This window comes from Acetatifactor aquisgranensis (assembly GCF_943193215.1).
In the GTDB taxonomy this organism is placed as follows: Bacteria; Bacillota; Clostridia; order Lachnospirales; family Lachnospiraceae; genus Acetatifactor; species Acetatifactor aquisgranensis.
The window spans coordinates 1-57,671 of the sequence record NZ_CALPDH010000029.1 but is presented as its reverse complement, the minus strand read 5'-3'; the positions used below and the strand labels follow the sequence as shown (position 1 = coordinate 57,671).

The following is a 57,671-nucleotide window of genomic DNA, read 5'->3' as shown; positions in this document are numbered from 1 at the left end:
AACGGAAGCTATACTAAGCGGAGAACAGAGGAAGAGGCGGTCTCTTGATGGAAGGGAGACAGGCCGGAAATGAACAGTGGATAACAGGGAGGATGTATGGAGACAGTATACAGAGAGCAGACAGCGGACAGACAGTTAGAAAAGAACAAGAAGCTGATGACGATAGGGCTGGCGGCGTTATGCACGGCCTTTGTGGCGATACTGGGGAAAGCCTGGCTGGACGGCAGCTTCGACTCGGTGGAGACGTTCCAGAAGTATGTGGCGGGCTTCGGTCTGGCCGCGCCGCTTTTCCTGATTGCCGTGCAGGCGGCACAGGTGGTGCTGCCGGTGCTGCCCGGACTTCTCGGCTGCGTGGCGGGGTCCATGATGTTCGGCTGCTGGGGCGGCTTCTGGTGCAATTACATCGGCATTTCCGCAGGCTCCATCATCGCGTTCCTGCTTGCCAGGAAGTATGGAAGCGGCCTGGTCAGCCGGATGTTCCCCGGGGAGAAGTATGAGAAATGGGCCGCATGGGCTGCCGGCAGTCGGTTCTATACAGCGGTGCTGTTCCTGGGGATGGTGCTGCCGCTGTTCCCGGACGATTACTTCTGCTACTTTACCGGAATTACAAAGATGAGTACGCGAAAATTCGTTACAATCATTCTGCTTGGAAAGCCCTGGTGTATTTTGGCGTACTGCATCATGACCACGGCGGCAGTGGCTTGACGGCCGGTCCCGGGGACGGCGTCCTCAGACCGCTTTTTGCTCCGCCTCGTACAGCTGCCGGTATACTTCCCGGCGGCTGTTCCTGAAGATTTCCGCCAGCTGTTCCCGGGAGGAGCTGTCCGTCAGCCGCTCTGTCAGGAGCGGGGAGAAGCGCTTCCCTCCCAATCGGGTGGCCTCCCGGACAGCTTCCTGAAAGGTCCTCTGCACTCCGGTGCGCAGATGAGTCGAATAGGTGACGTTGTCAAGCCAATCCATCAGGCCGATTACGTCTACCATCTGCCTGTAAGGGCACTCCAGCCGGATATAGGATTCCGGATAGCCTTCCGAGCCGTCATACCAGGAATGGTGTCCCAGCGCTACCGGGGCAAAGCGTTCCGTGGACTGCTGTTTCGCCAGCCGCTCTCCCCCCAGCTGTGTGTGGAGCCGGGCCATTGCGTACTCGTCTTCAAACCATTGCCTTGCGGCGCCCGGATACAGATTCGTGAAGCTGATTTTCCCGATGTCGTGGTACAGGCCGCCTTTCAGGGCATAGTCTGTCACGGCGTCTTCTTTTTCACGGAAATCCGTAATTTCGCGGATGAAAACAATATCGTCGAAAAACCCGGGTTCCTCCGTTAAGAGAATGGAGCAGAAAGCGGCGGCCGCCTTTCCCACTGTGCAGGAATGGACATAAGTTTCCGGCATGAAGCGTATCAGGAGCCTCCGCAGGAAATCGCCATAGGAAATGCTGTTCTTTGTCTCCACGAAAGCAATCATCAGCTGCCTGAGGGCGAAGAAAAGAGATTCATTCCCGGAAGCCTGGGGAAACCGCTCCACGTAATTTGAGGCCCGTCTGTACAGGCTGTCGAGATATTCTGTCCGCTCCGGAATCTTTTCCGGATTTTCCTGCAGGAAGTTGCAGTAGAACGCGGGGAGGGAAATCATGGCGTATATGCCGCCCGCAGAATAGTCGGTGCCGTCCGCCGCGTCTATGAGAATTTCGGTCTTGCGCAGGAGCCCGTCAAGCGAATCCAGGCCGCAATAATAATTGATGGAGTCATAGGAAAAAGAAATCTTCGCGGAAGGCTGGTCGCCGCGGGCCTTTGCCTCCGCGCATTGCCGGTCGTGGACTACATAGACCGATTCCATCACATCGGCCACATCCTGAGGAGTCATGGCCTTTTCCTTGCTGCGGGAGAGGCTGGCGGCCATCTGCATATGGGTCATATAGATGTAACGGTCCCAGGGAAGCTCGGGCGCTTTCTCCTGATACCATTTGTCCTGCAGAATCTGCAGGCTGTATTTGACCAGATGGATTTTCTCGCTGGGTGATTTGAACTGCCCCAGCGATACATTGGCGCGGGAACGGAGGATGTATCCTTTTGTCTCGCTGTCATGGATTTCATCAAAATACTTCAGGTAAGCGGCGGCCTCCATAAAGCACAGCCGCATCTGGGAGGTATAGCTGTCCGCGACGGGGAGATCTAAGCCTATCAGTTTGGTACAGTAACAATTATAACCCATTCCCAGCCAATAGAGCTGACGGATGATGCCGTTCCGGTCCTTCTGCATCCGTGCCATGCTCAGCAGGGCGCGGCGGATCTGACAGAAGAGCCCCACATCCAGCTCGTTTCGTCCATCGAACAATGCACCGGCGAATTCTTCCAGATTCTGGAGCTGCCGGCTGTCCGCTTCAAACAGGCAGTCCAGCAGGGGGAACAGATTGTCCCGCAGAAGCTTCATGTTCCGGGCCGCTGTTTTCTCCTCCTGTTCTTTGCACTGTAGCTGGCATTCCAGATAGGCGTCGAAGCTGCGCGCATTCTGTCTGCCCTGCAGGGCAAGTCCGGCGATTTCTTTTAAATTTGCGATATATTCTTCCTGATATGCCTGCATAGTTCCCCCTTTTTACGCTTTCCCCAGCCGTCTGTGAAGAATCTCCTGCAGCTGTTCCAGGTTCACGGGCTTTGCCAGATGTTCGTTCATGCCGGCTTCCCTGGCGGCGCGGATATCCTCTACGAATGCGTTGGCGGTCATTGCCACGATCCAGACTTTCCCGGCATCGGTCCTGGGGAGGGCGCGGATATGCATGGCAGATTCATATCCGTTCATGACAGGCATCTGAATGTCCATGAAAATCAGGTCATAATAGCCCTCCGGGGAAGCCGTGAATTTCTCCAGGGCCATTGCGCCGTTGCCTGCAACCTCCGCCTGCACGCCGTTGCCGGAGAGCATTTCCAGCGCGATTTCCTGGTTCAGCTCATTGTCTTCCACCAACAGCACATGGCAGGCGCTGTAATCCGCTTTGGCCGTCGCAGCGGTAGTTTCACAGTTCCTGTCATGATCCGTGAGATTTGCCAGGGTGTCCAAAAGCCTGCTTTTGAACAGAGGACAGGGAACGAAGGCGCTGACGCCCGCCCGGGTGGCGCGGTACTCCAGCTGTACCCAGTCGGCTTCCGATATCAGCAGGATAGGGAAATCCCGGCCTGCGGACTGCCTGACATGGGCAGCCAGATCCAGCACGGGCATGTCTTCCAGATCCTGCCCCAGAAGCAGGGCGCAGGGCATATGGTTCTCGCTCCTGGCCTGGGTCAGCCAGGCCACGGCATCCAGAGCGTTTCTGACATGCACGGGAATGATGTTCTCCTCCCTGAGGCAGGACATCATTTTTTCTGCCCTGCTGTCCATGCAGTCAGCTATGAGCACGGTCAATCCGGCCAGCCTGTCGCAGGCTTTCCGGATCCGCGGCATGACGGTCAGGGGAAGCTCTATCCGGAAAAGGCTGCCGCTGCCTTCTTTGCTCTCCACCTGTACCCGTCCTCCCATGCGTTCAGTGAGGTTTTTCACGATGGACATTCCAAGTCCGGTGCCCTCGATTTTGCTGATGGTGGAATTATGGGCCCGCTCAAAGGGCAGGAAGATACGGCTCAGGAACTCTTCGCTCATGCCGATGCCATTGTCCTGACAGGTGAAGTCCAGCCACAGGGTCTCCTCTTTTTCCGAAGTTCTGTCATGGCTTGGGCGCTGGGAGATGGAGACGGTGATTTCACCGTTATTTGGTGTATATTTTATCGAATTACTGATGATATTTACAAAAATCTGCCGCAGGCGCAGGGAATCACCGATCAGGTTCTCATCGTAAATCTGCCCTATTTCTATTTTCAGATTATGTTCTTTCTGGGCGGCATGGGGGCGCACCATGACGGTTACATCATGAACCAGGTCTGCCAGAGAGAACTGTTCTTCGTTGAGGCTCAGCCTGCCGCTGTCTATCCGGGAGATATCCAGTACATCGTTCACCAGGCTCATCAGATGGGAGGACGCTGTCTGTATCTTGTGGAGACAGTCCAGCACTCTGGCCTTTTCGTCGATATGGGACAGGGCGATGGAGGTCATGCCGGAGATGGCGTTCATGGGGGTGCGGATGTCGTGGGACATATTGGACAGGAAAGCGCTTTTTGCCCGGTTTGCCGCTTCCGCCGCGCTCAGGGCTTCCTCCAGCTTCTGGTTCATCCGGATAAGCTCGGCTTCGCTCTTCAGACGGCTGTCGGTGGTATTCAGAATCCATAGCTGATGGTCTGTATCCAGCGCCACAGATGCGCTGTCCAGATGGTTCGGGGCCGGCTTCGGAGCCCTGGCGGCATGCAGTCTGGCCATAGATGTGCCGAGCATGTCGCATGCGGCCTGATCCGCGTACAGAATCCGGAAAGGCCGGTCCGGGCCTGACTCTACAATGACATATCCTTTTTGGGCCTGAGCATCGATTTTTTTCCCTGTATCCATCCCGCGTACTCCTTTTGATGAGGCGATTGCTTTCTCTTTCTTTTTCATTGTACGTTTCCTATGGTATTTTGTCAAGAAACACGGATTGACAAGAAGGAGCCGCTATATTTGAGTGCCGGCCCTTTTTTGACTTGCATATATTCCACAAGTGGAATATAATAGAAAAACAATCATGGAGCCAGGCCTACGAAAGCAGGCGGGCGGCAGAAGGAGGAGATATAGATGCTGAAGCACGGAATTTTAGGCCTTTTGAACTATCAGGACATGACGGGATATGAAATCAATACGGCTTTCAGGGATTCCCTGTACTATTTCTGGAATGCCCAGACCAGCCAGATTTACCGTGAACTGCAGACACTGGAGCAGAAGGGCTGGGTGTCAAAATGCTGTGTGCCCCAGCAGGGCAGGCCGGACAAAAATGTCTATTCGGTTACGGAGGAGGGCCGGGAGGAGCTGCTGCGGTGGCTTTCCGAGGAGGGGCCGGACATAGCGCCCCGGGTACCGGTGCTGATGAAAGTATTCTTTATGGGGGAGCGCGGCAGAGAGGAAAACATCCGCTATTTTGAAGCCCTGAAGTCCTGCTGTGAAATGTTCGTCCAAAGCCTTGCTGCCGTGCCGGAGCATATAGCGAACTACAGCAGTTACCTGGAGGACAGGGAGAAAGCCCTGTACTGGCAGATGACTGTTGAATATGGCCTGCGGAATATGAAGATGCATACAGAGTGGGCCCAGAGCTGCATCGACAGGCTGCGGGCAGGCGGAAAGGAGGGATGAATCAAAATGAAGATTCTGGCAATCAACGGAAGTCCCAAGGGGGACCGGAGCAATACCTGGAAACTGACGAAGCGCTTTCTGGAGGGAATGAGAGAAGGGCTGGCCGAGAAATATGAAGACGACAATGCCTTCTATTCGCGGGACGGAGAGACCCGAGACAGGGAACCGCAAGCGGAAGGGGCGTGCAGCGGGGAGGTCTGGGCGGAGGAGACGGAAATCCAAGAAATCCAGGTCAGCCGGCTGGAGATACGCCCCTGCCTGGGATGCTTTTCCTGCTGGGACAAAACCCCCGGGAATTGCTGCATCCAGGACGATATGCGGGAAGTGATACAAAAGCTCCTGTGGGCGGACGTGACGGTATGGAGTTTTCCCCTCTATTATTATTCGGTGCCGGGGGGACTGAAGAACCTGATAGACCGCCAGCTGCCCATGATGCTTCCCTTCATGGTGGAAAATGAAGCGGAGACGGGCAGCGGCAGCCATCCCTCCCGCTATGATATGAGCGGCAAAAGGAGCGTCCTTATCTCCACCTGCGGATTCTACAGCGCGGAGGGGAATTACGACGGGGTGCACAGCCTGTTCGGCCACCTCTGCGGCAGGGAGGCATATACGGCGATTTTCTGCGGTCAGGGGGAACTGTTCCGGGTGCCGGAGCTGTCCCGGAGGACAGAGGGATATCTGGAACATGTGCGGCAGGCGGGGAGAGAGTATGTCCGGGGAGGCATCCGGCCTGAGACAAAGGAAAAGCTGGGCGAACTGTTATACCCCAGGGAGGTATTTGAAAGCATGGCGGACGCCAGCTGGGGCATAGATAAGGAGACCGGAGGGCGGGAATCGGATGCCCTTGTCTTCACCCGTCAGATGGCAGCCCTCTATCGGAGGGAAAACTATCCCGGAAAAGATATCGTGCTGGAAATGTGCTATACGGATCTGGACGAATGCTATCAGGTGATTCTGGGCAAAGAGGGGAGCAGGGTCGTCACCGACGGATTCGGGGCCGCCACCACGAGGATTGAGACTCCTTTCACCGTGTGGCAGTCCATCTCACGAGGAGAAATCCGGGGGGACGAGGCGCTCATGAAGCATCTGTACCGGGTGAAAGGTGATTTTAGCCTGATGCTGAACTGGGAAAAATATTTCGGAGGCATCGGAGCGGGGGAGGATGCGCAAGAGGCGTCCGGCGCGCCGCAGGGGATGGAAAGGCGGGGAAAGAATGGGGAGGCCGGAATGCCGCCGGGAACAGGAACTCAGGGAGCCGTGGGCGTCTGCATGCCGCGCAAAGGGACGAACATGAATATTCTGCTGATTCCCTGGATTGTCTTCTGGGCGGCAGTGCCCATTGACAGCCGCTGGGGCAGCCTGGCCAGCCTGGCGGTGTGCATGGTGATGCCTTTGCTGTCTTACCGCAGCCGGAAGACTTTTTATGACCTTTTGTCGGCGGCGCTGGTGGCGGGGTTCGCTGTCCTCTCGCTTTTGGGCGCCCCGGAAAGACTGGCGGTGCCTCTGGCCTATCTCAGCTTCGGCATCATGTGGACGGCCAGCTGCACTCGCAGGATTCCGCTCACCGCGTATTATTCCATGAACCAGTATAATGGGGAGGATGCGCTCCGCAATCCGATGTTCCTGAAGACAAACCGGATTCTGACGCTGCTGTGGGGCATCCTGTATCTGCTGACGCCCCTGTGGACTTACGCCGTCATGGGGACAGAGGCAGGAGCGTGGATCGGGGCCATCAATTCCGTCCTCCCGGCCCTGATGGGGGTCTTCACAATGTGGTTCCAGAAATGGTATCCGGCGAAAATCGCCAGAGGGTGAACCTCCGGCGGAAAGGGGCGGCTATCGGGCCTTCGCCTGTGCCGCCCGTTCCGCCCGCCGTGGGTCTGCCTTGATTTCCCTCTCCGTCCGGGAGCAATCAGGATTGGCCGTTTTGCCGCCGATTTATACGATTTTTCCCTTGCAACACGCAGCCGGAAAAATCCCAAACCGACTGCCGGCAATCCGTTCACTGCTTCAGTTCCAGCGTCCTCTCATAGGAGGCGATGACGGCATTGATCACCGCCCCGCGGAAACCGGACTCCTCCAGCTTTCGCACCCCTTGGATGGTGGTGCCGCCGGGAGAGCAGACAGCGTCTTTCAGGGAGCCGGGATGCTGGCCGGATTCCAGAGCCAGCTTGGCCGTGCCTGCCAGCATCTGTGCCGCCAGCTCCATGGCCTGTTCTCTGGACAGGCCGCAGGCCACCCCGCCGTCCGCCATGGCCTCCAGGAAGATATCCGCAAAGGCGGGCCCGCAGGCGGAGACGGCAGATCCCGCGTCCATCCTGAATTCCGGAATGGAGGCGAACCGTCCGGCCCAGGCAAAGGCATCCAGGAATATCTGCAGAGTACTTTCCGTGACAGCCTCGCTGCATGCGTACTGGACCATCCCCTCGCCGATGGATACAGGAGTATTGGGCATGATGCGGATGACAGGATAGTCCCTGCCGACCAGCTCCTGTATCCGGGCGACGGTGAGCCCCGTGGCCATGCTCACCAGCACGAAGGAATCCTCCCTCCGCTCCAGCATTGGCGAGATTTCCGCCAGGACTTCCTCCATCAGCTGGGGTTTGACTCCCAGGACGATGTAATCGGCTTCTCTGGCGATTTCCTGATTGTCCGCTGTTTTTGCCTCCAGTTCCCGCGCCAGCGACAGGGCCTTTTCCGGGGAGCGGTTGGCCAGGAGAATCTGTGAACCTTTTATCCTGTGCCTGGCCGCCTGTGCTAACGCTCCGCCCATATTTCCTGTGCCGATAAAACCAAAAACCATCTCTTTGTTATCCATATAGCATTTATCTCCCGATACATATTTTACGTAAAAACCACGCCGCCGGCAACATTTTCCTCGTTATTCTCGTACCTGGCCTTCTCCATAGACCACATACTTGCAACTGGTCAGTTCCTCCAGCCCCATGGGGCCTCTGGCGTGCATCTTCTGGGTGGAGATGCCGATTTCCGCGCCCAGACCGAACTCACCGCCGTCCGTGAAGCGGGTGGAGGCGTTGACATATACGGCGGCCGCGTCCACTGCGTTCAGGAACCGCTGGGCTTTGGAATAGCTGTCGGTGACGATGCACTCCGAATGGCCTGTGCCGTGGGCATTGATGAAAGCGATGGCCTCCTCGCAGTCCCGGACCGTCCGTATTGCCAGGATGTAGTCGTCATATTCTGTATCCCAATCCGCCTCCGATGCAGGCACAGCTTTCTCGCCCAGTATTTTCAGGGCTTTCCCGTCCGCGCGCAGCTCGACTTTATGCTTCTCCAGCAGGGGCAGCGCCTTTGCCCAGAAAGCTTCCGAGATGTCCTCCTGTACCAGCACGCACTCCGCCGCATTGCACACGGAAGGGCGGGAGCATTTTGCATTGTGGAGGATACTGGCAGCCATATCCAGGTCGGCCTCGCTGTCCACATAGATATGGCAGATGCCCTCGCCGGTGCGGATGACAGGGACGCTGGCTTCTTTGGCCACAGTCCGAATCAGTCCCGCCCCGCCCCTGGGAATGAGCACATCCACGTATCCGTCCAGATGCATCAGCTCATTTGCGCTCTCACGGCCGGGATCCTGGACCAGGCTGATGCAGTCCCCGGGCAGCCCTGCCGACACAAGCGCCTCCCGCATGAGGGATACCGCACAGCGATTGGAATGGATAGCCTCCCTGCCGCCCCGCAGGATACAGACATTGCCGGATTTCAGACACAGTGCCGCGGCGTCCACAGTGACATTGGGCCGGGCCTCATAGATGATGGCGATGACCCCCAGGGGAACCCGCCGTCTGCCGATGATGAGCCCATTGGGCCGGGTCTCCATCTTGTCCACCCGCCCGATGGGATCTGGAAGTGAGATGATCTGCCGGATTCCTTCTGCGATTCCCTCAATACGCTCCCTGGTCAAAGTCAGCCGGTCCAGCATGGCGGGGCGCATCCCGGCCTCTTTGGCGGCGGATACATCTTCGGCGTTTGCCCGGAGCCATTCCTGCTGCCTGTCCGCAAGGACAGCTGCGATTGCTTCCAGTGCGGCATTCTTTTCGGCTGTTCCCGCTGTGGCGAGAGTGCGGGAGGCAGATTTGGCCGCCTGTCCCTGCTGCTGCAATATCGTCATATCGTTTCCTCCTGATTTGGATTTGCTGCCAGAAACCGTGTGCCGACGGTCTGCCCCTCCACGATTGGATAGAGGCTGTCCATGTCCGCTCCGTTGGCGATTACCATGTCGCAGCCCGCCTCCATGGCGATGCGGGCTGCAGAGAGCTTGGTGGCCATGCCGCCTGTGCCCCGCCAGGTGCCCGCGCCTCCGGCCATTTCCAGGATTTCCGGTGTCAGGGAGGCTACATGGTGGAGAAGCTTCGCCTCCGGATTGGTCTTCGGGTCGGCGTCATACAGCCCGTCGATATCGCTGAGCAGCACCAGAAGATCTGCCCGGCACAGCTTTGCCACAATGGCGGAGAGGGTGTCGTTGTCGCCCAGTACCTTGTGACGCCCGGTCTCAATCTCGGCGGAAGAAACAGAATCGTTCTCATTTACCACCGGTATGACGCCCATTTCCAGCAATGCGGAGAAAGTTCCCTTTAAATGCTCCCGTCTGCAGGTGTCCTCCACATCGTCGCCGGTGAGCAGGATCTGTGCGGCAGACTGGCTGTATTCGCCAAAGAACTGGTCGAAGATATGCATCATCTGGCACTGGCCCACCGCGGCGGCGGCCTGCTTCATCCGCAGCTCCCCGGGGCGTTCCCGCAGCCCCAGCCTGGATGTGCCCACTGCGATGGCGCCGGAAAATACCAGAATCACCTCGTGCCCCATCCCGTGCAGATCTGACAGAATCCGGGCCAGATGTCCCATCCGCCGCAGATTCGGTGCGCCGGATTCATGGGTCAGGGTGGAAGTCCCCACTTTTACCACAATACGTTTTTCTTTCTGTTCCAAAGGCCAATGCCTCCCTCATGTAAAATGTAAGCCGCGATACAGCCTGCCTGCACCGCTCTGAAAAACTTATCCAAGTATAGCATAAGTCGTTTTAAAATAAAACCTTTTTTCTCAGATAGAGAAAATCCGCTAAAAGCATCTAAATTCAGACATTTATCCATTGCAGGTATGCTGGTAAGAAGATATAATGTAAGTATTGCTTTTCCGGAAAGAATTTCATATGCGGAAAAGCGCGGTAAACGGGGAAAGGAACACATAAAATTATGGGGACGCATAAAAGACGGCTGGAAAAGGATACCACAGGAAGAGAGGATACAGTAAAAGACGCAGAGGCTGCTGAGGAGGCAGCAGGAGAAGCGGAAAAAGAATATATCGTCCTGAACCGCCAGGAGGAAGAGGACTCCCCGGAGACGGAAAGGCGCAGACTGGCGGATTACGCGGAACTTGGGCGGTATCAGTATTTCGACTGCAGGGCCATACGCAAAAATATGCGGCTGACCAAGGCCGTCACCCAGAAAGCGGAAACCCTCTGCCGGGAGAAAAAGATAAGCCTCCAGGAGGTCCACAGCGGATATGCTGAGGGCAGGACCGAGACGGTGGGCGAGGCCGCCGGAGAGGGCAGGGAGGGAAAGACGACTTTTCCCATCCATATCCTGTTCAACCGGGACAGCGCTCTGTACGCGGAATGCCAGTGCGCGGAGTGCAGGCGGCATTATTACAGCAGATATTACAGAAGGGAGTATTGTCCCTATCTGGGAGCCCTCCTGATGCTGGTGGAGGACTATCTCCAGGACAAGAATCTGGGGGATGCCACGGACTGGCAGGGGATGCGGCTGATACAGGCTTTTTATGAGCGGCGCGCCAACATCGTGGTGTCGGATGCCATAGGAAAGGCGGAGAGCCTGACCCTGGTCCCCAGGGTGACCCTGAAGAACGGAGGGCTGAACGTCTCCTTCAGGATAGGGGAGAAGAAGCTGTTCGTGATAAAGGACCTGTTCGGGTTCTACCACAATGTGCAGGAGTCCAAGACCGATATGTACGGCACCAGCACCAGCATCAACCACAATATTAACAATTTTGCCACAGAATGCAGACGGTGGATTGATTTCATAGGCAGAATCGTAAAAGAGGAAGTGGCTTTCGAGAAAAGGATGATAGAGGCCAACAGCTATTCCAAGCGAGCCGCCTCCAAGGACGGGGAGCTGGCCCTTTCCGGCTGGCGGCTGGATGAGCTGTACAGGCTGTTAGGTCAGGACTCCCTGGAATATGAGGACAAAGACAGCGATACGAAATGGAAAGCGACTCTGTACGCAAAGGAGCAGAATCCGAAGATATCCATGACTATCCGGAAGAACGATTTCGGGATGCACAGGGAATTCCACGGGATTACAGTGGACTGCCGTATGCCGCAGCTTTTCTACGGGGTGGGGACGGCCTACTATATCTGCGAGGCAGGACTGTACAGACTGGAGCAGGATTTCCTGAAAAAGGTTCAGATCATGGCTCAGTTCTGCCAGGAGGGGACGCTGACCTTTCAAGTGGGCCGCAATAAGCTGCCCCAGTTCTATTACTCCGTGCTGCCCCAGCTGGAGGGAGCCGTGGACATCATGGAGGAGAATGCCGAGGAGATAGCGGGTTTCCTGCCGCCTCAGGCAGAGTTCGTATTCTACCTGGACGCGGAGAACCATGATATGAGCTGCCGGGTGGGAGCCAGATACGGGGATACGGAATTCCGTGTAACAGATTACGGTGAAAGGGAGCGGCCTTTGGAGCCTTTCAGAGAGGGAACCAGGGAGCAGGAGGCCCTGTTCCTGGCCAGACAGTGGTTTCCCGACTGGGACAATGAAAAGCAGGAGCTGAACTGCGGCCGGGATGAGGGCCTGATGTTCCAGGTGCTGGACAAGGGCGTGGACGCTTTGCTTGCGCTGGGGGAGGTACAGTGCACCAGGCGGTTCAGCAATCTGAATATCGGGCGAAGGGTGCGGATGAGCGTGGGCATATCGGTTTCCAGGAATCTGCTGAATCTGAATATCGCCACCCAGGACGTGCCGCCGGAAGAGCTTTTGGACATCCTGAAGAGCTATCGCCAGAAAAAGAAATACTATCGGCTGAAAAACGGGGATTTCCTGAGCCTGGACGAGGAAGGGGCCCTGCAGACACTGGCAGAGATGATGGAATCCCTGCGGATGAGCCCGAAAGAACTGCTGAAAGGCAATGTGAAGCTCCCCCTGTACCGGGCGCTGTATCTGGACAAGCTGCTGGAGAAAAATGAAGAGATTTACAGCAGCAGGGACAGTTATTTCCGGGAGATGGTGAAGAATTTCAAGACAGTGAACGATGCGGATTTCGAGGAGCCGCCCTCGCTGAAAGAAATCATGCGGGGCTATCAGAGGAATGGCTACAGATGGCTTCGGACCCTGGAGGCCTATGGGCTGGGGGGAATCCTTGCGGACGATATGGGCCTTGGCAAGACGCTGCAGATGCTCTCTGTCCTGCTGGCGGCCAAGCTGGAGGGAAAGAAGGGCACGGCTCTGGTGGTGGCGCCGGCTTCTTTGGTGTACAACTGGGGCGAGGAGATACGGGGGTATACGCCGGAGCTTTCCTGCGGCTTCATCACCGGCGGGCAGGAGGAGCGGCGGGAGAAACTTTCCCATTATAAAGAATACGATGTACTAGTGACCTCCTATGATCTGCTGAAGCGTGATATAGAGCATTATGAGGACAAGGAATTCAGCTATCAGATCATCGATGAGGCCCAGTATATCAAGAACCATACCACGGCGGCAGCCAAAGCCGTGAAAGCGGTGAAGAGCAGGACGCGCTATGCCCTGACAGGCACGCCCATCGAAAACCGCCTCAGCGAGCTCTGGAGCATTTTCGATTTCCTGATTCCGGGATATCTGTATGGATATGATGTGTTCCGGAACGAGTTCGAGGCTCCCATCGTGCGCAGTGAGGATCAGGGGGCGCTGGAGCGGCTTCAGAGGATGACGGCGCCTTTCATCCTGCGCAGGATGAAAGAGAATGTGCTGAAAGACCTGCCGGAGAAGCTGGAGGAGAACCGTTATGTGAAGTTTGAGCCCGAGCAGCAGAAACTTTACGATGCGCAGGTAGTCAATATGAGACAGCGGATTGTCATGCAGGATGCCCGGGAATTCCAGAGGAACAAGATACAGATTCTGGCGGAGCTGATGAAGCTGCGGCAGATCTGCTGCGATCCGGCGCTGTGTTTTGAAAATTATCACGGGGAGTCCGCCAAGCTGGAGGCCTGTGTGGAGCTGGTGAAAAGCGCTGTGGAGGGCGGCCACAAGATGCTGCTGTTCTCCCAGTTCACTTCCATGCTGGAGCTGATTGCCGGGCGGCTGGAAGAGGAGAGAATCAGTTTCTATACCATCACCGGGGCCACTCCCAAGGAGAAGAGGCTGCAGCTGGTCAAGGACTTTAATAAAGACGATACGAAAGTATTCCTGATTTCCCTGAAAGCAGGCGGCGTGGGGCTGAACCTGACAGGGGCGGATGTAGTCATCCACTACGATCCCTGGTGGAACCTGGCAGTGCAGAACCAGGCCACAGACCGCACCCACCGCATTGGCCAGACGAAAATGGTGGTGGTGTACCGGCTGATTGCAAAGGGAACCATTGAGGAGAAGATTCAGGAGCTGCAGGAGAGCAAGAGGGCGCTGTCGGATCAGGTCATTTCGGGGGATGCGGGGCAGCTTGGCGGGATGACCAAAGAGGACTTCATTACATTGCTGTCATAATGAGGGTTCTGTCGTCCTCTTGGAGGACTTTATTACATTGCTGTCATAATGAGGGTTCTGTCGTCCTCTTGGAGGACTTCATTACATTGCTGTCATAATGAGGGTTCTGTCGTCCTCTTGGAGGACTTTATTTCCTTACTGTCATAATGAAAGGTGCGCGTTTGGGGTTCGGGATGCAAAAAAATATTTTTTGGGGAATATTTTCCAAATCTTGTCCATATACTGGTAGAAAAGGATTGGGAACAGTCCGATGAAAGGAGAAAGTTTATGGCAAGAGGACAGCGCAAGACGATTGAGGAAAAGATAAGCGCAAAGCAGGAGCTGATAGAGGCTCTGGAGACCCGGGTGGCATCGGAGAAACGCGAACTTGAGGAACTGTACCAGGAGAAGAGGCGCAAGGAACTGGAGGTAGTAAGCGACATTATCTCCGAATCCGGGCTGGGACCGGAAGAAGTGGCACAGGTGCTGCAGCAGTATCTGGGGGACCGGGAGAAAGCGGCTTCCTGAGCGGAATCAGAAAAGCCACAGGGCAGAGAATAAGATAATGCGGCAAAAATGTATTTAAAGAGCGCAGGAGGAGAGTTTTCCGAATGCGCTTTTATGCTGTTCCGGTACGGGAGCGGCGCTTTCGTGTGCAAAATAGTACATAGATTTATGAATAGATTCGGGCAAAAAAGTACATTGCACTTTTTCAGGAGAAAGTCTATACTTTTTCAGATATGATGAGTTTCGGGGCGGCTGTGCCGGAGCTTATGGGAAAAGAGGATATGACTATGACAAAGGATATGACAATGGGGTCTCCCATGAAGCTGATTCTGGGGTTTTCGATTCCCCTCCTGTTCGGATTTATGTTCCAGCAGTTCTACAGCCTGGTGGATACGGTGATTGTGGGCCGTTTCCTGGGCACGGACAATCTGGCGGCAGTGGGCGCCACTGGCTCCGTGAATTTTTTGATTATCGGCTTCTGCATGGGAGTATGCAGCGGTTTTTCCATCCCGGTGGCCCATAAATTCGGGGCCCGGGATTATGAGGATCTGCGGAAGTATGTGGCGAACTGCATCTGGCTGTCCATCGGCTTCGCCGCGGCGCTGACTGTGCTGACCACATCCCTGGCAAGGCAGATTCTGGTGTGGATGCGGACGCCGGAAGACATCATCGACAGATCCTGTTCCTACATATGGGTCATCTTTCTGGGGATTCCGGTGACTTTTCTCTACAACATGACCTCCAGCGTCATCCGCGCTTTGGGAGACAGCAGGACGCCGGTGATTTTCCTGGTGATGTCCTCTTTTCTGAATGTGGGCCTTGACCTTTTCTTTATCGTGACCCTGCACATGGGCGTACAGGGAGCGGCGCTGGCCACCGTGATTTCCCAGGGGGTGTCCGGGGTCTGCTGCCTGCTGTTCATGATGAAAAAATTTGAAATCCTGCGGATCCGGAGGGAAGAGTGGACGCCGGACGGACACAGGATGCGCGTGCTGTGCGGCATGGGCGTACCCATGGGTCTGCAATACTCTGTCACTGCCATCGGCAGCGTGATCTTGCAGAGCGCTACCAATACTCTGGGTTCCAGCGCTGTGGCGGCTGTCACGGCCTCCGGGCGCATCAACGGATTCCTGGCCTGCCCCTTTGACGCCATGGGCTCCACCATGGCCACCTACGGCGGGCAGAATGTAGGGGCGAAGAAGCTGGACCGCATCGGCGAGGGGCTGAAATCCTGCATTATGCTGGGAGTGGGATATGCCGTAATCGCACTGCTTGTCAGTATCTTTCTGGGCAGGCCGCTGGCATCCCTGTTCCTGGACGCTTCGGAGAGCGCCATCATAGACAACGCGCGGATGCTCATGATTTTCAATACTGCCTGTTACACCCTGCTGGGACTGGTGAACATCATCCGTTTCCTGATACAGGGAATGGGATTTCCTACCTTTGCCATTTTGGCGGGAGTATTCGAGATGGTGGCGAGAGGACTTGTGGGCTTCGCTTTGGTGCCTCTGCTCGGGTTCACCGGCGTGGCGCTGGGGAATCCCCTGGCATGGCTGTTCGCGGACTTATTTCTGATTCCGGCGTATTTTCATGTGCGCAAGACGCTGGGAAAGCAGCTGGCGGATTCGTGATAATAGGAAGTGACTGGCGCGCGGCATTTTGCGGCTATAGGCCTGCAGAAAGCGGAAGTGCCTGCCAGGCCCTTGGCATCCGCTCCGCCCTGATGGGCGGCGCGGATTTCGGCATTCCGTTTTCTGTAATATTCCCGGGCCCCGGAGACCCTGCTAGCTGATTTCCGGCTTTCTGGAAGCAAAGGCGATTTCCTGCTCCAGGCAGTCCGGGACAGGTGTGTTGCTGTTACGCAGCTTCTGCCTCAGAATGCCCAGCTTCTGCACCCGCTGCCCGGACAGAATCCGCTGGCGGCCCAGCAGCTCGGAGAACATGGGGTTCTGCTCCAGCGCCGCGTCCATGGAAGCGGGAAGAGGGCAGTACATGAAGAGGATTCTCCGGGCCACCTTGTTCAGCCTGGCCGAACCGTTGCTCTCATACATGATCCAGGTGACATAGTCCCTTACGAACATTTCCCGGAAGCTGTTCTTGGCTCTTACCAGGCTGTTCTGCAGCTTTTCTTTGGCGTCCTTGCTCAGTTCGGTATTCTTCTTGTAGAACTGCATATAGTCAAAATATTCGCTGGTGAGGGATGGCTCCGACACATCGTTCCAGCGCCCGCTCTGGATGCGCTTGCACATTTCCCAGCGGAATTCGCCGGTCATGCGAACCATTGCGGTGTCCAGGTTCTCCATGTAGAACGCGGGCAGGATCATGCGGCTGGGGCTGTTGCGCTTCCGGCCCTCGATTTCCTGCCACAGAGAGCCCCTGATTCCGGCGTTGGGCATCAGGATGATGTCCGGCAGGTATTCCACGTGGATGGGCTCCCGGTTCATGGCCTGGGACATCTCGTAATCGATGGTCTCCCGATAAAAGGCCGAGAAATCCACTGCTTTGAGCATGGCCAGGGCGCCGCCGACCTTCTCCGGAGTGACGAAAGAGTCCCTCAAGTCCTTGAGCATGTTCTCGGCGGTGAACACGGGACAGTAAGTGGTCACACGGCCGAAAGTCACTTTGTTGGCCACTGGGAAAAGATTCTCCAGCTCGTAGCGCACCTTTGCCAGACGGTCGTTTTCCAGGGCCGAGACCTCCGCTGCGGAGAGATTGTTCCTTTTCTTCTGGAGATAGACGAAGTCGTCGTAATCCTCGTCAAGCTCGCTTCGGCTGGGATTTTTCTCCCCATCATAGATTGCCATCAGCCAGTCGTAGAAAGTATAGACGTTCATCTGCCCCGGCTCACTCATATAGCTGGCCAGGCGATAAAGGACGACGCTGTTGTCTTCTCCTGCCAGCGCCTCGTCCACGTAGCCGAAATAGAGGAACATGCGCACCGGAACCGGCAGGCTGGGGACGGAGAGGGAGCGCTCGAAGACCTCCGTGTACAGCAGATAGAATTCCTCTGTCAGCACCCTTCGCAGGCGGCTGCACTCATCGTCCGTGGAGTTTTTGTCCCTGGTGGCCCGGTAATGGGCTACATGCTCCCGGAAAGATGCCTCTTTATCGCCGTCCAGCCCGGCGAAATCCAGAATGGTCTCCAAAGACCCCTCCAGCAGCTGCAGGATATCCGCGTCGGAGCCCTCTCCGGCGCCCTGGGCCGCCTCAGGATGGGCCAGGGCCTCCTCTTTTCTGCGGAAAGCCTGGGTCCGGACAGTGGCCTGGGCTTCCGGCGGGATATCGTATTCTTCGGGCAGGCGAAGCATCCGGGAAATGTGATTGTATAGTTCGCCGCAGTCTGTCCCTTCCTGGCAGAGGCGGTAGTAGAGCTTGGTCATGGCGTCGAACATATCGTTCCCTGACTGGCTGTAATAGCAGCATATGATCTGGGAACGGTACTGGGCCTGGGCTTCCAGCACCCGGTAGGTCTTGTTCAGGTCAAGGGAGCCCTTTCTCAGCACCCCCAGGGACAACCCCGCCTCCTGAAGCAGGATGTCGGAATCCGCGCCCGTATAGACACGCTGCAGCGAAGCATAATATTTGCTCAGCCATTCATCGCAGGAGTCCTCCAGACAGTGCGGGATCTCCTCCGCTTCCGGGGGAATGCGGGAGGGGACTTTATGCTTTTCGCACAAACCGGCATACAGATCGCAGTCCGTCCGCAGCCTCCGGTAAAGCGACGCGCTGCCCACTTCCGACACGGACGCCTGCTCTATCATGGCGCCAAACTGCCGCAGGAGGGAGAGGATGAACAGCTTCGCGATGCCGGGGCGCTTCTGCAGCAGATCCTCCAAAGCCTCCATGCTGGTCAGGGGATAGGGCATGAGGGTGGTGTCCTCCAGCGCGGTGTAGGTCAGAAAGTGTATCTCGGAGCATATCTCACAGATGCCCGCCACATCCCCGATGCCGATTTGATAGGAGCCTCCCGGGCACTGTACCTCTACCCGTCCCTGGGAAATCAGATACAATGTGGTCACAGGCTGCTCAAAGCTGCAGATGTTTTTGGATTTTTCTATAACGATTCCTGGCATAGTTTCCGTTCCTTTCCATATTGATTCTTCAGGCTCACTGACGGCCTTTTCCCGTCAGGTTCTTCTGGGCCGTGGAGAGCATCAGTTTGATTCGGTTGAGCTGGTTCACCTCGCTGGCGCCGGGATCGTAGTCGATGGCTACGATATTGGATTGGGGGTAGCTTTTCCGCAGGGCCTTGATGACGCCCTTGCCCACCACATGGTTGGGCAGGCAGCCAAAGGGCTGGGTGCACACGATGTTGGGCACGCCCTCGTGGATCAGCTCCACCATTTCTCCCGTGAGAAACCATCCCTCTCCTGTCTGGTTGCCGATGGAGACAATCGGTTCCGCAAAGGAGACGATATCCCGAATAGGTGTAGGCGGTGTAAAGTGCTTCGATTTCCGGAATTCCTTTATCATGCTCTTTCGCAGTACATGCTCGATGGCCCAGATGCCCATGGAGGATATGCGGGCTGCCTTTTTGCTGGTGCCCAGATTCTCCGCCTTGTAGATCTGGTTATAGAAGCAGTACAGCATGAAATCCATCAGATCGGGCACCACGGCCTCTGCCCCCTCGCTCTCCAGCAGCTCCACCAGGTGATTGTTGCCCGCGGGAGAGAATTTCACCAGAATCTCGCCCACGATGCCCACCCGGGGTTTTTGGATGTCCAGAAGAGGAATCGCATCGAAGTCCCGGATAATCTCCCGGCACATCTTGCCGAATTTCAGCAGATTCACATGCTTGGCGGAAACGAAATCCTGTGCCCTTTTTACCCATTTCCTGTGCACGGCATCCACTGCGCCGGGGGTGGCTTCATAGGGGCGCATCCGGTATACGCAGCGCATGAAGATGTCGCCGAACTGAGCGGACACAGCGGCCCGTATCAGCATATCCGCATTCAGGTGGAAACCGGGATTGCTCTCGATTCCGGCCAGATTCAGCGAGATTACGGGAATCTGCTCCATGCCGGCTTTCTGCAACGCCCGGCGGATGAAGCCCACGTAATTGGTGGCGCGGCAGCCGCCGCCGGTCTGGGTCATGATGAGGGCGGTTTTCTGCAGGTCGTATTTCCCGGACAGCAGAGCCTCCATGATCTGTCCCACCACAAGGAGGGAGGGATAGCAGGCATCGTTGTTGACATATTTCAGACCCACGTCCACAGAGTGCCTGTTGTCGTTGTCCAGCACTACGAAATTGTAGCCGCAGGCGTTGAAAGCCGCCTGCATGATCTCGAAGTGGATCGGGGACATCTGGGGGCAGAGGATGGTATAGTTCTGCCGCATCTCCTCCGTGAAGGAGACCTTTTCGATAGCGGAGGAATGCAGCGTGCGCTCCTTGTGGGTCTTTTCCCGCACCTGGATGGCGGAGAGCAGAGAGCGGACGCGGATCCTGGCGGCGCCCAGATTGTTCACCTCGTCGATTTTCAGGCAGGTGTAGATTTTGCCTGAGCCGGACAGGATATCGTTCACCTGATCCGTGGTGACGGCGTCCAGGCCGCAGCCGAAGGAATTCAGCTGAATCAGGTCCAGATTGTCCACGGTCTTTACGTAGCTGGCGGCAGCGTAGAGTCTGGAGTGGTACATCCACTGATCGGATACGATGAGAGGCCTTTCCGGGCAGCCTAAGTGGGAGACGGAGTCCTCCGTCAGCACTGCCACATCGAAAGAGGTGATCAGTTCCGGCAGACCGTGGTTGATTTCCGGGTCGATATGGTAAGGACGTCCGGCCAGGACGATGCCGCGCTTTCCGGTCTCTTTCAGCCAGGCTATGGTCTCCTCGCCTTTTTTGCGCATATCCATGCGGGTGTGGTCCATTTCCTCCCATCCGGCGGACGCAGCCGCGGTCACCTCATCGGAGGGCAGCTCTCTGAATTCTTTCAACAAGGCTTCCGTGACAGTGCCCAGGTCGCGGAATGACATGAAAGGATTGCGCAGTTTTGCCTGACCGGTGCTGATGGCCTCCACATTGTTCTTGATGTTTTCCGAGTAGGAGGTGACGATGGGGCAGTTGTAGTGGTTGTTGGCCCCCTCCACCTCGTCCCGCTCGTAGAACAGGGCGGGATAGAACACGAAATCCACTTTCTGCTGAATCAGCCATTCCACATGCCCGTGGGCCAGCTTGGCGGGATAGCATTCCGACTCGCTGGGGATGGATTCGATGCCCAGCTCATAAATCTGCCTGTTGGAACTGGGGGAGAGGACTACCCGGTATCCCAGTCTGGTGAAAAAGGTGTGCCAGAAAGGGTAATTCTCATACATGTTCAGCACTCTGGGGAGACCCACCGTGCCTCTTTTGGCCTCGTCCGGCGCCAGGGACTCGTAGGAGAACAGGCGCTTTAACTTGTAATCGAAGAGATTGGGCACATCGTGGGAATTCTTCTGCCCGCCGATGCCGCGCTCGCAGCGGTTGCCGGAGATGTATTGACGGCCTCCCGAAAATTTATTGATGGTAAGACGGCAGCTGTTGGTGCAGCCTCTGCACCTTGCCATGCTGGTCTCATATTTCAAGGCGCAGAGCTTTTCGTAGGAAAGCATTTCCGTTTCATACTTTTCCTCGTAATGCTCCCTGGCAATCAGGGCCGCGCCGAAAGCGCCCATGATGCCTGCGATATCGGGCCGGATGGCCTCGCAATCCGCGATTTTCTCAAAGCTTCGCAGCACGGCGTCATTGTAGAAAGTGCCGCCCTGGACTACGATGTTCCTGCCAAGTTCCGAGGCATCGGACACTTTGATGACCTTGAACAGGGCGTTCTTGATGACAGAATAGGCAAGGCCCGCGGAGATATCGGGGACGCCCGCGCCCTCTTTCTGGGCCTGCTTCACCCTGGAGTTCATGAACACCGTGCAGCGGGTACCCAGATCAATCGGATGCTCTGCGAAAACAGCCGCCGCCGCGAAATCCTCCACGCTGTAGTTCAGGGACTTGGCAAAGGTCTCGATAAAGGAGCCGCAGCCCGAGGAACAGGCCTCATTGAGCAGCACGCTGTCCACGGCTCCGTCCTTGATCTTGATGCATTTCATGTCCTGGCCGCCGATGTCGAGGATGCAGTCCACGTCGGGGTTGAAGAAAGCGGCGGCATAGTAGTGGGCCACGGTCTCCACCTCGCCGTCGTCTAGGAGGAACGCGGCTTTCATCAGAGCCTCTCCGTAGCCTGTGGAGCAGGAGCGGACAATGTGCACGTTTTCCGGCAGCTGCTCGTAGATTTCCTTTAAGGAGCGGATGGCGGTCTTCAGGGGACTGCCGTCATTGCCCGCGTAAAAAGAATAGAGCAGGGAGCCGTCCTCGCCCACCAGGGCGATTTTCGTAGTGGTGGAGCCGGCGTCTATCCCTAAGAACGCGTTGCCGCTGTAGTCGGATAACCGCGCCGTGCCCACATGGGCGTTGGCGTGGCGCTCCCGGAAAGCGTCATAGGACTTTCTGTCGGCGAACAGCGGCTCCATGCGTTCTACCTCGAACTCCATTTTGATTTCGGAGGAAAGCCTCCGCAGCATCTCCTCCATGGAGCAGGAATTATCCTTTTTTGCGTTCAGGGCGGAACCGATGGCGGCGAACAGATGGGAATTGTCCGTGTCGATGACATGTTTGTCGTCTAATTTCAGCGTACGGATAAAAGCTGCTTTCAGTTCCGACAAAAAATGCAGCGGGCCGCCCAGGAATGCCACATGGCCCCGGATGGGCTTGCCGCATGCCAGGCCGGAAATGGTCTGGTTCACCACGGCCTGGAAAATGGATGCCGCCAGATCCTCCTTGGTGGCGCCCTCGTTGATCAGGGGCTGGATGTCCGTCTTCGCGAAGACGCCGCAGCGGGCGGCGATGGCGTAGAGGGATTTGTATTCCTTTGCGTATTCGTTCAGACCGGAGGCGTCCGTCTGTATCAGGGAAGCCATCTGGTCGATGAAAGAGCCTGTGCCTCCCGCACAGATGCCGTTCATGCGCTGCTCCACATTGCCGCCCTCGAAATAAATGATCTTCGCGTCCTCGCCGCCCAGCTCGATGGCCACGTCCGTCTCCGGGGCCAGCTCCTGCAGGGCGGAGGCTACCGCTATGACTTCCTGTGTAAAGGGGACGCCCAGGCAATTTGCCAGAGTCAGGCCGCCGGATCCCGTGATCATGGGATGCAGCGTCAGATTGCCGAACTGCTGATATGCTTTTTCCAAAAGCCTGGAGAGAGTTTCCCGGATATTGGCAAAGTGGCGCTCATAGTCGGAAAACAGAATATGATGCTCTTCGTCCAGAATCGCAATCTTGACGGTGGTGGAGCCTATATCAATGCCAAGAAGGGCATTGGCATTGCCAAGTAGGGCATTGGCATTGCCAAGAAGGGCATTGGCATTGCCAAGAATAGCATTGGCATTGCCGAGAAATACATCGGCATCGCGGGTCAGTACATCGTCAGAGACTGCACTTTTTGTAGTGAATTCCATGTAAAATCATCCTTCCTCAATTGAACCCAGTATCAATCACTGGAAAAAAGAATGCCGACACATCATGACATTCTAAGACATTATAGTACACGGCGGGGCAAAATGCAAATATATGAACCTGTTAAAAGTTTATTAAAAAACTGATTTTTATATTAAATAGGAAAAGTCTGGTTTACTTATGGGAGCGGGAATGATAGAATATAGACAGGTTATTGGGCAAAAGGAGTGGAGAAAATGAGCAATTTTGAAAAGAAATTCGGAAAGTATGCCATCAGCAATCTTTCCATGATACTGATTTTATGCTATGTATTGGGGTATGTCATCCAGCTGATCAACGCTGATTTTCTTTTGTATCTGACGCTGGATCCTTACGCCATCCTGCACGGACAGATCTGGCGGCTTTTCACATGGATCATCATGCCGCCGTCTTCGCTGAATCCGTTCACGATTATCATGCTGCTGTTTTACTACAATATCGGCACCAGCCTGGAGCATACGTGGGGAGTCTACCGGTACAATGTCTATCTGCTGTCAGGTATGCTGTTTACGATTCTGGGCAGCTTTGTATGGCTGGGGATTCAGTTCTTCCTGACTGGCAGCGCAGGCCTGAAAGAGACTTCTCTGATTGTGTCGCTGCTGTTTTCCACCTATTACGTCAATATGTCCATCTTCCTGGCGTTTGCGGCCACGTTCCCGGAGGTGCAGGTGCTTCTGATGTTCCTCATTCCGGTGAAGGTAAAGTGGCTGGGCATTCTGGACGGCCTGGTGCTGCTGTATGATTTCCTCTTCGCGGGAGGCCTGGTGACCAGGATTGTCATTGCGTCCTCCCTGCTGAATTTTGTCATTTTCTTCCTTACTTCCAGGAGCCATATCCATATGACGCCAAAGCAGATGAAGCGCAGGGCGGAGTTTCGGCAGGACATCCGGCGCAACTCCAGGGTGACGAAGCATAAATGCGCTATCTGCGGACAGACAGAGGATGATGACCCCAATCTGGAGTTCCGGTTCTGCTCTAAGTGTAACGGCAATTATGAATACTGCCAGCAGCATCTGTTTTCGCACACCCATGTAAAATAAAAGGGTGAGAAGAATTAAGAATGCCCAAGCGAACAAGGTTCGCTATGTGCAGGCATTCTTCCGGGTTTTCACCGATTGTTTGTGCCATTAAGGGAAAAGGAGAGGCAAGTGAATCAGGAAATTATTTTTGCGCAGACTCTTGAAAGAGTGCGCAGGCTTGCGAAAGAGCAGGGAAACTGCGTCAGTGAGGAGCAGGTGAGGAGCGAATTCGCCGGGCTGGATCTAAAGGAAAACCAGCTGGAGATGGTATTCGAATATCTGCGGAAGCGCAATGTGGGCATCGGGGAGGAGCCGCCGGACCAGGATGCGTTCCTCACTGACGAGGAGAGAGACTATCTGCAGATGTATCTGGATGAGATAGAGGCTCTGCCTGTATACAGTGACGGACAGAGAGAGGCTTACGCCATGTCGGTCATGGCAGGAGACAAGGCCGCAGGGCAGTTACTGACGGAGAGTTACCTGCGGGAGGTGGCGGATATCGCCAGACTCTACGCGGGACAGGGCGTGGCCCTGGAGGATTTGATCGGAGAGGGCAATGTGGCTCTGGCGGTAAGCGTGGAGATGCTGGCCAGGATGGGAGAGGCCGACAGAAGCGCGGAGGCCGAGCCATTTTTCGGGAAGCCCTCGGAGGTCCGGGGGATGCTGGTCAAGCGCATTATGGATGCCTGCGAGGAATGCATCAGGGAGCGCGCGGATACCGAGAAGAATGACAGAAAAATCGCCGACAAGGTGAACCGGGTGGCCGATAAGGCGGGGGAGCTGGCGCAGGAACTGCGCAGAAAGGTGACGCCGGAGGAGCTGATGGAGGAGACAGGCCTGTCCGCGAAAGCCATCCGGGACGCAATGCGTGTAAGCGGGCACCAGATAGAGGACATTGACGGATGAATCCGCAGAACGGATTTCCCGGATGTCGGCAGGATATAGGACTGGCGTGGAGAGAAGTATGGAAAAGAAAATATACGAGGATTATAAATACAGCATGCAGGACACCTCCCGGCTATATGTGGGCAGCAAATATACGTTCAGGGAGCTTCTGGACGATGAGGAGATTCCCTTTAAGTTCCGCCTGATCATGGAGCGGTATATCCTGCCCGGGGCGGACCTGGAAGATACGTTGGAGACCCATCTGTACTATCTGGCGCCGGACAGTTTTCTGGTAAAAATCTACAGGCAGATGAAAGCAAGGGTCAAGGTGAACGTCATCCAGGAGAAGAAGCCCCTCTTCGGCTTCGGCGGCGAAGAGGGACGCGGGGCACGCGGCGCCGGAAAGAAGCGCTATGTGACGAAGCTGCTCACGGTGGAGGAGCTTGCGGACACCCCGCCCGCCCTGAAAGAGCAGCAGGGCTTTGTGATACAGGAAGTGAGCGTCAGCAAACTGGCGCTGTTAGGACTATAATGGCAGATTTGAGAGAAAAGGAGCGTAAAAAATGAGGGTAGAAGATTTGACGAGCTATGAGATTATCGAAAAAAGGAAGATAGCGGACATCGACAGCGTGACCTATCTGTGCCGGCATAAGAAGACCGGAGCCAGGCTGGCTCTGATATCCAATGATGACGACAACAAGGTTTTCTATATCGGATTTCGCACCACGCCCAAGGACTCCACCGGCGTGGCCCATATCCTGGAGCACTCCGTGCTCTGCGGCTCAAAGGAATTCCCCATCAAGGATCCCTTCATCGAGCTGGCAAAGGGTTCCCTGAATACTTTCCTGAATGCCATGACTTACCCGGACCGCACGGTCTACCCGGTGGCCAGCTGCAACGACAAGGATTTCCAGAATCTGATGCATGTGTATCTGGACGCGGTGTTCTATCCCAATATCTATGAGAAAGAAGCCATCTTCCGCCAGGAGGGCTGGCATTATGAACTGGATGAGGAGGGGAAGCTTTCCTACAACGGCGTAGTCTATAATGAGATGAAAGGAGCGTTTTCCTCGCCGGACAGCGTGCTGTACCGGGAGATCAGCACGGCCCTCTACCCCCACACCACATACGCCTGTGAATCCGGCGGAGACCCGGAGGCAATCCCGGAACTGACCTATGAGCAGTTCCTGGATTTCCACAGGACCTATTACCATCCCTCCAACAGCTATATCTATCTCTATGGCAATATGGACATGGCCGAGAAGCTGCAGTTCATCGACGAGCATTATCTGTCTTCTTTCGAAGCCCTGAAAGTGGAGTCGGAGGTGACGGCGGAAGCGCCCTTTGCCCGGCCGGTGCGCAGAGTGAGGGAATTCCCCGTCAGCGAGGGTGAGGACGCCGATGAGAACACCTATCTGGCATGGTGCCAGGCTGTGGGGAACAATCTGGACAGGGAGCTTTATGTGGCGTTCCAGATTCTGGATTTTGTCCTCTGCACCGTACCGGGCGCTCCCTTGAAGAAAGCGCTGATTGACAAAGGGATAGGTAAGGATGTGTTCAGCATCTATGACAATGACCTGAAGCAGCCTTATTTCGGCGTGGTAGCCAAAGGCACTTCCCTGGCCAGGGAAGAGGAGTTCGGGGCCACCATCCGGGAGACCCTTGCGGGAATCGTGGAAAAAGGATTTGACAAAAAAGCCCTGCTGGCGGCAATCAACCACTTTGAGTTCCGCTACAGAGAGGCAGACTTCGGGAGTTTCCCCAAAGGGCTGATGTACGGCCTGCAGGCTCTGGGCAGCTGGGTATATGACGACAGCAAGCCTTTCATCCACATCGAGGCCAATGAGACATACGCGAAACTTCGGGCAAAGGTGGAGGAGGGATATTTCGAGAAGCTGGTGAAAGAATATCTGCTGGAGAATTCCCATGCGGCCATGGTGATCCTGCAGCCTAAGGAAGGGCTGGCGGTCAGGCAGGAAGAGAAACTGGCCGGGAAGCTGGCGGATATCAGGAAAAGTCTGTCTGAGGAAGAGATTACCGGCATTCATGGCATGATGGATGCGCTGAACGCTTTCAGAGAGGACGAGGATTTGCCGGAGAACCGGGCGAAGATTCCCCTGCTGAACAGAGAGGATATGAAGAGGGAGGCGGCTCCTTTGGTAAATGAGGAGAGAAGCCTGGCGGGAGGCAAGGCGCTGTATCATGAGGTGTTTACCAACGGCATCGGGTATCTGCGTCTGATGTTTGAGGTAAAGGATGTTCCGGCGGAGTATTTTCCTTATATAGGTATCCTGCAGAATGTGTTCTGCCATGTGGATACGGCCCATTATTCCTATGCGGAACTGAGCAATGAAATCAATCTGGCCGCCGGCGACCTGACAGTGTCCGGCCTTGGATACGCAAATGTGGAGGATCCCGGCCGCTATACCTTTTTCATGGAGGTCTGTACCAAGGCTCTGTATGATAATCTGTCCAGGGCCCTGGAGCTGATGGAAGAGCTGATACTGACCAGCAAATTCACGGACAAAAAGAGACTGAAAGAGATTCTGGCGGAGAATAATTCCAGGTATCGGGAATACATGCTGGAATCCGGACACAGCGTGGCTGTCACCAGGGCGCTTTCCTACGGCGACGCTAAGGGCGCGGTGAACGATGCTCTGACGGGCGTGGGGCAGTACCGTCTGGCGTCCGGGCTGGAGAAAGATTTCGAGGCCGGGGGAGAGCTTTTGAGCCAGCGGCTGGAGACGCTGTGCAAAATGATTTTCCGCCCGGAAAACCTGATTGTGGACTTTACCGGGGACAGAAAGGCCTTTGAAGCCCTGGAGCCTTCCATTGCGGCCCTGAAGGAGAAGCTGTTCACATGTGAGGTGGAGAAAGGGAGCTATGAGCCGGAGGTATCCCGGAAGAACGAAGGATTCATGACCCCCGGACAGGTGCAGTATGTATGCCGTGCCGGCAATTTCCTGAAGAAAGGCCTTCCATACAGGGGAGCGCTTAAGGTTCTTGGCGTGATGATGGGATATGAGTATCTGTGGACGAACATCCGCGTCAAGGGCGGTGCGTATGGCTGCATGTGCGGATTTGCGAGGACGGGCGACTGCTATTTCGTATCCTACCGCGACCCGAACCTGGGACAGACCATTGACGTGTATGAAGAGGCGGCAGATTTCATCGAGGCCTATGACGCGGACGAGCGGACCATGACCCAGTATATCATCGGAACTTTCAGCCAGCTGGACATGCCTTTGACTGCGGCTGCCAAAGGGCGCCGTTCCAGGGATGCCTATATGAGCGGCCTGACATATGACATGATTCAGAAAGAACGGGATGAGGTCATCGCGGCGACGCCTGACGACATCCGCGGCCTGGCGGAGTATATCAGAGCTTTCATGAAGGACGATTTCCTCTGCGTGGTGGGAAGTGAACAGAAAATCAAGGCGGAAGCGGATAAATTCATGATACTGGAGAACCTTTCCTGATTTCTGGCGTCCATAATAACATAAGACCGGGGCATTTCTGTCAAGGCAGAGTGCCTCGGTCGCATTGTATATGGCGTATACAGAACAGTTTCCAAAAGCGGGAACAGGACAGGAGGGAGTTATGAAAAAAGAAAGCAGGGAAAGCGGAAAACGGAGAGGGAGAAACAGGAATCTGAGGCAGCGGGCGGCAGCGCTGCTGTGCATTCTGGCAGCAGTCATGTACACGGGCTGCGGCGCCGATGGCGGAGTTTCCGTGAACACAGATAAAAGCAGCCAGAACAGCGCCGGTGCTGTCTATGATATGGGCGGCGGCATGTATGACATGGAGGAGGGCCTTGAATATGAAGCTGCCGATTCCGCAGCCGCAGAGGAGGGCGCCTCTGAAAGCGCGGGAGTCCCGGAGGGCCGGAAGCTGATTCAGACCGTGAGCCTGGAGGTGGAGACAAAGGAATTCGAGCAGATGATGTCCTCTCTCGAGACGCAGGTCCGGGATATGGGCGGTTACATAGAGAGCATGGAGACCTATAACGGCAGCAGCTATTCAAATTATGCCGCCTCCCGCTATGCGAATCTGACCATCCGGATTCCGGCGGCAAAGCTGAATTCTTTCCTGCAGAACGTGTCGGACATCAGCAATGTGGTCAGACGCCATGACAATGTGGAGGATGTGACGCTGTCCTATGTGGACATGGAGAGCCGCAGGAATACCCTGCGCACGGAGCAGGAGAGGCTGCTGGAGTTCCTGGAGCGGGCGGAAACGATAGAAGAGATCATCACGCTGGAGGAACGCCTGTCGGAGGTCCGCTATCAGCTGGAGAGCATGGAGTCCAAACTGCGCACAATGGACAATCTGATAGACTACAGCACTGTGGAATTAAATGTGTCCGAGGTCAGGGAGCTGACGGATATGCAGGAAAAAGAGCCAGGCCCGGGAAAAAGAATCGCGGATGGCTTCATGAGGAGCCTGCGGGACATCGGGGACGGCGTGATGGAGCTGGCCATCTGGTTCTTGACGCATATTCCCTATCTGGTGATCTGGGGCATTGTGATTGCGGTCATTGCAGTGTGCTGTAAGAAAGCCCGGGCGAAACGCATCAGGAAGAAAGAGGAAAAAGAGCGCGAGGCGGAGGCCGGGATGCAGGCCCGGAGGGCGCGGATGCAGGAATGGGAGGCCGGCGCATCTCCGCAGAACGACGGAAAAGAGAAAGAATAAGGCCGGACGGGACGCCGGGGGGCCTGACAGATGACGGTAAAGTGAAAAAAGATAGATACACAATTGATTTTTCCGGAAAGCTCTTGTATAATGATGAGATGTAGCTTAGATGTAAAAAACACAGACAAATGAGGTAGAAATGGAGAATAAATCGTACAAATCAGGCTTTGTCACCTTGATTGGCAGGCCGAACGTGGGAAAGTCCACGCTGATGAACCATTTGATCGGGCAGAAGATAGCCATCACATCCAACAAGCCCCAGACTACCCGCAACCGTATCAGGACAGTGCTGACCACGGAGGAGGGACAGATTGTGTTCGTAGATACGCCGGGCATCCATAAGTCCAAGAATAAGCTGGGCGAGTACATGGTGAGCGCGGCGGAGACCACTTTAGACCAGGTGGACGTCATCCTGTGGCTGGTGGAGCCCTCCAACTTCATCGGGGCAGGAGAGAGGCATATCATCGAGGAACTGAAGAAAGTGAAAGCTCCTGTCATCCTGGTCATCAATAAGACAGACACTGTGAAAAAAGATGACATACTTGTATTCATAGACACCTACCGCAAAGCGCTGGACTGTGCGGAAATCGTGCCGGTGTCCGCTTTGAAAGGGGACAATACGGACGAGCTGGTGAAGTGCATCTTCAATTATCTGCCTGAGGGGCCGGCATTCTTTGACGAGGATACGATCACGGATCAGCCCATGCGCCAGATTGTGGCAGAGATGATCAGAGAGAAAGCACTTTGCCTGCTGGAGGACGAGGTTCCCCACGGAATCGCCGTGAGCGTGGAATCCATGCAGGAAACTGACAAAATCTGCCACATCGAGGCGGCCATCACCTGCGAGAAGGATTCGCATAAGGGAATCATCATCGGAAAAGGCGGACTGATGCTGAAAAAAATCGGCAGCGCGGCCAGGAAAGATATCGAGGAGATGCTGGAGATGCAGGTGAACCTGAAAATCTTTGTAAAAGTGCGCAAAGACTGGCGCGACAGCGACTATCTCCTGCGGAATTTCGGCTATAATCAGAAGGATATCTCAGGCAACGCCTAGAAAGACCTGCCAGGAAAAGAACGAATATAAAACATTAAAAATGCAGACTCTACTATGGGAAGTTTGGTACTGAGGAGGATGCAGAAATGAAAGAAATATACTGGAAGCAATTCGAGAGCAGCGGAAAAGTGGAGGATTATCTGTCTTTTGTGTCGAATGTAAGGCAGGAGCAGACCGAAAAGGGCGATCATGCAGGACTATATATGGGTGACAGGAATCATACTGAAGCAGAGCCCGGCGGGGGAGTACGACAGGCGTATCAGCCTTTTGACTAGGGAGAAAGGGAAAGTGGCGGCTTTCGCCAGAGGAGCCAGAAAGCCGGGCAGCCGTCTGGCAGCGGCCACTATCCCTTTTTCCTTTGGGAACTTCAAGCTGTACGAGGGCAGGAGTTCTTACACCCTCTCCGAGGCGGATGTGAAGAATTATTTTGAGGAACTCCGGTCAGATTACATCGGCGCCTGTTACGGCATGTACTTTGCCGAGGTGACGGATTTCTGCACCAGAGAGGGCAATGACGAGCGGGAGATGATGAAGCTGCTGTATCAGTCGCTCCGGGCGCTCTGCGCCGCTTCCCTGCCGAACCCGCTGGTGCGTTGTATCTTTGAATGCAGGACCATGGCTGTCAATGGAGAGTTCCCCAGGGATTTCACGAAAGAGGCTTTCGCGGAACTGGCAGGGGCAGGCGAGGCGGAGGATTCCACTCTGTATGCGCTGCGTTACATAACGTCCAGCCCTGTTGAGAAGCTTTATACTTTCAATGTGACGAACAGCGTCCTTGGGCAGCTGCAGGCTGTGGCAGACAGATATATGAAGCGTTTTGCGGGGCATCAGTTCAAAAGTCTCGAAGTTCTGCAAACTCTGTGTTGAAAAAGCGAATTGTTTTTGGTACAATACTATGGAATTGTTAAAAATAGTTTTAACAACTCCTTGAAAATTTGGGAGGATTAGTACGATAATGAGAAAATATGGAAGACTTGCGGCAATACTTTGCCTGTGCGTCGTATTCCTTGCGGGCTGCGGGGTGGCTAAGGTGCCGGATATCGTGGATACCCCTTCTGTAGCTGTGGACAAGGAGGGAGGAGTCACCGTATGGCAGGTGGGAGTGTTCGATCATACAGATTATGTCCTCTCAGAGCTCCAGGATATGGCCAGAGAGGAAGCGGCCCGGTTCAACAGCACGTCAGGAAAATCGGACGCTGTGGCTGTGGAAAAGGTGGAAGCGCTGGAGGACGGCAGCGGAAAGGTCGTGGTGGCCTACCGTTTTGACGGATGGGAGAGCGCGGCCGCGTTCCTTGGGGAGGAGATTTACTTTGGGACTGCATCCGGTGCGGCCGGAGAGGGACGCATGGACGGGGCGGCCTTAAAGAGTGTAAAAGATAACGCGCCGCTTTCGGAAGAGCAGGTGAAACAGGACACGGGCAGCAGTGTGCTGATTACGGATATCAGGGGCAACGTCTACTGTCCCGGAAAGGTGACTTATATCAGCGAGGGGGCGTCCGTGAATTCGGACGGCAGCATCAATACATCGGGTGCGGAAGGAACTGTGTGCATTTTGTATCAGTAAATATAGAAGACAGAAAGGTATGATTTCGATATGGAAAAGACAATGGACAAAATCGTGGCGCTGGCGAAAGCGAGAGGCTTCATCTATCCGGGTTCGGAGATATACGGCGGCCTTGCCAACACATGGGATTACGGCAATTTAGGCGTTGAACTGAAGAATAATGTAAAAAAGGCGTGGTGGCAGAAATTCGTGCAGGAGAATCCTTACAATGTAGGCGTGGACTGTGCGATTCTGATGAACCCCCAGACATGGGTGGCCAGCGGCCATCTGGGCGGCTTCTCGGATCCGCTGATGGACTGCAGGGAGTGCCATGAGCGTTTCCGGGCGGATAAGCTGATAGAGGATTACTGCGCGGAGAAGAATATCCAGCTGGAGGAGAGCGTGGACTCCTGGAGCCAGGAGAAGATGAAAGATTTCGTGGAGGAGAACAATATCCCCTGTCCTGGCTGCGGCAAGCACAGCTTTACGGACATCCGCCAGTTCAATCTGATGTTCAAGACGTTCCAGGGCGTCACAGAGGACGCCAAGAGCGTGGTATATCTGCGCCCTGAGACAGCCCAGGGCATATTCGTGAACTTCAAGAATGTGCAGAGGACTTCCCGGAAGAAGATTCCTTTCGGCATCGGCCAGATAGGAAAGTCTTTCCGCAATGAGATTACGCCGGGCAATTTCACATTCCGCACCAGAGAATTTGAGCAGATGGAGCTGGAATTCTTCTGTGAGCCGGGCACGGATCTGGAGTGGTTCCAGTACTGGAGAGGCTTCTGCAGGGACTGGCTGCTGGCTTTGGGCATCAAGGAGGACGAGATGCGGCTGCGCGACCACAGCCCTGAGGAACTGTGCTTCTACAGCAAAGGGACCACGGATATCGAGTTCCTGTTCCCCTTTGGCTGGGGAGAGCTGTGGGGGATTGCCGACAGGACGGACTATGACCTGACCCAGCACGCCAATACCTCCGGGGAGGATATGTCCTATTTTGATGATGAGAAGAAAGAGAAGTACATACCTTATGTCATCGAGCCGTCCCTGGGCGCGGACAGGGTAGTGCTGGCTTTCCTGTGCGCGGCTTATGACGAGGAGGAGCTGGAGGGCGGCGACATGCGCACCGTGCTTCGTTTCCATCCCGCGCTGGCGCCCGTGAAAATCGGCGTGCTGCCTCTTTCCAAGAAGCTGGGTGAGGGCGCTGAGAAGATTTACGCACAGCTTTCCAAGAAATACAACTGCGAGTATGACGACAGGGGGAATATCGGCAAGAGATACCGCCGTCAGGATGAAATCGGTACGCCGTTCTGCGTCACCTATGACTTCGACTCTGAGACGGACGGCTGCGTCACCGTGCGCTTCCGTGACTCCATGGAGCAGGAGAGAGTCGCAATCAAGGACTTGGATGCCTATTTCGCGGATAAATTTGATTTTTAAGGAATGGATGGACTTTGGGGGCAGAAGGATTCTTCTGCCCTTTTTGTAATGTGCCGCAATGGCAGAGAGAACAGCAAAGCAGGAGGCTTGATATGAATCGGACGGAAGCGTTTCAGATATTGGGAATCGAGGCTACAAAGGATGAGCGGGCGCTTAAGAACGCCTACAGGGAGAAGCTGGCGGTGACGAACCCGGAAGATGACCCGGAGGGATTTAAGCTGCTGCGGACAGCTTATGAGGAGGCCTGCAGATACGCGAAAGAGCCTGAGAATGCGCAGCCGCAGGAAAAGCCCCGGGACACCACGCCCTCCGGCCTGTGGATGGAAAAGGCCGTGGAAATCTATCAGAATATCCGTTCCAGGCAGAATGTGGAGCTTTGGAAAGCGCTTTTCGATGATGACATCTTCCTTTCCCTGGAGGAGGAAGAGAACTGCCGGGAGAAGCTGCTGCATTTCCTGACAGACCATTTTAAGCTGCCCACGGAGGTCTGGAAATTATTTGACAAAAAGCTGTCCATTGTCAAGGACGCAAAGGCGCTGCGGGAGAAGTTCCCCGCCAATTTCATGCACTTCATCATCAGCCGGTGCGAGCGGGGGGAGGATCTGGATTTCACCCAGTTTCAGGGGCCGGAGGATGGGGATTATGACCAGTTTTTGGAGTATTATGACCGATGCTGGCAGGCCTTGCACGAGGGGAAGCTGGAGGAGGCGGAGAGATGTGTGCAGAGTGCGGACTCCATGGGCATCGGGCATCCTGTGATGGAGGTCAGCCGGGCAAATGTCCTTGTGAGACAGGGGCGGATAGAGGAGGCCGTGGCCCTGCTGGAAGAGCAGCTGGTGAAATTCCCGAAAGATGCCATGATCAGCTATAATTTTGCCGAGATACTCTGGGGCCAGAAAGGCGGGAAGGACGGCGTCTATGAAAAGCGGGCGGCGCAGCTCTACGAAGAGCTGAAAGCGGAGAATGAAAGCCATTATATGGCTAATGTGCGGCTCACCGAATGGTATTATGAGGCCGGGCGGTACCGGGATGCCAAGAAATGCGCGGAGAAAGTGCTGGCGGCAGGCAGCGATGACGCATTTATGGACCTGCTTGTGAAAGTCAACGCGGAACTGGAAAAGGGACTGGAAAGTGACTTTCGGGAAAACAGGAGATGGGAGAGCGGCCTGGACCTTTGCTGGTGCTATCTGCAGGACGGCAAGATTGCCCGGGGGATTCGGCTGGCCCTGGAGATTGAAAAGCTTCTGCCGCCGGAAAAGGAGGCGGAGTACTATGGGCTTATGGCAAAGCTTTATGTGGAGGAGGCCGAGTATGAAGACGCCATTGCCATGACCAGACGCTGGGAGCCGGCTCTGGAGGCGAAGATGGAAAGGAACGCCGGAGCCGATGAGGCTGAGGACAAGAAAGACAGGGACAGGCTGCGGCAGGCATGTCTGATCCGGATACAGTGTTATCACAGCCTGGGCTTTCGGGATAAGGAGAATTTTGCCCTTGCCATTGAAGAGGGGAAAAGGATTCTGACAGGTGACGCCAAAGACGCGGGCGTTTTGCTGGAAATGGCCCAGGTGTATACGGAGATGCAGGAGTATGAGCAGAGTCTCGAGATAGACAGGCGGCTGGTTGAGGAATTTCAGATTTTTGCGGCCTATGCCTCCATGCTGGAGACCTGCAGGAGGCAGTTGGACGCCGGAGGAGTAGTCCGGGCGGCCAGCCAGTGCATCCGGTATTTTCCCGGTTTTGTGAAGTCCTATGAGTACCTTGCCAAGGTGTATCTGGATCTGAAGCGCGGAGAGGATTTCGACAAGGTGGTGGAGGATGCGGAGAGGAACGGCGCAGGCAGTGTGCTTATAGATGCTTACCGGTTCCAGATGAAGGAAGAGGTCATGGACGTAGGCCAGCTCAACGAGAAGCTGAAAGAGTTCAGGCGCAGCTATTTCAAGCAGGTGGAGGAGGGGAAAGAGGAATATTATGAAATCGGACTTTCCATTCTGACGGAATATTTGTATCATTATCCCGATGATTTCATGCTGGTGGAGCGGGCGATATTTCACAGGGCGGCCCACCGCCTGGAGGAGGCCAGGGAGGATTTTGAGAAGGCTCTCTATATTAATTATGCCAATCCCTATGCGCTGAACGGGCTGAGTTTTACGCATAAGTATCTGGGGGAATATGAGAGGGCTCTGTTCTATCTGAAGAAAGCCATTCTGTATATGGACAAGGAGATGTCCCCTGTCATCTATGCGGATATGGGGAATCTGTATGCATTGCTGGGCGATGCGGAGATGGCGTATCAGGCTTACCGGCAGTACGAGGGGCTGGCGGGGGAGAATAAGAACAACTGGTTCGGAGACAATCTGGCTGAATTTGCCATGCGGGCGGGCAGGGTGGAAGAGGCGGCGGCTGTCTATGAACGGTTTTATGTGAAGAATAACTGGACCCGGTATGAGAGGCTGGTGAACATGTATCTGGGAGCCGGGCTGAAAGGCAAGGCGCAGCAGGTGCTCGGTCAGTGGAAGAAAGAGATGGGGGGCGGTTTCGGGGAATCGTTTCTGCGTTTTTTGAAAGGCGGTTCGGCGACTGCGGATGGAAAGAGAAGTACGGTTTCTTATCCGGCTTATTATTGCTGTAAGGGCTGGTGGGAGCTATTGTATGGCAGCAGGAACGGCGCTGTGAGGGCGTTTGACAGGATGTTCCGGAATGGGCTGTCGGAGAAGACCATGGAGGGTAAAATCTGTGACGCGGTGTTCGCCTGCATTCTCTGCGGGGATGCGGAGAGAGGGAGGCGGTATGCGGCTAAAATCCGGAGATGGCTGGAAGCGGAGGGAAAGCAGTCCGGGGGCGGGCGCAAGTATTATAACCGGCAGAAAGGGCATCTGCAGATGGAGTTTCTGGCGGCTTATTATACGGAGAGCGCGGAGCGGCTGCAGGAGATTTTGGACAGGGAGGAGAGGTGCGAGATTTGCCATACCTGTACCAGCCCGCTGTGCAGGGAACTGGAGGGAGTGCGGATTTTGTTTTTGATGCGGTTAGGAAAGAGGGAGGAAGCGGCGGAGAGACTGCGGCGGAATCTGCGTGTGCAGCCTTGGGATGAGTATATGCTGGCTATTCGGCATTTGGGTTTTGGAGACAACGTTTGATGATAATTTTTCCCAATCCCGATTTTTTTCGTGAATATGGCTGTCAGTTGTGTTATACTGGTATTTAGTGGGCAGATGACCCGGGTGACAGGCATCTTTCCGCTTAATTCAGATGCTCCGAAACGGCATCATGGAGGTAAGCATGATAGTAGGAATTGACTTAGGTACGACGAACAGTTTGATTGCGTATTTTACAGAAGAAGGGCCGAAAATCATTCCCAACAGGCTGGGGAAGAACCTTACGCCCTCCGTGGTCAGTGTGGACAGCGAGGGGACCGTATACGTGGGGGAGACTGCCAGAGAGCGGATGAGCCTTTATCCGGATACCGTGGCCGAGACCTTTAAACGCAGCATGGGCACGGAGCGGGACTACATATTGAGCGGGAAGCATTTTAAACCGGAGGAACTGTCCAGCCTGGTACTTCGTTCGCTGAAAGAGGACGCGGAGAGTTTTCTGGGGGAGGAAGTGACCGAAGCGGTCATCAGTGTACCCGCCTATTTTGACGACAAGAGGAGAAAGGCCACCAAGCGCGCCGGGGAACTGGCGGGCCTGAAAGTGGAGCGCATGATTTCGGAGCCCACTGCCGCGGCGGTGGCATACGGTCTTTACGACAGGACCAGGGATACCAGGTTCCTGGTGTTCGATTTAGGTGGCGGCACCTTTGACGTATCCATCCTGGAGCTGTACCACAATATCCTGGAGGTGCGCGCCGTGGCCGGGGACAATTACCTGGGCGGCGAGGATTTTACGGAGATTATGGCGAAGCTGTTCCTGCAAAAGGCAAAGCTGCAGCTGCAGAACCTTTCGGAAAAGGAGCAGGTGCGGCTCTTCAGGGAGGCGGAGAAAGCAAAGTGCGCCATCAATGATACGGATACGGTTTCCATCGGCTTTCTTTACAAAGAAGAGGCTCTGGAGCAGCAGATTACATATAAAGAATATGAAGAAGCCTGCGAGGAGCTTCTGATGAAGATCAGGGAGCCGGTGAAGAAAAGCCTTGCGGACGCGGGACTGAAGCTTTCGGACATTGATGAGGTGCTTCTCATCGGCGGGGCTACCAGACTGTCCATCGTTCGTGATTTCCTGATACGGCTGTTCCGGAAGTTCCCGGACACCAGGATGAATCCGGACGAGACCGTGGCCCTGGGGGCAGCGGTGCAGGCCGCCATGAAGGAGCGCAGGGAGGAGGTGAAGGAGGTCATCCTCACGGATGTCTGTTCCTTTACCCTGGGCACCGAGGTAGTGGTGGAATATGACGAGGGAAAATATGAGGACGGAAGATTCTGCCCCATCATCGAGCGCAATACCGTCATCCCGGCCAGCCATACGGAGCGCCTGTACACGGCCCGGGACAACCAGAGCAAGGTGCGCGTCAGGGTGCTCCAGGGGGAGAGCCGCTTTGCCAGGAACAATCTGTTCCTGGGGGAACTGGAGATTGAGATTCCCAAGGGACCTAAGGGTAGGGAAGCCGTGGACGTGACCTATACCTATGACATCAATTCCCTGCTGGAGGTGGAGGTCACGGTGGTATCCACAGGGGAGAAACAGAAGATGGTCATCAAGGGGCAGGACAACGAGATGACCGAGGAAGAAATCAAAAAGCGCATGGAAGAGCTGGCCTATCTGAAAGTCCAGCCCAGGGATTACGAGGAGAACCGGCTGGTGCTGCTTCGGGCAGAACGTATGTACGAAGAGTCTCTGGGGGACCGCAGGCGCATGCTGGACCGATATATCACAGCCTTTGAGGGAGCCTTGAAAGACGGAGACCATGACCAGATTATGGAAACCAGAGAGGCGCTGATCGAGGTGCTGGAGGAGGAAGACGGAGAGTAGCCATGGGAGGGAGAGCCATGAAAATCACGCTTACGCCCAGAACGGCAGAGCATGTAAAGATTTACTGGAAGAAAATCCAGGATGAGGAAATAAGGAAACACATTCCGCTTGAGAGCCTTTCCCTGGAGGAGGCGCTTGGGCAGTTCGAAGCCTCCAGGCAGCCCGGGGCAAACAGTTTTGGCATGTGTATTGAAGCGGACGGTGATTATGTGGGGGACGCATGGTGCTATGGAATCGATGAAGAAAATGAGAAAATGGCCATGTTCAGTTTCCTGATTTTTGAAAAAAGTCTGTGGGGAAAGGGCGTGGGCAGTGAAGCGGCAAGGCTTTTCTGCACAGAGGCGCTTTCCCGATATAAAATCCGGAAGCTGGGCGCTTTTACCTATGCGGAGAACATTGGCTCGCTGAAGGCCTTGCAAAAAGCGGGATTTTTCGAAAAGGAGCGTTTTCTTGAGGAGGGACGGCTTTCCGTCTATCTGGAGCGGCTAAAGTCCGTTGCCCGTGCCGGACAGGAATTTCAGGATGAGAAAGGATATTGACGCTGAGGGCGGAGCTGGCGGCGCTTTTGAATGTCACGCCCAGGCGGTGTCACGGTGGCCGTGTTCGACAATGGGGCTTTGGTGGAATGCGGGAGCCATGAACAGCTGGTCAGGGCCGGAAAGCTGTACGCCAGGATGCAGGAGGCACAGGCGCAGTATTATCAGTAGCCGCTTCCGGGCCCTAGAGCTTATGGAACTCGGGACTGCGCTTCTCGAACACACAGTAATACCGGAACCCGCATTCTCTTAAGACTTCCGCGGCCCGGCCGAAGGAATCCCCCACATGCTCCCGGTCATGGGCGTCCGACCCGATGGTGACCACCTCGCCTCCCAGTTCCCGATATCGCTTCAGCACACCGATACAGGGATGGAAATCGCGCATTCCTTTCTTGATTCCGCCGGTATTCAGTTCTATGCCTTTGCCCTTGTCCAGGAGCGCTTCCAGGATTTCGTCAAGGATATCATGGTACGCCGAATAGGAATATCCTTCGTCTTTCTCCGGCGCGTACCTCACCGCATAGTCCAGATGGCCATACACGTCGAAATTGGAGAATTTCCGGATGTTCTCCAGCGTGGACTGGAAATATTCCCTAAGGGCCTCTTCTTTGCTTCGGCCCTGGAAGAAATTGGGATAATAGACATCCTTGCCGTGGCAGATATGGGAGGAGCCGATGATGAAGTCGAATTCATAGGACTTGGCGTAGACCGCGTTGCGCCGCAGGACATTTGGCTGCAGCCCCAGCTCCACTCCGAAGAGGAGACGGATTTTCCCCTCGTATTTTTCCTTCAGGCGGGCCAGGTCATAGAGGTAGGGGTCGGTGTCCAGCAGGAAGATTTTCCCATCCAGCCCTTCCCGGTCCGGGTATTCGAAGTCCTGGTGCTCTGTAAAGCACATGGTCTCCAGCCCCTGTTCGATTCCCTGCAGTACCATTTCCTCCATGGGGGTATGGGAATCTCCGGAGAAAGAGGAGTGTAAATGACAATCTGCTGTAATGGGCATAATGTTATCCTTTCTCTCTGTCTTATGTTTTTTGAAGAGCCTGGCCAATAGTATAACACAAATGCCGGACAATCTGCAAGGCTTTTTGATTTTCAGATTTTCGCAAAAGGGCCTGACTTTTCGGCTGGGGAGTTGACCTGTGCGATGGGCCAGTCGAAGAAGCCGGGATTGGATTTCAGGAGAAAAGCCGGTCATGGTTTGACACATTTGGCTTTTTGCGATACTATCATTGCAGGAGGAGGCGTTGAATCGGGCGTGTCTTTGGCTGCGATTGACGCTGCAACATATTAGACGATGAATGGCGCAAAAGCGGAGGAGAGAAAGAAGGGTATGGGACGACAGGCAAGAACTTTGACATTGCGGGAACAGCTGGGGCAGCGCATGGCAGTTGGCTTTCCGGGCACGGAACTGACAGAGGATTTTCTCGACTTTCTGGCGGAATTCAAGATTGGCAATCTAATCTTATTCCAACGCAATATAGAAAGCACAGAGCAGCTAAAAAGGCTGGCCGGGCAACTGCAGAAGGCTGTGCTTGGCAATACGGGATTTCCGGCATTCATCATGATCGACCAGGAGGGCGGCCCGATTGTCAGGCTGCCCCAGGAGGCAGTGAATGCGCCGGGAGCCATGGCATTAGCTGCCACCGGCAATCCTGAGAACGCTTATCTGGCCGGGCAGCTGACCGGAAAGCAGCTGGCGGAAGCGGGCGTCAACTTTGACCTTGCGCCAGTGCTGGATGTCAACTGCAATCCGGACAATCCGGTCATTGGAGTCAGAAGCTACGGCGATACGCCCGATCAGGCAGCGGCATACGGGCTGGCTATGATGAGGGGATTGCTGTCCCGGGAGGTGGTTCCGTGTGCCAAGCATTTCCCGGGGCATGGAGATACCAGGGAGGATTCCCACTTCAGCCTTCCGGTGGTGGAGAAGACCGGGGAGGAGCTGTGGAGGATGGAGCTGGCTCCTTTCAGGCAGGCGGTAAAGGCGGGAGTGCCCGCGATAATGACTTCACATGTAGTCTATCCTGCCCTGGAGCCCAAGCGCCTTCCCGCGACCATGTCCAGGGCTGTCATCACCGGGCTCCTGCGGGAAAAGCTGGGGTATCAGGGGCTGGTGGTGAGCGATTCCATGGAGATGGCGGCCATACGTAAGTATTACGGGACTTCGGAGGGCGTGCTGGCCGCCTTCCGGGCTGGCGTAGACATTGTCCTGATTCCCCATTCCACAGAGCGTGCGGGAGAAGCGATACTGATGGCGGAAAGCGCCATGGCACGGGGCGATTTGCCTGTGGAATCCATGGAGGAGTCGGTGGGACGGATTATCTCCTGCAAGGCGGCCTTTGCGGGGCCGAAAAAGGACATAAAAGTGGAATCCGCAGACCGGGAGCTGGAAGCAGAGCTGATGCGCCGGACCTATACGGCGGTGCGGCTCCCTCAGGGGAAGCTTCCGCAGCTGGGGGAGAACCCTTTTTTCGTCGGCTGCTATGCCTATCAGTCCTCGCTGGTATCCAACGAGAATGATTTGAAGCTATGCTTCCCGGAATGGCTGGCCAATATCTTTGGCGGAGATGCGTACGTATTTTCTCCGGATCCTACCGGGGAGGAGATTGACAGGCTGGTGGCGCGTGCCGCAGGATGCAGCTGCATCGTGGCGGGAACCTATAACGGGCATCTGCGCAAGGGCCAGCGGCAGCTTTTGGAGAAGCTTTCGGGGCTGGGGATTCCCATGACGGTATTTGCCCTGCGGAATCCGTACGAGCTTTTGGAGCTTCCGGAGACGGTGGCCGCAATCGCGGTGTGGGAATATACAAGGAGGAGCCTGGAGGGGATTCGCAGCATGCTGGAAGGGCGCTGGCTGCCGGAGGGAAAGCTTCCGGTTACTGTCATGCCGAAGCCGGAAGGTGGCGAAGATAAACGGAAGGGAGAGGGACACAGGGAGCAGGTCATGGAACTGGCCAGGGAGCTGGAGCTGCCGGAGGAGGTACGCCGACAGATGGCGGATGTCATGGAAAAGCTCCCATGGGAGAGCCTGGAGCCTGTGATAAAGAACCTGACGGAATACGATCTGGCCAGCGATGCGCAGCTTCAGCTGGCAAAGCTGACGGCACCTGTGGAGGAAGCTTCCGGTATGGGCCAGCTGGCGGGAATGCTGGCGGCAGCCTGCTATACCCGCCGGATGTATGAACGCTGGGGGATACCGGACAGCGTGTTCAGGGCCACCATGGACTGCTTTCCGCGGTTTTTAAGGGAAACTAAGCGGATTACGGGGGAATGGATTTATGACAGGGCTTTCTGGACCTGGCGGCAGACTTCGGGCCTGCTGTTCCGCCTGGGCACTCTGGAATTTGAATATGTCCGGACAGAAGACGGGGCTTCTCTCAGTGTGCATATCCCTTCGGACGCAAGTCTGACGTATGGAGAACTGGAGAAATCCTATCAGGAGGCTGAAACCTTCTGGGAGAGGCATGGGGAGGCGCTGTGCCCTTTTGGGAAACCGGGGGCTGTCAGGTGCCGTACCTGGCTGCTGAGTCCGGAGCTTGGCAGGCTTTTGCCGGAGGATTCCGGTATCAGGCGATTCGCGCAAGGGTATGAGATCACGGAGTTCCTTCCGGATAACGAGAGTTTTTACCGCTGGCTGTTTGCGGGGAAAAAGGAATGGGAAGAGCTGCCGGAAGACACCAGTCTCCAGAGGGCGGTCAAGGCCTATTTGGCCGCCGGAGGCAGGATTGGGATTGCCTCCGGACGGTTCAGGGGAGGAGCCGGGCACGCGGACCGGGCGTGAAAGCAGATGGGAGGCATTTCGGAAAAGATTGCGGGAAGAAATAAGTAATTTCTAAACAATCTGTAAAATTTCCGAAATTATGGCAATTATTTTTGATTTACATCTTGAATTATCTTCCGAGATTGGGTAAAATATCCTTGTTGATAAAAGTTTGACAATCCGGCATGTCCCGCGAAAATCGGACAAGGATTGTCGAAACAGATAAAATATATTTTAGGAGGGAACTAAAATGGCAGTAAGAGTAGCAATCAATGGTTTTGGCCGTATTGGCCGTCTGGCATTCAGGCAGATGTTTGATGCTGAAGGGTATGAGGTAGTTGCTATCAACGATCTGACCAGCCCCAAGATGCTGGCTCACCTGTTGAAGTATGACTCTTCTCAGGGCAAGTACAAATATGCTGATTCCGTAGTGGCAGGCGAGGACAATATCACCGTAAACGGCAAGACCATCACTATCTACAAAGAGGCTGACGCTTCCAAGCTTCCCTGGGGCGAGCTGAAGGTTGACGTTGTTCTGGAGTGCACAGGCTTCTATACCTCCAAGGACAAGGCATCCGCACACATCACCGCCGGTGCGCGCAAGGTTGTTATCTCTGCTCCTGCAGGAAACGATCTTCCTACCATCGTATACAATGTAAACCATGACACACTGAAGGCTGAGGATACCGTTATCTCTGCTGCTTCCTGCACCACCAACTGCCTGGCTCCCATGGCGAAGGCCCTGAACGACTTCGCTGCTATCCAGAGCGGTATCATGACCACCGTGCACGCTTACACCGGCGACCAGATGATTCTGGACGGACCTCAGAGAAAGGGCGATTTGAGAAGAAGCCGCGCAGGCGCCTGCAACATCGTTCCCAACTCCACCGGCGCTGCAAAGGCTATCGGCCTTGTCATCCCTGAGCTGAACGGCAAGCTGATCGGCTCCGCACAGCGCGTACCTACCCCTACAGGCTCCACCACCATCCTGGTAGCGGTTGTCAAGGGCGAGGTCACCAAGGAAGGCATCAATGCCGCTATGAAGGCTGCCGCAACCGAGTCCTTCGCTTACAACGAGGATGAGATTGTATCCTCCGATGTCATCGGCAGCACCTACGGCTCCATCTTCGATGCGACCCAGACCATGGTTTCCAAGATGGAAGACGGCAACTCCCTGGTACAGGTTGTTTCCTGGTATGACAATGAGAACAGCTACACCTCTCAGATGGTTCGTACCATCAAGTATTTCAGCGAGCTTGGCTAAGTGTGGGAAGATTTAACGACCTATAGGGGTCCGGTCTTAAGGACCGGGCCCTGTTTCAATTTATGATGTAATATAATGTAAAATGGAGGTACTGGAAAAAATGGGCTTGAACAAGAAATCCGTTGATGACATCAACGCAAAGGGAAAGAGAGTTCTGGTTAGATGTGACTTTAACGTTCCTTTGAAGAACGGCGAGATTACAGATGAGACACGTATCGTGGCAGCTCTGCCTACAATCAAGAAGCTGATTGACGACGGCGGCAAGGTAATCCTCTGCTCCCATCTGGGCAAGGTGAAGGAAGGCCCCAACGAGAAGGAGTCTCTGGCGCCTGTGGCCAAGAGACTGTCCGAGAAGCTGGGCAAGGAAGTGGTGTTCGTGGCTGACTACAACGTGACCGGCGAAGCGGCTACCAAGGCGGTGGAAGCTATGAAAGAGGGAGATGTGGTGCTGCTCCAGAACACCCGTTTCCGCGGCAAGGAAGAGACCAAGAACGGTGAGGAGTTCAGCAAAGAGCTGGCTGACCTGGCTGATTTGTATGTATGCGATGCCTTCGGTTCCTCCCACAGGGCCCATGCGTCCGTTGAGGGCGTCACCAAGTGCATCACCGCAAAGGGCGGCGAGAACGCGGTAGGCTATCTGATGCAGAAGGAAATCAATTTCCTGGGCAACGCGGTGGAGAATCCCGTAAGGCCTTTCGTTGCTATCCTGGGCGGCGCTAAGGTGGCGGATAAGCTGAACGTCATCTCCAACCTGCTGGAGAAGTGCGATACCCTGATCATCGGCGGCGGCATGGCTTACACCTTCCTGAAGGCAAAGGGCTATGAAATCGGAAACTCTCTGGTGGACAATGAGAAGATTGACTACTGTAAGGAAATGATGGAGAAAGCCGAGAAGCTGGGCAAGAAGCTGCTGCTTCCCGTGGACTCCGTCACCGTAGCCGGATTCCCCAATCCCATCGATGCTCCCGTGGAAGTGGAGAACTACGATGTGGAGAACATGCCCGCGGACAGAGAGGGCTGCGATATCGGGCCTAAGACCGCGGCTATGTACGCGGACGCTGTGAAGAGCGCGAAGACCGTGGTATGGAACGGGCCTATGGGCGTGTTCGAGAATCCTACCCTGGCAGCCGGCACTATCGCAGTGGCCAAGTCCCTGGCCGAGACCGATGCCACCACCATCATCGGCGGCGGCGATTCCGCGGCGGCCGTGAACCAGCTGGGATTCGGCGACAAGATGAGCCACATCTCCACCGGCGGCGGCGCATCCCTGGAGTTCCTCGAGGGCAAAGTCCTTCCCGGCGTTGCGGCGGCGGATGATAAATAAGAGAAGCGGCGCATTCCCAGAGTGCAAGGCTCGCAACGCCGTGGGTTGCAGCAGCAGATGACAAATAAAGAAGCGGCGAGTTCCCAGGGTGCAAGGCTCGCAACGCCGTGCGTTGCAGCGGCGGATGATAAATAAGAGAAGCGGCGCATTCCCAGGGTGCAAGGCTCGCAACGCCGTGTGTTGCAGCAGATGATAAAGCCTGAAGGAAATCTAAGCCAGCGAAGTATGCTGGCTTAGATTTTCCAAGTCAGGCTTGGTATCGCACATATTTTTTAAATATAAAGAAAAAAGAGGTATAGGTATCATGGCAAGGAAGAAGATTGTAGCCGGAAACTGGAAGATGAACATGACTCCCAGTGAGGCTGTGAAGCTTTGCGGCGAGTTGAAGGATTTGGTAAAAAGCGATAGCGTGGATGTAGTCTACTGCGTGCCCGCAATCGACATCGTGCCCGTTGTGGAGGCCGTGAAGGGAACCAACGTGGCTGTGGGCGCTGAGAATATGTACTTCGAGGAGAAGGGCGCTTACACAGGCGAGATTTCCGCGGCTATGCTGAAGGATGCGGGCGTGAAGTATGTCATCATCGGTCACTCCGAGAGAAGGGATTACTTCAAGGAGGATGACGCGCTGCTGAACAAGAAAGTGAAAAAGGCCATTGAGGCAGGCCTGACCCCGATTCTGTGCTGCGGCGAGACTCTGGAGCAGCGTGAGATGGGCGTGACCATGGACTGGATTCGTTTCCAGATTAAGTCCGATTTGGTGGGTGTGACCGCGGATCAGGTGAAAGAGATGGTCATCGCCTATGAGCCTATCTGGGCCATCGGTACAGGCAAGACCGCGACCACGGAGCAGGCCCAGGAAGTCTGCAAGGGCGTCCGTGACTGCATCGCCGAGATGTATGACGAGGCTACCGCTGCTGCGGTGCGCATCCAGTACGGCGGCTCCGTGAATGCCGGTAACGCGGCAGAACTGTTCGCGCAGCCGGACATCGACGGCGGCCTGGTGGGCGGCGCGTCACTCAAAACTGATTTCGGGCGGATCGTCAACTATAAATAAGAGTAAACGTGCACAATAACCAACACTAGATATAGGAAATAAAACCCCTATATCTAGTGTTTTTTGTTGTCCTTTACCTGTTCCCTTGAATTAACTTCTGGAAGAACTTTTGACTGATTTACAAATTATTGATAACATGATATGCATGTACAGAAAGTATTAGAAGAATTAAACTAAGAGGGGCTAACACCCCTCTTTTTTGAAATCTCTTTTAATAAATCACTTAGATAATCTAATGAATCATAATTTTTGTATTTAAAACAAAAATTTCTGCGGGCACATTTACTATTGCTACAAGGACTTTTTGCTTTTTTGCATTTTATATAATAGATAATTTTCATAATACCTATTATGATGACATAGACAGTAAAGATAAATTCTGGTAGAGTGAAGCTTGCAATGCAAATTTTCATAGTTTTATTCCCTCTTTTTAATCACTGAATTCGGATACTATATACTACAATATCGTAACACATATCAATGGATATTACAAGCATAAAATAAAGGACTAACCTTATGTAAGGAGTTAATAAAGAAGAGTTTGAAGATATAAAAAATATAACAGAAGAACAAATTAAGGAGCATCCTGAAATAGCGGAACAAATTTTATTAGAATTTTGCGTACCAGACTAAGCCTATTGTCTGATGAGTACGTACTTGGTGGGGTTATTATAGGATATACAAAGAGGAAGAACAACAGTTTTCACACAGTTTTATTCTTCCTCTTCTTTCTTATCAGGAATAAACTCACAAATGTCATCTAAAGTGCAATCCCGAAGCACATTGAGAATATTATTCAGAGTATTCACATTGACATTTCCAGTTTTCAATCTTTGAATTTGTGAACGACTTATATTTTCGTAAGTGTATAAATGATATTGTGAAATTCCTCTTTCTTTAAGAATCTGAAACAACTTGTCGAACTTTATCATCTTTTTTCCTCTTGCACTTGCTTTTCTATCAATATACCCCTAAAGTAGGTACTACTGTAGAGTACAAAAACAGGTACGGGCCTGAAAACAGGTATTATTTGATTGTTTCTAGATTTAATAAAATTATGCATATGAAGAAATAGAAATATAAAGAGGATAAAAAGATAGATAACAGAGCTACAAGAGAGAAAGAAGAATCAGCATTGAAACTGATAGCAAGAGGAAAACTCATATTTGAGGAAATCGCTGAGGACTTGGAACTTCCGGTAGAACGTGTTGAGGAATTGGCTAATTTTCAGCTAATATAAAAATCTGATAGTCAAAAATAAGTTACCTACCACCTTTTAGGGATTAAGGGAAAGTAGGGCTCACTCCAATTAGGGATACAGACGAATTGGAGTGAGTTTTGTGGTTTTACCAGTACTCGTCCACTGCTCTGCAGACATAATCGTATGCCTCAGAAAATGCCATAAACCTGGTACCAGCTTCATCAATGCCCGCCTTAATGCCGTTCTCGTCGCAGGAAATCGCCATATCGTTCATATGAACCGCCAGATTCAGGAAATTGCCATCCTCGTGTAATGTTGCCGTGGCATATAAATAAAATTTTTATCATGGTTTCCATATCTCCTTATATCTTGGTATATCTTGGTTTTTCCTTATGTTTTCAAGGTTTTCTCTCTGACCTCAAAAACTCTATACGTCCTATATCATAGCATATCTTCCTATATCTTGTCCTCCAAAATAGGTAAAAAAAGAGTAAATTGCCCCCTTTTTTACCTATCCCAGAGGTAAATTCTACCTCGCTTTCTTCATTTTCTCTTCCAGTTCCCGTATCTCTTTCTCCACGTCCTCATACTCATAATGAGTATAATATTGCAACGTGGTTCTAATATCAGAGTGTCCCATAAGGTACTGCATGGTTTTGGGGCTTACTCCGTCTCTCACCCTGTTCGTGCAGTATGTATGCCTGCATGTATAAGGTGTTATCGGCGGCAATTCTTCTTTGTATGTCCGGTTGTACTTCCCCAGAGCATCTTTGAAATAGTGCTCCCAGTGCAGTGCAAGACACGGCATATTATTCTTATCAAATATCAGAAAACCGCTTATACCGTCTATCATTGACTCCACCTTTATTTTTTTTCTTTTGTGTATCAGTTCTTTAAAGCACTGATAGACACCTTCTGTCATTGGCAGATCCCTTTCCCCGTTCTTTGTTTTAGGTCTTTCTATAATGTATTTCCCATCTCTTGTACGCTGTAACTGTTTATCTATATGTATCTTCCTCTCTTTCATATCTAAGTCTGACAACGTAAGACCACAAAACTCTGACACCCTCATGCCAGTTTTAAACAGGATATACATACCCTCATAATACTGGCAGTAATGTTTGTCATTTTTAACAAAATCCAAAAACAGACGCTCCTGTCTTTGAGAAATCACTGCTCCTGACTTACTATCGTTGTAAATGACCTCCTTCAATTCCCAGTCAAAAGGATTTTTCCGTATCAGGTCATCTACAACAGCCATACGGAAAGCAGGTCTTAATACCCCACGTATACTTGCTATGGCACTGAAACTCTTTTTATCTTCCGTCTGTAGCTTCTGTAACCAGAGCTTTGTGTCAGACTGTTTAACCTTATCAATACGCAGGCTTCCAAATGCCTCTTTTTCAAGGAGATTCAGCACTGTCTTATATCCCGCCAACGTATTGTGACGGACATTATTACTTTTAACTGACACATATCTTTGTGTCAACCCTAATACCGTGACATCCCCACCATGGTATGCCACTTCCTCATTGAGAGATTTCAGTATTTCTTTCTCTTTTTCTCTCAATGACTTACAATCTCTTGCACCAGCAGGAAGTTTGTCTGTCGGCTCCAACTTCCTGCTGTATACATAATGGTTTTTTCCGTCTTTTCCCTTGTATGTATACAGATAACTTCCGTCCTGACGTTGCTGTTCGCCAGTACGCAATATGCGTCCTTTGCTATCTCTTCTCTTATTATCTTTGCTCATACCAATTTACCTCCGAATCAAATTTTTTTACTGCCCCCTCTTTCGAGGGGGTCATTCTATCGGAATCTCAATAAAAGTGCAAGCACTTTTTTATCAAAATATGTATTTTAAATTGAAGAAGTATTATCTATAAACTCTTCAAACTTTCTTCTCTTTATTAAGTATTTTGTGCCATTTGTCATTATGTACTCGGCACTTTTATTTTCATCTATAAGCTTCCTTAACTTCTTATCGCCTATGTTGAAATACTCACAGGCTTCTGAAATTGTTAACGTGTATTTCTCTGCAATTCTTATTTTTTCCATGCTTACGAACCTCCAATACTATTTAATGTTGAATATTCTTTCAGACTAATATAATAGCCTGACCAAATCGGAAGTTCGTAATTGCACCAGACATATTCTGTTGCAATATCTCTTGTAGCTTTGTTTTGCGCTGATTTTGGAACATCCATCAGCTTGTAGCACTTCCACCCATAAGGCAGAAGATAAGCATCATAAAGGTCTGTTCCTTTTTCTGCTTTATATCCACACAGCAAAATCTTTGCTTTTGCGTTCCTTATTATCTTTAATAATCTTATCTGTTGTATTTCTGATAATTCACATTTGTATATTTTATTTGCATTTTTCCCTCTCAAATCGTGGCGGTAGGGTGGATCAAGAAATGCAAATACTTTTTCATTGTCAACGTAGCACTCTAATAAATCTAAAGCATCTACATTGAAAATCTTAACATGTTCCAGACGTTCATATACTCCTGGCAGATTGTCAAGCATATCCTGATGATATAATTCAGTACTTGCATATCCCCCTTTGCTAAATGAACTTCTGGCAGCGTTGAAACTCTGGCTTATCATTATGTAAGTCAAGACAGCTTTTTCAATGCTGTTGTACCCTATGAAATTGTGCTTTTGTTCTTCCCTTACGACATTGAACAGCTTCCTGTCGTAGGGAACGTTTAATAGTCTTTTTATCAGCTCCTTTCCCTTTTCTCTGTCTGCCATAACCGCAAACAGATTGGCTATATCCCCATCCAGATCGTTAATTATCTCCACTGGACTCCTGATGTGATTCAAAGCTAACGCTCCGGAGCCAACAAAAGGCTCCAGATAAATTTTATGTTCCGGAATGAGGGCTTCCAGTTTTTCCAACATACGGATTTTTCCCCCGTACCAACGAAAAAACCTGTTCATTATATATTACCTCCCTCTTATAATTCGTTGATATTGATACTTTCGTCGGCATCATCAATAATTACATTTCCATTTTCATCTAAAGGAATCCTTATCACATAATAGTTCGTAGGGATTCCATTGACTTTTACTTTCTTGTCATATGTTCTGCCCTTTCCATTTTCTAAAATCCCATTCCGCTTTAACATTTTCAAAACCTCAATGCGGCTCCAACCCATTTCCCTGTTTTCAGAAATGAATGAAGAAAATGAGGTTGTTCTGACATACACTTTATTCTCTTTCGTGAAACAGTCAGGAACTATAAACGTTCCTCCCTCTGTTTTTATCAATTCGTTTATGCGATTTTTCAAAAACTCCTGCAGCTTCTCAAAAACTTCGTCTTTCGTAACTTTGTCTGACGTTTCCAGTATATCTTCTGGTAGCTTTGTCAAAAGGCTTTCTATTTCTCGTTTTATGATTTTTAAATCCTCATCACAAAACGTTGCCGCATAGCCTTTAAGCCAGTCCAGCGCTCCTGTTCCGTGATTCATAATTTTGCTTTTTTGAATCACGACACTATCAGAAACTCTGCCGTCTGGTATTTGCACTGCCACCAGCGCAGACAATCGCAAAGTTGCTTTATCCCTTTCAACACGTCCCAAAATTTTGTGTTGTTTTTTTTCGAAAAGTATGATATAGTTGTTTTTGCTGTTATCCATTTTGTTTCCTCCTTAATTCTGGAAACATACTACCAGTTTTCAAGGACAAAGTCCATTCGCAGAAACACAATCTTGCAAAATCCCAAAAAATCTATAATTTTGCGTATACATTATGTTTTGTTTTGATATGCAGATATCAGAGAATTGAAATACATACATTTTAGAACACAGGTTCTATTTTTGTGCAATACGCACAACCCAAACGTATGTTGTGGCAAATATCACCATTCTACACGCATTTTTTGTTTTGTAATTGTAAAATATTCACCAATCATCTAATCTCTATCATTTTCTTGCTATGCCACATGCTTTTTCCAACTTGTTAAAAAAATGAATCCATTTAAAAAAATCAACTGCCTGCAACTCCTGCTTATCATTGAACTTTTCTTTTTCTTCTGAACCTGTTACCCCTCATATGCAGACATTGGCTTCCCCATAGGAATCTCTTTTTTATAAATACTGATTTCTTGATATGTATTCCTTTATAGTCATTCTCAATAACTCCCTCAATCTCCATGACCGGGATATCCATATCAACAAACCTATATCATGCAGTCAACTACAAACCTTTAAACCATCATCAGCCAGACTGCCCCCTGTTTTCCTAACCAGTCCATACAAAGCCCCCTCTTTCATTTATCCCCATGCAATCCACCTGTCCCATACAAAAATTTATATCCACGCAGAAAACCTTTATCCATCTACTTTTTCACAAAAATATATATCCATCACTTTCAGCCCAAACTTACAATTTTAGAAAAATTTATAAAATTCATGATATCCGTATTCAGAAATGCAAAAAACATACACATGACATAAAATGCAGAATCAAACCTATCCATTTATTTTCTCCATAAACGTACACATGAAAAAAGACAGCCACCCTGTAAGCAACTGCCTTTTTGTATTCAGATACTTTTCCGCAACCGTTTTCTGTATGCGGTACATACCTCATTGGCAAGTTCCATATTGTCATTTAACTGGCAATCGTCAGGAACTTCCAGATATGCCACCTGTCGGCTCTGCCCCATAGATGGCACAACGAGGAAAATACCTATCTTGTTCCCCTCTATTTTGGGTACTAATCGAAATGATGTATTTCCCATCCATCAAGCCCTCCTTTCTCCGCTCCGTACTGCTCCGAGAGAATTTGCTGAAACTCCCTCCCGACCGCTTGCGACAGCCTGTATACTGGCAGGCAGTCAATATTTTCTACAAGTATGACCAACTGGTAAGTAACGGCTGTTCCACCCTCACCGCCTATTCTGAATCCTTGTTTAAACTCATGCTTCATATGTTTCTTTCTCCTTTCAAAAATTATTTTTTAATTACACCCCCTTTTCACTTCCATGTATTCTGATATGACACTATGAATAATTTCCACTGAATACAGCCAGACATAAAAAATGGCTTATCCTTTTTATCAGATAAACCATTTTAGAAAATGACACCTTATTTATTCATCATCCTCTTCCAACTCTTTTAATGCCCTTGCCACCATCCACTTTATCAGACCTGTAAACTCTTTGAATAACCAGATAATACAGCAGATACTCACAAGCACCAGACTGATTATTATAATTGAAATTTGACAATCCATGCACATACTCATTTCCCCTTTTTTTGAATAATTCTTTCTATGGTTTCCTTCGCTCCCAACAATGCGTTTTCCTCATAAAAATAAGGACTGCTTTCCATGATGCCCTCACCGTCCATACTGAAAACACAAAATACATATCCCTTTTCAATGTTGCTCCAGAATACCTTTATTTCATATCCTTTATACAGTTCAATCATTTCTCCATGCACCTCTCTAAATCCTCTCTGGAACCCTCTGGAACCTCTTTAAACCCCTTAATCAATCAGGCGCCCACTGTTTCCAATGGACGCCCCTGAACTCTTCCAGAACCCTTATTCTTTTTCTCACCACCCTCTTTTTTCTCTGCCTGCTTTGTTTCCTCTGCTTTCTCATATTCCAGAGGAGCCAGCTCAATCTTATCATCAGTCAGCCTTGCACCGCCGGAAATAATTCCCAGCCGAAGGTATGCCCTTACGTCCGACTCATTGAATGCCGTCTGCTCGAATTTTGTTGAGATGCAGTCATAATATGTAACTCCCTTTTCCTCATGACTGCCGATTACGATATAGAACACATTCGCCATGACGCTTTCATTTTCAATCATGGGAGTAAAGTTTCCGCAATACCGATGCTCCATAATGTTTGTTGTGAAAAATCCCTCCGCATCCGACACCAGTTCATTGTCTTTCACTGTCAGACCACAAACTTTCTGACCGGACTTTAACATGCCCTTGATCTGGTTTCCAGTGTACTCCATGACCTCTTTACCGTTCCATACGCTCCATGCCTGCTCCCTTGCTCCCAGCATTTCCCTTCTTACTACAACTCTCATTTTACACATTTTGTTTTCCTCTCTTTCTTATGTTTTATTATTTATTTCCTTAACTTCAATTACATCTTAACGCTGATTACACGATAAATCTATTGACGGAATGCAAGGAGATAAACCACATGAAAACACTGATTTTCAGGGCATTTGTAGAGGATTTTTTGATTCCTGTTCCTCTTTCACCATCTGCACCATACAATCAAGACATGCAATATTTACATCTTTTGTAGCCCTCACAGAATTACCACATTTAGGACATATATATTTTCTTGTACTTGATTTCTTTTTAGGCTTTTTCCCTTTTGTTCCTGTTAAACCATTTCCATTATCTCCGTCACTTTCAGCATCCCCACCAGTCCACTCAAAGGCACCTTTACGCACATAATCTATTTGAGAATCCAGATTATATTTTTTTATTGTTTCTATCAGTTTTTCTGTTGGCTCCGTCACGCTCCAACCTGTACTCTCATGGTAACTGATTTTTAAATCTCTCTTTTCCGCAATCTCTTTAAACCTCTTATTATGATACCGATAATTATTTGACGTATCTTTTATATTGTTTTCCATAGCGTACAAATGACAGCACTCATGCAAAAGAGTAGCAATAATATTTTCAACTGGTCTGTTAAGGTATTCAGCAGATATATTGATTTCGTGGTAGGAATCCCAGTTGTCCTGCCAGACTTTCCCCACTGTAATATGACCGTATGCACGTTGAGAAGATTGTATAGTTATAACTGCCTCCGGTAACTTATCCTCAAAATAAACCTTGTTCAATATCCGATATGCCCTTTCCAAAAACTCATTATGTTCTGATAACATAAGCATGACCTCCAATCGCTTTTTATTTTCCATTGGAGGTCATGCCCTTTTTATGGTATTTTTAAGGTGCACTTTTAAGTCTATAAAATTAAGGAACTCTTATATTTTATACAATGTATGAATCCACATTTTACTCATAATGAAATTATCTTCCAGACATACTTTATCAACATAATGCGGGAGACAGCCTAATGTATACTGATAAGCCAGATTTTTTTATCAACTTGTACAACTCAATTTTCCCATAATGTACAGCCCATTTTTATATGTTGATTGTTGCTATTTTTTCATAAGGAATTTTTTCAGATAGCACAGATAAACAGATACAGCATATCAATTTTTACACACTGTACAGCAGATATGTATTTATCAATCTTATTAACAGAAATCGCTCATGTGAGTAAGAAGTTTGTACAGGGTCAACAATTAGATGCTGACCCTGTAACGGATTGTTATTTAATTAAAATCCTGAATAGTCTATTACACCACCGTATACTGCATCATTTCCGTATTGATCCTGACCCATTACATGCCCTATTTCTGGCTCACCAGCAGGTGCGCCACCACCATCGTTGCCACCGCCACCATTGCCACCACCGTTACCACCGCTAGACTGTTGCCCACTTCCACCACCAGAGGACTGTTGCACAACAGCCTTTTCCATACCTAACAGCTTGCCACTGATATAAACATCACCTTCAGACTGCTCCACTCTAAACCAGTCATTGGCTGTTTTACCAGTCACATGCACTTGCGTATTCGTACTAAATGTTGTCACCACCTCAAAATCTGTACTATCTCCACTCCTTGCATTAGCTGATGTCTGAACGTACATCTGCAAATCAAGTTCCTCAACAATCTCTATGCCTGTTGATTCTTCTGAACTTTCTTCCTCCGGGCTTTTCTCAACCTCTGATGTACTTTCTTCATTTTCTGTACTTTCCACACTTTCCTCAACAGGCTTTTCCGTAGGCTCAACAGCGGGAGAGGGTGTAGGCTCCTTGCTCTCTGAACTTTCAGAACTTTCCATGCTCTCCGAACTCTCCACACTTTCCGCCTGTTTTTCCTCACTTACTGTCTCCGTAGGCTCTGCGCTCACTGGCTCCGCCTGCTTGCCACAACCACACATTGACAATGTAAGGGCAGTAATAATAATTGCTGACTTGAATAATTTCCTGTTTCTCATTTCTTCATCACCTTTCCTATAAACTTAAACAGACTTCCTACTGTATCAAATACTCCACCGCTGACATCCAATTCGCTCAACAGACTGAAATTGAAAAGACTGCAATCCTTAAAAAGTATGACTTTCTCACCAGATGAAACTTTCTTTTGAATCTCATGTTCAAATTCATCAAGCACAGCTTCCCCTCTTGGAGTGATGCCTTCCACTTCTGGTATCCTGTCAGCTTTTATATGTTCCTCTGTTCCATCTGACAGGAGATAACCTGTTTCTGTCAGCTTGCAGATATCTGATACAAGCTGCTTGTGTTCTTCATCGGATAAACTCTCTTCCAAAGTCCAGATTACTTCACTAAGGCTTGAAAGGTTCTCATGCTCGTCTGTAACAAATTCCTCCAATGACCGAATCAGTATCAATGTCTCTAACTGTTCTTTTGTAATATCCTGTGTATTCATGTACTTTTTCCTTTCGTTGACTGGTTTATTTACCGTTGATTATAGCACCTTTTGGCAGGGTCTGCAATCATTAGTTAATGTTGCAATCAATACTTCCGCCCTTTCCTGTATGCTATACACAAAAAGGAGACAGCAGACACATGATATACGGATTGGCAAAGAAACTAACACTGTTGCGTCAACAACATAAACTTTCACAGTCAGAGGTTGCCAGACGGCTTAACATTTCTTCCTCCGCTGTCTCTGCTTTTGAGGCAGAACAGATATCTCCATCACTGGAAACCCTTGTAAAACTTGCTAACCTGTACCATGTGTCAACAGACTATCTCCTTGGGGTAGACTATCCCAGAGACAAAGCTGTCCTTGATACTTCCGGCTTGAATAAACAGCAACTGACTGTATTACAGAATCTAATTGATGTAATGAAACAATAGGGTACACCCCATGAGCAGGGTGTACCTCTTATACTTTTCTCAACTTATCAAGCGTTTTATGTAATTCTGCCATATCACCAGCCCGCAACACTTCCAGATATGTTCTGACCGTATCCATCATTCCTGTCTCGTAACAATTCTCCTGTCTGTAAAAGTTCTCCATACCCAACAGCACAAAAAACAAAGTACCATCTATGCACCTCATTTTCCTTTCTATCTCTTCCATGTAATCATCAGCACGTCTGAGATACCTCCTCACTTTTTCTTTCTTCATTTCTTATGTACTCCTTTCCTTTAAAAATATTTTGGAATGGAATCATAACGCCGGGGCTAATCGAATACAAGCCCCAAAAATAAACCTTTTCCAATCTTTCAAATATACCTGTACTTCCACAATGCACCCCCCTCATTTTTCTGTGTGACAGATTTCAAATATACTTTCCTGTTTTCTACGCATTACCACATTTCAAATACACTTTACATATTCCCATATGTACCCTTTTCCCATACTCTTATTATCCATAAGTTCCCCTGTCAATCATCATGTAAAGCAGTACACTCATATCACACTCTTAGAGGGGAGGAGGACAATTATATATCAAATAAACGTCATTTCTGCGGTACTATTTCCAATAACATTATGAATAACTCTCCACCACATAAAGAAAGGGCGAAAGAACAAATGTTTTCTCTCACCCAAATCATTGCTCCTGTTTTGGGAACTGGGAACCGTTTCAACCTTACAGCACTATAAAATTCCACACCATGCCCTCTGCAAATCACCCATTTTTTGTTTTCCAAAATAGGAGCATATTTTTTCCAAATTAGAAGTTTGATTTTTCCAAAATAGAAGCCCCCTTTCATTTTTTCTCTTTCTTTTTATACTCTTTTATCACATTGTAAACGGTGGATTTTGAACATCCACGAAACTCTACTATTTTTTTTACTGTAAATCCTCCTCCCTATAATGTCAAGTGATTTTCCTTAAAAAATCAAGGAATTTTAAGTTTCATATCTCAGATGAATGAGCCAA

49 protein-coding genes are annotated in these 57,671 nt (G+C 51.9%); 25 read left to right on the top strand and 24 right to left on the bottom strand.

Going from position 1 to position 57,671, the window contains the following annotated elements:
• Positions 1-96 precede the first annotated feature (96 nt).
• On the top strand, positions 97-705 hold the full coding sequence (locus tag NFS35_RS21430) for a TVP38/TMEM64 family protein (protein ID WP_251209114.1): 609 nt from the start codon (positions 97-99) through the stop codon (positions 703-705).
• Positions 706-729: 24 nt separating this feature from the next.
• Here the strand turns inward: NFS35_RS21430 and NFS35_RS21425 are convergent, their stop codons facing one another.
• Both NFS35_RS21425 and NFS35_RS21420 read right to left on the bottom strand, forming a co-directional pair.
• Complete coding sequence (locus tag NFS35_RS21425; RefSeq protein ID WP_251209113.1) at positions 730-2,577, bottom strand: HD domain-containing protein; 1,848 nt, start codon at positions 2,575-2,577, stop codon at positions 730-732.
• A 12-nt stretch (positions 2,578-2,589) separates the two neighbouring features.
• Positions 2,590-4,512 carry a hybrid sensor histidine kinase/response regulator gene (locus tag NFS35_RS21420; protein ID WP_251209112.1) on the bottom strand — a complete coding sequence of 641 codons (1,923 nt, stop codon included), beginning with the start codon at positions 4,510-4,512 and terminating at the stop codon, positions 2,590-2,592.
• Between the two features lie 174 nt (positions 4,513-4,686).
• Here NFS35_RS21420 and NFS35_RS21415 point away from each other — a divergent pair, with 174 nt between their 5' ends.
• Both NFS35_RS21415 and NFS35_RS21410 read left to right on the top strand, forming a co-directional pair.
• A complete protein-coding gene (locus NFS35_RS21415) occupies positions 4,687-5,238 on the top strand; it encodes a PadR family transcriptional regulator (RefSeq protein ID WP_251209111.1) in 552 nt (183 codons plus the stop codon).
• 6 nt (positions 5,239-5,244) lie between these two features.
• Positions 5,245-7,053 carry an NAD(P)H-dependent oxidoreductase gene (locus NFS35_RS21410; protein WP_251209110.1) on the top strand — a complete coding sequence of 603 codons (1,809 nt, stop codon included), beginning with the start codon at positions 5,245-5,247 and terminating at the stop codon, positions 7,051-7,053.
• A gap of 187 nt (positions 7,054-7,240) precedes the next feature.
• Here the strand turns inward: NFS35_RS21410 and proC are convergent, their stop codons facing one another.
• The 3 genes from proC to proB all read right to left on the bottom strand — a co-directional run bounded on the left by proC (position 7,241) and on the right by proB (position 10,188).
• Positions 7,241-8,056, bottom strand: coding sequence for a pyrroline-5-carboxylate reductase (gene proC, locus NFS35_RS21405; protein ID WP_251209109.1), 816 nt, complete (start codon positions 8,054-8,056; stop codon positions 7,241-7,243).
• A gap of 63 nt (positions 8,057-8,119) precedes the next feature.
• Positions 8,120-9,370, bottom strand: coding sequence for a glutamate-5-semialdehyde dehydrogenase (locus tag NFS35_RS21400; protein ID WP_251209108.1), 1,251 nt, complete (start codon positions 9,368-9,370; stop codon positions 8,120-8,122).
• Positions 9,367-10,188 (bottom strand): glutamate 5-kinase, encoded by an 822-nt coding sequence (proB, locus tag NFS35_RS21395; RefSeq protein ID WP_251209107.1) that lies wholly within the window; start codon positions 10,186-10,188, stop codon positions 9,367-9,369. Before proB ends, NFS35_RS21400 begins: the two co-directional genes overlap by 4 nt.
• A 263-nt stretch (positions 10,189-10,451) precedes the next feature.
• Between proB and NFS35_RS21390 the strand changes: the two genes are divergently transcribed.
• The 3 genes from NFS35_RS21390 to NFS35_RS21380 all read left to right on the top strand — a co-directional run bounded on the left by NFS35_RS21390 (position 10,452) and on the right by NFS35_RS21380 (position 16,066).
• Entirely contained in the window at positions 10,452-13,949 is a 3,498-nt protein-coding gene (locus NFS35_RS21390; RefSeq protein ID WP_251209106.1) for a DEAD/DEAH box helicase, read from the top strand.
• Between the two features lie 267 nt (positions 13,950-14,216).
• Complete coding sequence (locus NFS35_RS21385) at positions 14,217-14,456, top strand: hypothetical protein (RefSeq protein WP_251209105.1); 240 nt, start codon at positions 14,217-14,219, stop codon at positions 14,454-14,456.
• Positions 14,457-14,722: 266 nt separating this feature from the next.
• On the top strand, positions 14,723-16,066 hold the full coding sequence (locus NFS35_RS21380; RefSeq protein WP_251209104.1) for an MATE family efflux transporter: 1,344 nt from the start codon (positions 14,723-14,725) through the stop codon (positions 16,064-16,066).
• A 153-nt stretch (positions 16,067-16,219) separates the two neighbouring features.
• Here NFS35_RS21380 and NFS35_RS21375 read toward each other — a convergent pair whose 3' ends face one another.
• Complete coding sequence (locus NFS35_RS21375; RefSeq protein ID WP_251209103.1) at positions 16,220-18,508, bottom strand: cyclic nucleotide-binding domain-containing protein; 2,289 nt, start codon at positions 18,506-18,508, stop codon at positions 16,220-16,222.
• Between the two features lie 34 nt (positions 18,509-18,542).
• Positions 18,543-22,913, bottom strand: coding sequence for a 2-hydroxyacyl-CoA dehydratase (locus NFS35_RS21370; protein WP_251209102.1), 4,371 nt, complete (start codon positions 22,911-22,913; stop codon positions 18,543-18,545).
• Positions 22,914-23,138: 225 nt separating this feature from the next.
• On the opposite strand from NFS35_RS21370, the gene NFS35_RS21365 reads away from it, so the two are divergent.
• From NFS35_RS21365 to NFS35_RS21300, 14 genes are all read left to right on the top strand, one after another.
• Complete coding sequence (locus NFS35_RS21365) at positions 23,139-23,990, top strand: hypothetical protein (protein ID WP_251209101.1); 852 nt, start codon at positions 23,139-23,141, stop codon at positions 23,988-23,990.
• Positions 23,991-24,098: 108 nt separating this feature from the next.
• Positions 24,099-24,875, top strand: coding sequence for an RNA polymerase sigma factor RpoD (locus tag NFS35_RS21360; RefSeq protein WP_251209100.1), 777 nt, complete (start codon positions 24,099-24,101; stop codon positions 24,873-24,875).
• Between the two features lie 58 nt (positions 24,876-24,933).
• On the top strand, positions 24,934-25,386 hold the full coding sequence (locus NFS35_RS21355) for a hypothetical protein (protein WP_251209099.1): 453 nt from the start codon (positions 24,934-24,936) through the stop codon (positions 25,384-25,386).
• 31 nt (positions 25,387-25,417) lie between these two features.
• Positions 25,418-28,333 carry an insulinase family protein gene (locus NFS35_RS21350; RefSeq protein WP_251209098.1) on the top strand — a complete coding sequence of 972 codons (2,916 nt, stop codon included), beginning with the start codon at positions 25,418-25,420 and terminating at the stop codon, positions 28,331-28,333.
• A gap of 121 nt (positions 28,334-28,454) precedes the next feature.
• Positions 28,455-29,546, top strand: coding sequence for a DUF4349 domain-containing protein (locus NFS35_RS21345; protein WP_251209097.1), 1,092 nt, complete (start codon positions 28,455-28,457; stop codon positions 29,544-29,546).
• 139 nt (positions 29,547-29,685) lie between these two features.
• The gene (gene era, locus NFS35_RS21340; RefSeq protein WP_251209096.1) at positions 29,686-30,600 is read left to right on the top strand and encodes a GTPase Era; all 915 of its coding nucleotides are present in this window, start codon (positions 29,686-29,688) and stop codon (positions 30,598-30,600) included.
• An 86-nt stretch (positions 30,601-30,686) separates the two neighbouring features.
• Positions 30,687-30,875 carry a hypothetical protein gene (locus NFS35_RS21335; RefSeq protein WP_251209095.1) on the top strand — a complete coding sequence of 63 codons (189 nt, stop codon included), beginning with the start codon at positions 30,687-30,689 and terminating at the stop codon, positions 30,873-30,875.
• Positions 30,790-31,467 carry a DNA repair protein RecO gene (recO, locus tag NFS35_RS21330; protein ID WP_251209094.1) on the top strand — a complete coding sequence of 226 codons (678 nt, stop codon included), beginning with the start codon at positions 30,790-30,792 and terminating at the stop codon, positions 31,465-31,467. The genes NFS35_RS21335 and recO overlap by 86 nt, the downstream gene beginning before the upstream one ends.
• Positions 31,468-31,555: 88 nt before the next feature.
• Positions 31,556-32,164 (top strand): hypothetical protein, encoded by a 609-nt coding sequence (locus NFS35_RS21325; RefSeq protein ID WP_251209093.1) that lies wholly within the window; start codon positions 31,556-31,558, stop codon positions 32,162-32,164.
• A gap of 30 nt (positions 32,165-32,194) precedes the next feature.
• The gene (locus tag NFS35_RS21320) at positions 32,195-33,583 is read left to right on the top strand and encodes a glycine--tRNA ligase (protein ID WP_251209092.1); all 1,389 of its coding nucleotides are present in this window, start codon (positions 32,195-32,197) and stop codon (positions 33,581-33,583) included.
• A gap of 92 nt (positions 33,584-33,675) precedes the next feature.
• Positions 33,676-36,720: a J domain-containing protein gene (locus NFS35_RS21315; protein WP_251209091.1), complete on the top strand. Its 3,045-nt coding sequence runs from the start codon at positions 33,676-33,678 to the stop codon at positions 36,718-36,720.
• A 142-nt stretch (positions 36,721-36,862) separates the two neighbouring features.
• Positions 36,863-38,551, top strand: a complete 1,689-nt coding sequence (locus tag NFS35_RS21310) for an Hsp70 family protein (protein WP_251209090.1) — start codon at positions 36,863-36,865, stop codon at positions 38,549-38,551.
• 17 nt (positions 38,552-38,568) lie between these two features.
• Positions 38,569-39,090, top strand: coding sequence for a GNAT family N-acetyltransferase (locus tag NFS35_RS21305; protein ID WP_251209089.1), 522 nt, complete (start codon positions 38,569-38,571; stop codon positions 39,088-39,090).
• 30 nt (positions 39,091-39,120) lie between these two features.
• A complete protein-coding gene (locus NFS35_RS21300) occupies positions 39,121-39,258 on the top strand; it encodes a hypothetical protein (protein ID WP_251209088.1) in 138 nt (45 codons plus the stop codon).
• Positions 39,259-39,271: 13 nt separating this feature from the next.
• Here the strand turns inward: NFS35_RS21300 and NFS35_RS21295 are convergent, their stop codons facing one another.
• Positions 39,272-40,090: a histidinol-phosphatase HisJ family protein gene (locus tag NFS35_RS21295; protein ID WP_275564724.1), complete on the bottom strand. Its 819-nt coding sequence runs from the start codon at positions 40,088-40,090 to the stop codon at positions 39,272-39,274.
• 330 nt (positions 40,091-40,420) lie between these two features.
• Between NFS35_RS21295 and NFS35_RS21290 the strand changes: the two genes are divergently transcribed.
• The 4 genes from NFS35_RS21290 to tpiA all read left to right on the top strand — a co-directional run bounded on the left by NFS35_RS21290 (position 40,421) and on the right by tpiA (position 46,492).
• Positions 40,421-42,871 (top strand): glycoside hydrolase family 3 N-terminal domain-containing protein, encoded by a 2,451-nt coding sequence (locus tag NFS35_RS21290; protein ID WP_251209086.1) that lies wholly within the window; start codon positions 40,421-40,423, stop codon positions 42,869-42,871.
• Positions 42,872-43,100: 229 nt separating this feature from the next.
• On the top strand, positions 43,101-44,114 hold the full coding sequence (gene gap, locus NFS35_RS21285) for a type I glyceraldehyde-3-phosphate dehydrogenase (protein ID WP_251209085.1): 1,014 nt from the start codon (positions 43,101-43,103) through the stop codon (positions 44,112-44,114).
• 100 nt (positions 44,115-44,214) lie between these two features.
• Complete coding sequence (locus NFS35_RS21280; RefSeq protein ID WP_251209084.1) at positions 44,215-45,438, top strand: phosphoglycerate kinase; 1,224 nt, start codon at positions 44,215-44,217, stop codon at positions 45,436-45,438.
• Between the two features lie 304 nt (positions 45,439-45,742).
• Positions 45,743-46,492, top strand: a complete 750-nt coding sequence (tpiA, locus tag NFS35_RS21275) for a triose-phosphate isomerase (RefSeq protein WP_251209083.1) — start codon at positions 45,743-45,745, stop codon at positions 46,490-46,492.
• Between the two features lie 713 nt (positions 46,493-47,205).
• On the opposite strand, the gene NFS35_RS21270 is transcribed toward tpiA, so the two are convergent.
• From NFS35_RS21270 to NFS35_RS21210, 14 genes are all read right to left on the bottom strand, one after another.
• Complete coding sequence (locus tag NFS35_RS21270) at positions 47,206-47,424, bottom strand: helix-turn-helix domain-containing protein (RefSeq protein WP_251209082.1); 219 nt, start codon at positions 47,422-47,424, stop codon at positions 47,206-47,208.
• Between the two features lie 414 nt (positions 47,425-47,838).
• A complete protein-coding gene (locus NFS35_RS29115; RefSeq protein WP_275564723.1) occupies positions 47,839-47,967 on the bottom strand; it encodes a hypothetical protein in 129 nt (42 codons plus the stop codon).
• Between the two features lie 255 nt (positions 47,968-48,222).
• The gene (locus NFS35_RS21265; protein ID WP_251209081.1) at positions 48,223-49,446 is read right to left on the bottom strand and encodes a site-specific integrase; all 1,224 of its coding nucleotides are present in this window, start codon (positions 49,444-49,446) and stop codon (positions 48,223-48,225) included.
• A 107-nt stretch (positions 49,447-49,553) separates the two neighbouring features.
• Entirely contained in the window at positions 49,554-49,751 is a 198-nt protein-coding gene (locus NFS35_RS21260) for an excisionase (protein WP_172547130.1), read from the bottom strand.
• A gap of 2 nt (positions 49,752-49,753) precedes the next feature.
• Positions 49,754-50,638, bottom strand: a complete 885-nt coding sequence (locus NFS35_RS21255) for a DNA adenine methylase (RefSeq protein WP_275564722.1) — start codon at positions 50,636-50,638, stop codon at positions 49,754-49,756.
• A 17-nt stretch (positions 50,639-50,655) separates the two neighbouring features.
• Entirely contained in the window at positions 50,656-51,336 is a 681-nt protein-coding gene (locus tag NFS35_RS21250) for a hypothetical protein (protein ID WP_251209079.1), read from the bottom strand.
• Positions 51,337-51,709: 373 nt separating this feature from the next.
• Positions 51,710-51,853 carry a hypothetical protein gene (locus tag NFS35_RS21245; protein WP_251209078.1) on the bottom strand — a complete coding sequence of 48 codons (144 nt, stop codon included), beginning with the start codon at positions 51,851-51,853 and terminating at the stop codon, positions 51,710-51,712.
• Between the two features lie 391 nt (positions 51,854-52,244).
• On the bottom strand, positions 52,245-52,442 hold the full coding sequence (locus NFS35_RS21240; RefSeq protein ID WP_251209077.1) for a hypothetical protein: 198 nt from the start codon (positions 52,440-52,442) through the stop codon (positions 52,245-52,247).
• Complete coding sequence (locus NFS35_RS21235; RefSeq protein WP_251209076.1) at positions 52,418-52,630, bottom strand: hypothetical protein; 213 nt, start codon at positions 52,628-52,630, stop codon at positions 52,418-52,420. Before NFS35_RS21235 ends, NFS35_RS21240 begins: the two co-directional genes overlap by 25 nt.
• 314 nt (positions 52,631-52,944) lie before the next feature.
• On the bottom strand, positions 52,945-53,133 hold the full coding sequence (locus NFS35_RS21230; protein WP_251209075.1) for a hypothetical protein: 189 nt from the start codon (positions 53,131-53,133) through the stop codon (positions 52,945-52,947).
• 65 nt (positions 53,134-53,198) lie between these two features.
• Positions 53,199-53,747, bottom strand: a complete 549-nt coding sequence (locus NFS35_RS21225) for a hypothetical protein (RefSeq protein WP_251209074.1) — start codon at positions 53,745-53,747, stop codon at positions 53,199-53,201.
• 135 nt (positions 53,748-53,882) lie between these two features.
• The gene (locus tag NFS35_RS21220) at positions 53,883-54,566 is read right to left on the bottom strand and encodes a SprT-like domain-containing protein (RefSeq protein WP_251209073.1); all 684 of its coding nucleotides are present in this window, start codon (positions 54,564-54,566) and stop codon (positions 53,883-53,885) included.
• Between the two features lie 460 nt (positions 54,567-55,026).
• Positions 55,027-55,752 carry an SH3 domain-containing protein gene (locus NFS35_RS21215; protein ID WP_251209072.1) on the bottom strand — a complete coding sequence of 242 codons (726 nt, stop codon included), beginning with the start codon at positions 55,750-55,752 and terminating at the stop codon, positions 55,027-55,029.
• Positions 55,749-56,204 (bottom strand): hypothetical protein, encoded by a 456-nt coding sequence (locus NFS35_RS21210; RefSeq protein WP_251209071.1) that lies wholly within the window; start codon positions 56,202-56,204, stop codon positions 55,749-55,751. Before NFS35_RS21210 ends, NFS35_RS21215 begins: the two co-directional genes overlap by 4 nt.
• Positions 56,205-56,344: 140 nt before the next feature.
• Between NFS35_RS21210 and NFS35_RS21205 the strand changes: the two genes are divergently transcribed.
• Entirely contained in the window at positions 56,345-56,638 is a 294-nt protein-coding gene (locus tag NFS35_RS21205) for a helix-turn-helix domain-containing protein (protein WP_251209070.1), read from the top strand.
• Positions 56,639-56,666: 28 nt separating this feature from the next.
• Here NFS35_RS21205 and NFS35_RS21200 read toward each other — a convergent pair whose 3' ends face one another.
• The gene (locus NFS35_RS21200; protein WP_251209069.1) at positions 56,667-56,912 is read right to left on the bottom strand and encodes a hypothetical protein; all 246 of its coding nucleotides are present in this window, start codon (positions 56,910-56,912) and stop codon (positions 56,667-56,669) included.
• 335 nt (positions 56,913-57,247) lie between these two features.
• Positions 57,248-57,502: a hypothetical protein gene (locus NFS35_RS21195; protein ID WP_251209068.1), complete on the bottom strand. Its 255-nt coding sequence runs from the start codon at positions 57,500-57,502 to the stop codon at positions 57,248-57,250.
• Positions 57,503-57,671: the final 169 nt, after the last annotated feature.

Excerpts from the sequence above, each read along its gene's own strand:
- recO (WP_251209094.1), top strand. The coding sequence starts at position 30,790 with ATGCAGGACTATATATGGGTGACAGGAATCATACTGAAGCAGAGCCCG.
- NFS35_RS21225 (WP_251209074.1), bottom strand. The coding sequence starts at position 53,747 with ATGAGAGTTGTAGTAAGAAGGGAAATGCTGGGAGCAAGGGAGCAGGCA.
- NFS35_RS21410 (WP_251209110.1), top strand. The coding sequence starts at position 5,245 with ATGAAGATTCTGGCAATCAACGGAAGTCCCAAGGGGGACCGGAGCAAT.
- NFS35_RS21430 (WP_251209114.1), top strand. The coding sequence starts at position 97 with ATGGAGACAGTATACAGAGAGCAGACAGCGGACAGACAGTTAGAAAAG.
- NFS35_RS21310 (WP_251209090.1), top strand. The coding sequence starts at position 36,863 with ATGATAGTAGGAATTGACTTAGGTACGACGAACAGTTTGATTGCGTAT.
- tpiA (WP_251209083.1), top strand. The coding sequence starts at position 45,743 with ATGGCAAGGAAGAAGATTGTAGCCGGAAACTGGAAGATGAACATGACT.
- NFS35_RS21215 (WP_251209072.1), bottom strand. The coding sequence starts at position 55,752 with ATGAGAAACAGGAAATTATTCAAGTCAGCAATTATTATTACTGCCCTT.
- NFS35_RS21270 (WP_251209082.1), bottom strand. The coding sequence starts at position 47,424 with ATGATAAAGTTCGACAAGTTGTTTCAGATTCTTAAAGAAAGAGGAATT.
- NFS35_RS21240 (WP_251209077.1), bottom strand. The coding sequence starts at position 52,442 with ATGGGAAATACATCATTTCGATTAGTACCCAAAATAGAGGGGAACAAG.
- NFS35_RS21265 (WP_251209081.1), bottom strand. The coding sequence starts at position 49,446 with ATGAGCAAAGATAATAAGAGAAGAGATAGCAAAGGACGCATATTGCGT.
- NFS35_RS21260 (WP_172547130.1), bottom strand. The coding sequence starts at position 49,751 with ATGGAAAAAATAAGAATTGCAGAGAAATACACGTTAACAATTTCAGAA.
- NFS35_RS21315 (WP_251209091.1), top strand. The coding sequence starts at position 33,676 with ATGAATCGGACGGAAGCGTTTCAGATATTGGGAATCGAGGCTACAAAG.
- NFS35_RS21290 (WP_251209086.1), top strand. The coding sequence starts at position 40,421 with ATGGGACGACAGGCAAGAACTTTGACATTGCGGGAACAGCTGGGGCAG.
- NFS35_RS21415 (WP_251209111.1), top strand. The coding sequence starts at position 4,687 with ATGCTGAAGCACGGAATTTTAGGCCTTTTGAACTATCAGGACATGACG.
- NFS35_RS21220 (WP_251209073.1), bottom strand. The coding sequence starts at position 54,566 with ATGTTATCAGAACATAATGAGTTTTTGGAAAGGGCATATCGGATATTG.
- NFS35_RS21200 (WP_251209069.1), bottom strand. The coding sequence starts at position 56,912 with ATGAAGAAAGAAAAAGTGAGGAGGTATCTCAGACGTGCTGATGATTAC.
- NFS35_RS21250 (WP_251209079.1), bottom strand. The coding sequence starts at position 51,336 with ATGGATAACAGCAAAAACAACTATATCATACTTTTCGAAAAAAAACAA.
- NFS35_RS21380 (WP_251209104.1), top strand. The coding sequence starts at position 14,723 with ATGACAAAGGATATGACAATGGGGTCTCCCATGAAGCTGATTCTGGGG.
- NFS35_RS21245 (WP_251209078.1), bottom strand. The coding sequence starts at position 51,853 with ATGGAGATTGAGGGAGTTATTGAGAATGACTATAAAGGAATACATATC.
- NFS35_RS21400 (WP_251209108.1), bottom strand. The coding sequence starts at position 9,370 with ATGACGATATTGCAGCAGCAGGGACAGGCGGCCAAATCTGCCTCCCGC.
- NFS35_RS21295 (WP_275564724.1), bottom strand. The coding sequence starts at position 40,090 with ATGCCCATTACAGCAGATTGTCATTTACACTCCTCTTTCTCCGGAGAT.
- NFS35_RS21305 (WP_251209089.1), top strand. The coding sequence starts at position 38,569 with ATGAAAATCACGCTTACGCCCAGAACGGCAGAGCATGTAAAGATTTAC.
- NFS35_RS21320 (WP_251209092.1), top strand. The coding sequence starts at position 32,195 with ATGGAAAAGACAATGGACAAAATCGTGGCGCTGGCGAAAGCGAGAGGC.
- NFS35_RS21345 (WP_251209097.1), top strand. The coding sequence starts at position 28,455 with ATGAAAAAAGAAAGCAGGGAAAGCGGAAAACGGAGAGGGAGAAACAGG.
- era (WP_251209096.1), top strand. The coding sequence starts at position 29,686 with ATGGAGAATAAATCGTACAAATCAGGCTTTGTCACCTTGATTGGCAGG.
- NFS35_RS21195 (WP_251209068.1), bottom strand. The coding sequence starts at position 57,502 with ATGAAAGGGGGCTTCTATTTTGGAAAAATCAAACTTCTAATTTGGAAA.
- proC (WP_251209109.1), bottom strand. The coding sequence starts at position 8,056 with ATGGATAACAAAGAGATGGTTTTTGGTTTTATCGGCACAGGAAATATG.
- NFS35_RS21355 (WP_251209099.1), top strand. The coding sequence starts at position 24,934 with ATGGAAAAGAAAATATACGAGGATTATAAATACAGCATGCAGGACACC.
- NFS35_RS21370 (WP_251209102.1), bottom strand. The coding sequence starts at position 22,913 with ATGGAATTCACTACAAAAAGTGCAGTCTCTGACGATGTACTGACCCGC.
- NFS35_RS21385 (WP_251209105.1), top strand. The coding sequence starts at position 14,217 with ATGGCAAGAGGACAGCGCAAGACGATTGAGGAAAAGATAAGCGCAAAG.
- NFS35_RS21300 (WP_251209088.1), top strand. The coding sequence starts at position 39,121 with ATGTCACGCCCAGGCGGTGTCACGGTGGCCGTGTTCGACAATGGGGCT.
- gap (WP_251209085.1), top strand. The coding sequence starts at position 43,101 with ATGGCAGTAAGAGTAGCAATCAATGGTTTTGGCCGTATTGGCCGTCTG.
- NFS35_RS29115 (WP_275564723.1), bottom strand. The coding sequence starts at position 47,967 with ATGAACGATATGGCGATTTCCTGCGACGAGAACGGCATTAAGGCGGGC.
- NFS35_RS21375 (WP_251209103.1), bottom strand. The coding sequence starts at position 18,508 with ATGCCAGGAATCGTTATAGAAAAATCCAAAAACATCTGCAGCTTTGAG.
- NFS35_RS21255 (WP_275564722.1), bottom strand. The coding sequence starts at position 50,638 with ATGAACAGGTTTTTTCGTTGGTACGGGGGAAAAATCCGTATGTTGGAA.
- NFS35_RS21335 (WP_251209095.1), top strand. The coding sequence starts at position 30,687 with ATGAAAGAAATATACTGGAAGCAATTCGAGAGCAGCGGAAAAGTGGAG.
- NFS35_RS21350 (WP_251209098.1), top strand. The coding sequence starts at position 25,418 with ATGAGGGTAGAAGATTTGACGAGCTATGAGATTATCGAAAAAAGGAAG.
- NFS35_RS21280 (WP_251209084.1), top strand. The coding sequence starts at position 44,215 with ATGGGCTTGAACAAGAAATCCGTTGATGACATCAACGCAAAGGGAAAG.
- NFS35_RS21235 (WP_251209076.1), bottom strand. The coding sequence starts at position 52,630 with ATGAAGCATGAGTTTAAACAAGGATTCAGAATAGGCGGTGAGGGTGGA.
- NFS35_RS21390 (WP_251209106.1), top strand. The coding sequence starts at position 10,452 with ATGGGGACGCATAAAAGACGGCTGGAAAAGGATACCACAGGAAGAGAG.
- NFS35_RS21205 (WP_251209070.1), top strand. The coding sequence starts at position 56,345 with ATGATATACGGATTGGCAAAGAAACTAACACTGTTGCGTCAACAACAT.
- NFS35_RS21425 (WP_251209113.1), bottom strand. The coding sequence starts at position 2,577 with ATGCAGGCATATCAGGAAGAATATATCGCAAATTTAAAAGAAATCGCC.
- NFS35_RS21325 (WP_251209093.1), top strand. The coding sequence starts at position 31,556 with ATGAGAAAATATGGAAGACTTGCGGCAATACTTTGCCTGTGCGTCGTA.
- NFS35_RS21420 (WP_251209112.1), bottom strand. The coding sequence starts at position 4,512 with ATGAAAAAGAAAGAGAAAGCAATCGCCTCATCAAAAGGAGTACGCGGG.
- NFS35_RS21210 (WP_251209071.1), bottom strand. The coding sequence starts at position 56,204 with ATGAATACACAGGATATTACAAAAGAACAGTTAGAGACATTGATACTG.
- NFS35_RS21230 (WP_251209075.1), bottom strand. The coding sequence starts at position 53,133 with ATGATTGAACTGTATAAAGGATATGAAATAAAGGTATTCTGGAGCAAC.